49 protein-coding genes and 6 tRNA genes (2 of these 55 running past the window's edge) are annotated in these 57,671 nt (G+C 47.9%); 38 read left to right on the plus strand and 17 right to left on the minus strand.

Annotation, left to right across the window (positions count from 1 at the left end; genetic code table 11):
- The 4 genes in view from pelF to HNR50_RS11170 are tightly spaced (at most 17 nt apart) and all read left to right on the plus strand, a layout consistent with a single transcriptional unit that may run on beyond the window.
- On the plus strand, positions 1-1,369 hold the 3' portion of the coding sequence (gene pelF, locus HNR50_RS11155) for a GT4 family glycosyltransferase PelF (protein WP_184746847.1). It extends 26 nt beyond the left edge of the window; 1,369 of the gene's 1,395 nt are visible here — the last part of the coding sequence; its start codon lies off the left edge, out of view; its stop codon occupies positions 1,367-1,369.
- The gene (gene pelG, locus HNR50_RS11160) at positions 1,369-2,745 is read left to right on the plus strand and encodes an exopolysaccharide Pel transporter PelG (RefSeq protein ID WP_184746848.1); all 1,377 of its coding nucleotides are present in this window, start codon (positions 1,369-1,371) and stop codon (positions 2,743-2,745) included. The genes pelF and pelG overlap by 1 nt, the downstream gene beginning before the upstream one ends.
- Positions 2,746-2,762: 17 nt before the next feature.
- Positions 2,763-6,533, plus strand: a complete 3,771-nt coding sequence (locus tag HNR50_RS11165; RefSeq protein ID WP_184746849.1) for a tetratricopeptide repeat protein — start codon at positions 2,763-2,765, stop codon at positions 6,531-6,533.
- 14 nt (positions 6,534-6,547) lie between these two features.
- Positions 6,548-8,938, plus strand: coding sequence for a DUF2194 domain-containing protein (locus HNR50_RS11170; RefSeq protein WP_184746850.1), 2,391 nt, complete (start codon positions 6,548-6,550; stop codon positions 8,936-8,938).
- Here HNR50_RS11170 and HNR50_RS11175 read toward each other — a convergent pair.
- The 5 genes from HNR50_RS11175 to HNR50_RS11195 all read right to left on the minus strand — a co-directional run bounded on the left by HNR50_RS11175 (position 8,935) and on the right by HNR50_RS11195 (position 13,959).
- Positions 8,935-9,690, minus strand: a complete 756-nt coding sequence (locus HNR50_RS11175) for a substrate-binding periplasmic protein (RefSeq protein WP_184746851.1) — start codon at positions 9,688-9,690, stop codon at positions 8,935-8,937. The genes HNR50_RS11170 and HNR50_RS11175 overlap by 4 nt on opposite strands.
- Before the next feature lie 44 nt (positions 9,691-9,734).
- Positions 9,735-10,199, minus strand: a complete 465-nt coding sequence (locus HNR50_RS11180) for an aminoacyl-tRNA deacylase (RefSeq protein ID WP_184746852.1) — start codon at positions 10,197-10,199, stop codon at positions 9,735-9,737.
- Positions 10,200-10,297: 98 nt separating this feature from the next.
- Entirely contained in the window at positions 10,298-10,990 is a 693-nt protein-coding gene (locus HNR50_RS11185; RefSeq protein ID WP_184746853.1) for an ArsR/SmtB family transcription factor, read from the minus strand.
- Positions 10,991-11,043: 53 nt separating this feature from the next.
- Positions 11,044-13,107, minus strand: coding sequence for an adenylate/guanylate cyclase domain-containing protein (locus HNR50_RS11190; protein WP_184746854.1), 2,064 nt, complete (start codon positions 13,105-13,107; stop codon positions 11,044-11,046).
- Positions 13,108-13,116: 9 nt separating this feature from the next.
- Positions 13,117-13,959: an AraC family transcriptional regulator gene (locus HNR50_RS11195; RefSeq protein ID WP_184746855.1), complete on the minus strand. Its 843-nt coding sequence runs from the start codon at positions 13,957-13,959 to the stop codon at positions 13,117-13,119.
- An 85-nt stretch (positions 13,960-14,044) separates the two neighbouring features.
- Here HNR50_RS11195 and HNR50_RS11200 point away from each other — a divergent pair, with 85 nt between their 5' ends.
- Complete coding sequence (locus HNR50_RS11200) at positions 14,045-15,406, plus strand: GH1 family beta-glucosidase (protein WP_184746856.1); 1,362 nt, start codon at positions 14,045-14,047, stop codon at positions 15,404-15,406.
- 10 nt (positions 15,407-15,416) lie between these two features.
- On the opposite strand, the gene recG is transcribed toward HNR50_RS11200, so the two are convergent.
- Genes recG through HNR50_RS11240 form a run of 8 tightly spaced genes read right to left on the minus strand, consistent with a single transcriptional unit; the run spans position 15,417 to position 27,764 of the window.
- Complete coding sequence (gene recG, locus HNR50_RS11205) at positions 15,417-17,486, minus strand: ATP-dependent DNA helicase RecG (protein ID WP_184746857.1); 2,070 nt, start codon at positions 17,484-17,486, stop codon at positions 15,417-15,419.
- A 21-nt stretch (positions 17,487-17,507) separates the two neighbouring features.
- The gene (locus HNR50_RS11210; RefSeq protein WP_184746858.1) at positions 17,508-18,095 is read right to left on the minus strand and encodes a YggT family protein; all 588 of its coding nucleotides are present in this window, start codon (positions 18,093-18,095) and stop codon (positions 17,508-17,510) included.
- A gap of 17 nt (positions 18,096-18,112) precedes the next feature.
- Positions 18,113-21,541: a DNA polymerase III subunit alpha gene (gene dnaE, locus HNR50_RS11215; protein ID WP_184746859.1), complete on the minus strand. Its 3,429-nt coding sequence runs from the start codon at positions 21,539-21,541 to the stop codon at positions 18,113-18,115.
- Between the two features lie 40 nt (positions 21,542-21,581).
- Positions 21,582-22,484 (minus strand): FAD binding domain-containing protein, encoded by a 903-nt coding sequence (locus HNR50_RS11220; RefSeq protein ID WP_184746860.1) that lies wholly within the window; start codon positions 22,482-22,484, stop codon positions 21,582-21,584.
- Positions 22,477-22,956 carry a (2Fe-2S)-binding protein gene (locus HNR50_RS11225; protein WP_184746861.1) on the minus strand — a complete coding sequence of 160 codons (480 nt, stop codon included), beginning with the start codon at positions 22,954-22,956 and terminating at the stop codon, positions 22,477-22,479. The genes HNR50_RS11220 and HNR50_RS11225 overlap by 8 nt, the downstream gene beginning before the upstream one ends.
- A complete protein-coding gene (locus tag HNR50_RS11230; RefSeq protein ID WP_184746862.1) occupies positions 22,953-25,124 on the minus strand; it encodes a xanthine dehydrogenase family protein molybdopterin-binding subunit in 2,172 nt (723 codons plus the stop codon). The genes HNR50_RS11225 and HNR50_RS11230 overlap by 4 nt, the downstream gene beginning before the upstream one ends.
- A complete protein-coding gene (locus HNR50_RS11235; RefSeq protein WP_184746863.1) occupies positions 25,121-26,302 on the minus strand; it encodes a DegT/DnrJ/EryC1/StrS family aminotransferase in 1,182 nt (393 codons plus the stop codon). Before HNR50_RS11235 ends, HNR50_RS11230 begins: the two co-directional genes overlap by 4 nt.
- Positions 26,286-27,764 (minus strand): polysaccharide biosynthesis protein, encoded by a 1,479-nt coding sequence (locus HNR50_RS11240; protein WP_184746864.1) that lies wholly within the window; start codon positions 27,762-27,764, stop codon positions 26,286-26,288. Before HNR50_RS11240 ends, HNR50_RS11235 begins: the two co-directional genes overlap by 17 nt.
- Positions 27,765-27,917: 153 nt before the next feature.
- On the opposite strand from HNR50_RS11240, the gene HNR50_RS11245 reads away from it, so the two are divergent.
- From HNR50_RS11245 to HNR50_RS11280, 8 genes are all read left to right on the plus strand, one after another.
- Positions 27,918-28,337, plus strand: a complete 420-nt coding sequence (locus tag HNR50_RS11245) for a hypothetical protein (RefSeq protein WP_184746865.1) — start codon at positions 27,918-27,920, stop codon at positions 28,335-28,337.
- A gap of 46 nt (positions 28,338-28,383) precedes the next feature.
- Positions 28,384-30,219: an SPOR domain-containing protein gene (locus HNR50_RS11250; RefSeq protein ID WP_184746866.1), complete on the plus strand. Its 1,836-nt coding sequence runs from the start codon at positions 28,384-28,386 to the stop codon at positions 30,217-30,219.
- Positions 30,220-30,292: 73 nt separating this feature from the next.
- The gene (locus tag HNR50_RS11255) at positions 30,293-30,556 is read left to right on the plus strand and encodes a hypothetical protein (RefSeq protein WP_184746867.1); all 264 of its coding nucleotides are present in this window, start codon (positions 30,293-30,295) and stop codon (positions 30,554-30,556) included.
- A gap of 12 nt (positions 30,557-30,568) precedes the next feature.
- On the plus strand, positions 30,569-32,539 hold the full coding sequence (locus HNR50_RS11260) for a fructose-1,6-bisphosphatase (RefSeq protein ID WP_184746868.1): 1,971 nt from the start codon (positions 30,569-30,571) through the stop codon (positions 32,537-32,539).
- Positions 32,540-32,781: 242 nt separating this feature from the next.
- Positions 32,782-33,729 carry an adenylate/guanylate cyclase domain-containing protein gene (locus HNR50_RS11265; RefSeq protein ID WP_184746869.1) on the plus strand — a complete coding sequence of 316 codons (948 nt, stop codon included), beginning with the start codon at positions 32,782-32,784 and terminating at the stop codon, positions 33,727-33,729.
- Between the two features lie 194 nt (positions 33,730-33,923).
- The gene (locus tag HNR50_RS11270) at positions 33,924-34,292 is read left to right on the plus strand and encodes a DUF2089 domain-containing protein (RefSeq protein ID WP_221439858.1); all 369 of its coding nucleotides are present in this window, start codon (positions 33,924-33,926) and stop codon (positions 34,290-34,292) included.
- Positions 34,292-34,573, plus strand: a complete 282-nt coding sequence (locus tag HNR50_RS11275) for a hypothetical protein (RefSeq protein ID WP_184746870.1) — start codon at positions 34,292-34,294, stop codon at positions 34,571-34,573. The genes HNR50_RS11270 and HNR50_RS11275 overlap by 1 nt, the downstream gene beginning before the upstream one ends.
- 19 nt (positions 34,574-34,592) lie before the next feature.
- A complete protein-coding gene (locus HNR50_RS11280) occupies positions 34,593-35,021 on the plus strand; it encodes an SHOCT-like domain-containing protein (RefSeq protein ID WP_184746871.1) in 429 nt (142 codons plus the stop codon).
- A 151-nt stretch (positions 35,022-35,172) separates the two neighbouring features.
- On the opposite strand, the gene HNR50_RS11285 is transcribed toward HNR50_RS11280, so the two are convergent.
- Complete coding sequence (locus HNR50_RS11285) at positions 35,173-35,844, minus strand: CPBP family intramembrane glutamic endopeptidase (protein WP_184746872.1); 672 nt, start codon at positions 35,842-35,844, stop codon at positions 35,173-35,175.
- A gap of 89 nt (positions 35,845-35,933) precedes the next feature.
- Between HNR50_RS11285 and HNR50_RS11290 the strand changes: the two genes are divergently transcribed.
- From HNR50_RS11290 to HNR50_RS11325, 8 genes are all read left to right on the plus strand, one after another.
- Positions 35,934-37,049, plus strand: a complete 1,116-nt coding sequence (locus HNR50_RS11290; protein ID WP_184746873.1) for a flagellar brake protein — start codon at positions 35,934-35,936, stop codon at positions 37,047-37,049.
- Positions 37,050-37,116: 67 nt separating this feature from the next.
- The gene (locus HNR50_RS11295) at positions 37,117-37,974 is read left to right on the plus strand and encodes a hypothetical protein (RefSeq protein WP_184746874.1); all 858 of its coding nucleotides are present in this window, start codon (positions 37,117-37,119) and stop codon (positions 37,972-37,974) included.
- Positions 37,974-39,173, plus strand: a complete 1,200-nt coding sequence (locus HNR50_RS11300; protein ID WP_184746875.1) for a hypothetical protein — start codon at positions 37,974-37,976, stop codon at positions 39,171-39,173. Before HNR50_RS11295 ends, HNR50_RS11300 begins: the two co-directional genes overlap by 1 nt.
- Positions 39,174-39,284: 111 nt before the next feature.
- Positions 39,285-40,745 (plus strand): ComEC/Rec2 family competence protein, encoded by a 1,461-nt coding sequence (locus HNR50_RS11305; RefSeq protein WP_184746876.1) that lies wholly within the window; start codon positions 39,285-39,287, stop codon positions 40,743-40,745.
- Complete coding sequence (gene rsmA, locus HNR50_RS11310; protein WP_184746877.1) at positions 40,693-41,583, plus strand: 16S rRNA (adenine(1518)-N(6)/adenine(1519)-N(6))-dimethyltransferase RsmA; 891 nt, start codon at positions 40,693-40,695, stop codon at positions 41,581-41,583. The genes HNR50_RS11305 and rsmA overlap by 53 nt, the downstream gene beginning before the upstream one ends.
- Positions 41,583-42,215 (plus strand): methyltransferase domain-containing protein, encoded by a 633-nt coding sequence (locus HNR50_RS11315; RefSeq protein ID WP_184746878.1) that lies wholly within the window; start codon positions 41,583-41,585, stop codon positions 42,213-42,215. Before rsmA ends, HNR50_RS11315 begins: the two co-directional genes overlap by 1 nt.
- Positions 42,216-42,285: 70 nt before the next feature.
- Positions 42,286-43,224, plus strand: coding sequence for a nucleotidyl cyclase domain-containing protein (locus HNR50_RS11320; RefSeq protein ID WP_184746879.1), 939 nt, complete (start codon positions 42,286-42,288; stop codon positions 43,222-43,224).
- The gene (locus HNR50_RS11325) at positions 43,221-44,201 is read left to right on the plus strand and encodes a hypothetical protein (protein WP_184746880.1); all 981 of its coding nucleotides are present in this window, start codon (positions 43,221-43,223) and stop codon (positions 44,199-44,201) included. The genes HNR50_RS11320 and HNR50_RS11325 overlap by 4 nt, the downstream gene beginning before the upstream one ends.
- Before the next feature lie 68 nt (positions 44,202-44,269).
- On the opposite strand, the gene dapA is transcribed toward HNR50_RS11325, so the two are convergent.
- The 3 genes from dapA to pta are packed head-to-tail and all read right to left on the minus strand — an operon-like array spanning position 44,270 to position 46,956.
- Entirely contained in the window at positions 44,270-45,145 is an 876-nt protein-coding gene (dapA, locus tag HNR50_RS11330; protein WP_184746881.1) for a 4-hydroxy-tetrahydrodipicolinate synthase, read from the minus strand.
- Between the two features lie 9 nt (positions 45,146-45,154).
- A complete protein-coding gene (gene dapB, locus HNR50_RS11335; protein WP_184746882.1) occupies positions 45,155-45,907 on the minus strand; it encodes a 4-hydroxy-tetrahydrodipicolinate reductase in 753 nt (250 codons plus the stop codon).
- Positions 45,908-45,957: 50 nt separating this feature from the next.
- On the minus strand, positions 45,958-46,956 hold the full coding sequence (pta, locus tag HNR50_RS11340; protein ID WP_184746883.1) for a phosphate acetyltransferase: 999 nt from the start codon (positions 46,954-46,956) through the stop codon (positions 45,958-45,960).
- A 160-nt stretch (positions 46,957-47,116) separates the two neighbouring features.
- Between pta and HNR50_RS11345 the strand changes: the two genes are divergently transcribed.
- From HNR50_RS11345 to HNR50_RS11425, 17 genes are all read left to right on the plus strand, one after another.
- Positions 47,117-47,854 carry a prephenate dehydrogenase/arogenate dehydrogenase family protein gene (locus HNR50_RS11345; RefSeq protein WP_184746884.1) on the plus strand — a complete coding sequence of 246 codons (738 nt, stop codon included), beginning with the start codon at positions 47,117-47,119 and terminating at the stop codon, positions 47,852-47,854.
- A gap of 1 nt (position 47,855) precedes the next feature.
- Complete coding sequence (locus HNR50_RS11350) at positions 47,856-48,224, plus strand: bactofilin family protein (RefSeq protein WP_184746885.1); 369 nt, start codon at positions 47,856-47,858, stop codon at positions 48,222-48,224.
- Positions 48,221-48,850: a tetratricopeptide repeat protein gene (locus tag HNR50_RS11355; RefSeq protein WP_184746886.1), complete on the plus strand. Its 630-nt coding sequence runs from the start codon at positions 48,221-48,223 to the stop codon at positions 48,848-48,850. The genes HNR50_RS11350 and HNR50_RS11355 overlap by 4 nt, the downstream gene beginning before the upstream one ends.
- Positions 48,850-50,187, plus strand: coding sequence for a tRNA (N(6)-L-threonylcarbamoyladenosine(37)-C(2))-methylthiotransferase MtaB (mtaB, locus tag HNR50_RS11360; protein WP_184746887.1), 1,338 nt, complete (start codon positions 48,850-48,852; stop codon positions 50,185-50,187). Before HNR50_RS11355 ends, mtaB begins: the two co-directional genes overlap by 1 nt.
- Before the next feature lie 133 nt (positions 50,188-50,320).
- Positions 50,321-51,211 carry a hypothetical protein gene (locus HNR50_RS11365; protein ID WP_184746888.1) on the plus strand — a complete coding sequence of 297 codons (891 nt, stop codon included), beginning with the start codon at positions 50,321-50,323 and terminating at the stop codon, positions 51,209-51,211.
- An 11-nt stretch (positions 51,212-51,222) separates the two neighbouring features.
- Positions 51,223-52,461, plus strand: coding sequence for a hypothetical protein (locus HNR50_RS11370; RefSeq protein WP_184746889.1), 1,239 nt, complete (start codon positions 51,223-51,225; stop codon positions 52,459-52,461).
- Positions 52,462-52,517: 56 nt separating this feature from the next.
- A complete protein-coding gene (locus tag HNR50_RS11375; RefSeq protein WP_184746890.1) occupies positions 52,518-53,192 on the plus strand; it encodes a hypothetical protein in 675 nt (224 codons plus the stop codon).
- Positions 53,192-54,343 carry a hypothetical protein gene (locus HNR50_RS11380; protein WP_184746891.1) on the plus strand — a complete coding sequence of 384 codons (1,152 nt, stop codon included), beginning with the start codon at positions 53,192-53,194 and terminating at the stop codon, positions 54,341-54,343. The genes HNR50_RS11375 and HNR50_RS11380 overlap by 1 nt, the downstream gene beginning before the upstream one ends.
- A gap of 91 nt (positions 54,344-54,434) precedes the next feature.
- Positions 54,435-54,506: transfer RNA gene (locus HNR50_RS11385), tRNA-Glu, on the plus strand.
- 118 nt (positions 54,507-54,624) lie between these two features.
- Positions 54,625-54,697: transfer RNA gene (locus HNR50_RS11390), tRNA-Lys, on the plus strand.
- 6 nt (positions 54,698-54,703) lie between these two features.
- Positions 54,704-54,775 (plus strand) — tRNA-Glu (locus tag HNR50_RS11395).
- Positions 54,776-54,852: 77 nt separating this feature from the next.
- A tRNA-Lys gene (locus tag HNR50_RS11400) sits at positions 54,853-54,925 on the plus strand.
- A 6-nt stretch (positions 54,926-54,931) separates the two neighbouring features.
- A tRNA-Glu gene (locus tag HNR50_RS11405) sits at positions 54,932-55,003 on the plus strand.
- 160 nt (positions 55,004-55,163) lie between these two features.
- Positions 55,164-55,236 (plus strand) — tRNA-Lys (locus HNR50_RS11410).
- A gap of 182 nt (positions 55,237-55,418) precedes the next feature.
- Complete coding sequence (locus HNR50_RS11415) at positions 55,419-56,183, plus strand: hypothetical protein (protein ID WP_184746892.1); 765 nt, start codon at positions 55,419-55,421, stop codon at positions 56,181-56,183.
- Positions 56,184-56,259: 76 nt separating this feature from the next.
- The gene (locus HNR50_RS11420) at positions 56,260-57,327 is read left to right on the plus strand and encodes a uracil phosphoribosyltransferase (protein ID WP_246433979.1); all 1,068 of its coding nucleotides are present in this window, start codon (positions 56,260-56,262) and stop codon (positions 57,325-57,327) included.
- A 4-nt stretch (positions 57,328-57,331) separates the two neighbouring features.
- Positions 57,332-57,671, plus strand: the beginning of a protein-coding gene (locus tag HNR50_RS11425; RefSeq protein WP_184746893.1) for a tetratricopeptide repeat protein. Its footprint extends 539 nt past the window's final position; the window shows 340 of its 879 coding nt (coding positions 1-340); the start codon lies at positions 57,332-57,334; the stop codon falls past the right edge of the window.

A 57,671-nucleotide genomic window follows, 5' to 3' on the forward strand; every position in this document is an offset into this window, starting at 1 on the left:
CGTTCTGGAAGGTTCCTATCCCTATATTACGGGAGGTGTTTCCTCGTGGGTTCACGATCTTATAAAGGGAATGCCGGAAGTCGATTTCCTGCTCTTCAGCATCTCTCCCGAAGAGGAGCAGACTCTCAAGTACGAACTTCCCGCCAATGTAGTGGAACACAAGGATATTCTTCTTTCGGAAAAACGCAAGATCCGCGGAAAAATGAAAAACAGAAAAAAGACTCTGGGTCTGATCCGCGAAATGCACAAAAATATCCGGGGAGCCGGTAAAATCGAGCTCAATGAAATCATAGCCAATATGCCCGGGGATTATTATGCCTACCTGGACTCGGTGAACAGCCCGCAGGGGTGGGATATGATTGTCTCTTCCAACAGAAAAAACAATCCCATGTACTCCTTCTCCGATTATTTCTGGGCCTGGCGGTCTTCGCACAATATGATTTTCACAATTCTCGGCTCGTCCCCTCCTGAAGCCGATATCTACCACGCCGTTTCCACCGGTTACGCCGGACTCATTTCGATTGTGGCCAAGCTGCGATTCAATAAACCTTTTCTTCTGACCGAACACGGCCTGTACCACAAAGAGCGGGAAATGGAGTTAAGGAAGGCGACTTTTATCAGGGGATACCAGAGGGATATGTGGATAAAGATCTATAACGGACTCAGTCGCATGGCCTATCAACACTGCGACATTTCCACTTCGCTGTTCGAACACAACCGGCAGATATCGCTCCAGCTCGGAGCGGGTGAAGACAAGAGCCTGGTCATTCCCAACGGTATCGATATCGAGCGCTACGCTTCAGTCAAAAGGGAAAAGCGCGAGGGGTTCCATATCGGTCTGGTCGGCCGGGTTGTCCCTATCAAGGATATTAAAACATTCATCACCATGGCTAAAATCGTTCACAGCACCAATAAGGATGCGGTTTTTTACTGTATCGGCCCCACCGACGAAGACGAGGCCTATTACGAGGACTGCGTCAGACTTGTGGACAATTTCAATCTGAATGATGTGTTTCATTTTACGGGGCGTCAGAATGTTCTGGAGTATTACTCTTTCCTCGACGTCATGCTGCTGACAAGCGTCCGCGAAGCCCAGCCGCTCGTTATTCTCGAAGGCTGGGCGGCCGGGGTCCCCTGCGTGGCTACAAAGGTCGGCAATGTGCCGGAGATGCTCGATTACGACGAGAACTATCTGGCTTCATCCAAAGATGCGGAAAAGCTGGCTTATTGTGTCAATTATATAAGGAAAAACCCTGAAGACGTAGCGGAACGGATGGAAAGGAACAGAGAGAAGCTCTACTGTCTATACAATAAAAACGATCTGTACGACACTTACAGAAATCTGTACAAAAAACTGACGGGGGACTGATGGCGGGAATCGGATTTGAACTGCAGAAAGTTCTCAAAGGCGGCGGGCTGGCCAATGTCCTGAAAGTGACTCTGGCGGGGATCGTCATCGTAGCGGGGCCCTGGCTTATTTCCATTGTGGCAATCTTTTTTCTCAACCGGTTCGCTTCGTTCGCCCTGGCCGAGGGTAGCGATCTGTTTATGGCAGCCATCGTCTATACTTATGCCTTTTCCCTGTCTGTATTCGGCGGATTGCATTACATTTTCACCCGCTACATTTCCGATATGATTTTCATACGCCGAGAGCGGCGCGCCTCATCGACCCTTATGCTGGTCCTTGTTCTCTTTGCGCTTATGGCCGGGATTCTCTCTGCCGCGGCTGTACTGTTTATTCGCGCCGAGGGTGTCAGTTACCTGGGGCTCTACCGCTTCGCCGCAGTCTGTCTTTTCGTCACAGTCAATCTCATCTGGCTGGTCATGATATTCATCACCCTGCTGAAAAAGTATATGACTATCTTTCTCGTTTATCTCTCGGGGATGGCTTTCTCCTTCATAGCCGTGTATTTTCTGGGCGGACCTTTCGGAATCGGCGGGGCGCTGGCGGGGTTTACCGCCGGACAGATTCTCATTCTCCTTCTCCTTCTGGGGCTCATCGTCCGGTCCTATAAACCTGTCAAACCATTTCGGGAACTGAAACCTCTGCTCAGCTACTTTAGAAGATTCAGGTTTCTCTTTCTTTCCGGTGTGTTCTACTCCGCCGGCATCTGGGTCGATAAAATCACTCTCTGGTTTCTTCGGGGATCATCTGTGAGGGGCACATGGTTTTCCCTTTTCGAAACCTATGATATCGCTGTGTATTTCGCCAATCTGACCATCATACCCGGGCTTGTCTATTTTATGATTTTTTCAGAAACGAATTTCTACAGTTCACTGAGGAAGTTTCTCCTGTCGGTGGAAAAGGGAATCCTTACGAGAATTACCGAAGAAAAATACAAAGTCATCCGTGTTACGGAGAACAGCCTTTATGAGCAGAGCTTTTTCCAGGGAGTCATATCGTTCGGATTGATTATTCTGGCGCCTCATGTAAACCGGGTGTTTCTGGGCGGACTGACCGATACGGTTACGCTTCGACTGGTTCTGGGCGCGGCCTTTTTTCACATTTTTTACCTGACGACACTGACCTTTCTTTTTTATATTGAAATGTACAGGGAAGCTTTTTTTACATCGCTATTCTTCTTTGCTGTTAATTTTGCCATTACGGCGTCTGCTTCCGCCTTGAATCTTCCCTGGTACGGTATCGGATATCTTTCGGCGACCATTCTCTCCTCTCTTCCGGCTTTCTTTTTTCTCAAGAGGGGAGTGAGGAACCTCGAACGGAGAGTATACGGCAGTTTGTAGCCATTTTAGGAGTCTTTATGAATCTGAAGAAAATCCCTCTTTCCATTATATTTTTTGCCACTTTTTTCATACCGCTTTCCGCACAGGTTCAGGACGGGCAGTCCGTTCCCGAGCCGGAAAAGGAAGTAGCCATTGCAGAAGTCTCTGAAAAAATTCAACCCGTTCTGCCGGGCAGGGATACGAAACTCATATTCGTCGAAGGCGAGGATGCGGTTTCCACGAATTTTAACAGGGAGCCCATACTCAATTACAGCTGTTCCGGGTACCGGACTCTTCAGCTCAACCAGTCCATCGATCTTCATGGACAGGCTACCTATAATTCTGACTACGTTTTTTATGTGGAAGAGGACGGCGTGTATGAACTGTGGTACGGCGGAACTCCTCCGGGAAACCGCGATGAAACAATCACGTCCTACGCATCGCCTTTCCGCTTTGTCATCGACAGTCTCTACTCAGAGGATATATATCGAGAAGATGTCAACGTCGTAGAGGAATACGCCCCGTCCTATTACTGGAACTATGTGAGCGATGTCACACTGGCGGCGGGCGAACACAGAATCAAATTTGAAGTGCTTCTGAAACGGAGCCTGGATAACCGGTATTATTTTTATCTGGACAATTTTTTTCTCGTCAGAAAGATCAACGGCACGAGAGTCGCCGTCGACAATCCGCCGGAAATCTTTCCGGAAGATATGGACATCCGTTCCATAGACCTTCCCTTTAAATCCTTTGAGGATTACGAAGTCCTTATCCGCGACAATCCGGAAATCGTCGGCAACTATGTTGAACTGGCCAAAACCTATTCTCTGGCCGGTGATTACATCAATGCTCTGAAATATCTCCGCCGGGCGGCCTTGCTGTCCCCCGATGAACCGGAAATCATGCTCCAGATGGCGAAGAACCTCATTTGGAGAGGCGCTGTGGTAGAGGGATTGAGGATGTACAGCGACCTCCTCGCAATCGTTCCCGAAAGAGTCGACCTGTGGGCCGAAGCGGGGAAAATTGCCGCCTGGACCGGTTTGTACGATGATTCAATAGGTTTTTTTGAAAGCGGACTGGAAAACAGTCCCGACAATCTCAACCTGCTCGCCAATCTGGGTATAACCCATCTATGGCTGGGCGAACTGAATACAGCTGAGAAAATATTCAATCAGGTACAGAAGATTACCGGCGATGATCTGGATAAAAACAGAGCTCTGGCTGAAATATTCCGCGTCAACGGGTATGCCGACAAAGCCGTTCCCCTATACAGGAAGCTCATCAATCTTTACCCCGAAGAGCTGGAACTCTATTTCGATCTGGAGGAAACCTATAAGGAAAACGATCAGAGAGATAAAGTTCAGGAAGTGAGGGATCTGACGGAAAAAACATTCATTCCCAACCAGGATTACGTCAAAGTGACCGAAACCTTCTACGAATCACAAAGCATGAAGGAAAAAGTGATCAGCGATTATGAAGAGCAGCTGAAGGGCGATCCGGAAAACCTCAATCTCAGGCGGATGCTGGCTGAAATCTATTTCTGGAACGGCTACCGGAAGAAGGCGATAGATGAGTTCCGCAATATCCTGACCAGTTATACCTATGACAATGTGCTGGAAACGGAAAAGAAAATGACCTCTTTCCTGGAGATCCTCGACAGAAGCTATGCCCTGACTCACTTTCTCGAGACTGTTCCCGCCTCTGTCTCCGAAAGCCGGAAAAATATGACGGAACTGCTGAAGCAGTATGATAAAAACATTTCCGATCTCGAGGCTTTAAAGAAAAAAAATGACGCCGCCGAAGCGAAAGGGGAAACCGTCGACCGCAGCGGTGAAGAGTCCCTCGCGCAGCAGAGATTCGACCTTGAAGAAAAACTGGCAGTGCAGATTTATCTCGGGGAAAGCTTTACCGGCAAATTCAACAGTCTCATGGAGCTCTTCAATGAAGAAAACAGGACTCTGGAGGGATTGCTGGAAGATGAAAAAACATCGGCCGAAGCCTACGAACTGCTGATGGAGGGGATAGACTGGAAGTGGAACCGCGGAGACATGATTACGGAACTGAATGCCGTAAAGAAGGACGGTGTGGTTCTGGCGAATCTGACACTGGGGAAAATCCTCATGTTCGAAGGAAAGCCTGTAGAAGCTGAAGCCAATTTCAAACCCATAATGGAAGGCGAGAGTGTACTCGACGCGGCGCCTTTTGCCCTCTATGAAGCTCAGGTCTGGCTCGGTGATGAAGAGGAGCGGAAAAGCCTTTATGAGAGCTATCCCGGGAAAATAGAAGAGGGAAGTGAATACGCTTATTATCTGAACGATTACCTCGATGTCCTTTACCTGGAAGAGGAGGATGTATTCTCCTATCTGACCGGTGATCCCGCGGAGAGCATAGCCTCTCTGACTGCGGCATATGGCGAAATTACCTCGCAGGCCTCTGTTCTGAACAGAGATCTGAGAGAAAACATAGCTATAATACATAAAGTCCTGCAGGACAATATGAAAAGAGGGTTCTACAACCTGGCATCGCAAACCTATCTTTTACGCAATGAACTGGGAGACTTTTATTACAATGAGAAAATGTACAGCGAAGGAATTGCCCAGTACGAACAGGTCCTGGCTATTGATCCCTGGAATCTGAGTGCCAAATTCAAGCTGGCCCAGGTCTACCACTATAACGGGAACTGGTCGAAAGCCCTGAAGATTTACAGCGAGATTTACGACGATGATCCCCAGTTCAACAATGTGGCTTCCTTTTACAATGAACTGACAAGGGAATTCGCCGATTCATACCACTTCTCTGCATCATCATTTTCCGACCCGACGAGAATAAAATCGGACCTGCATGCCGACTACAATATCAACTTTACGCCCTTGTTCGGGACGACTCTGGCCTACGATGTCAATCTGGACAGGATCTACCGGACTTACAGCGCCGAAGGAACAGAACCCGATGATCCGAAATCGTCAACTCTTCTGTTCAATAAAGTGTCTCTCAGCTTTCCCGTTAAACTGGGACCGGTAAAGATCACTCCTGTCGGCGGATTGTATCTGAAAACAGATTTATTCGGAGATGAAGACCTGAGCGCCGCCGATCCGGGCTTCGGGCTTTTCGAATACATCGATCCTTACTTCTACGGTGGAGCCGATGCGGCTGTGAATCTCGATTTTCTCAGTTTTTCAGGCGGATACCGGTTCGACTGGCTGACAGAAAGCTTTCATCCTTCAGCTGATATCTTCTTCCATCAGGTCAAAGGAAATCTGGGAATAAACTTTGTTAAAACAAAGATTCCCTTTATCGAAGACCTGACTCTGAATTTCGGAGGGGAGGGAAAATTCCTCAGCGATGACAATATCCTATGGAACGCTTTTGCTTCGGCAACCGAAAAGATCCAGCTTGTCCGTGAACCGGCGATGTATCTCAACGCAGGGCTTGATTTCAGCCTGGAGAGCGGAAAGTTCAATGAGTATTCAGATAACTCGACTCTGCCATACTGGGCGCCTGATATGTCACTCATGACCGGGCTTAATCTGGAATATGAGGCGAAATTCCCATTATCGGAAAACAGATCACTGGAAGAAAAAGTGCGCCTTAACGTCGATTATACATCTTCGGGAACGGGAGCGGAGCAAATCCGGGGGATGGCCTTTGAAGTCGGCAACAGACTTTCCTATAATAAAAGTGACTTCACGGCCTTTTTTAATGTGACCGGAACTTTTTCGGTTCAGTTTGAACCGGCGGATATCACTTACTGGTCGCTAATTTTCGAATTGGGAGTCAGCGCGCTGCTGCCTGAACTCCTGATGCCCTGATGAGGTATGTATTTATGAAAAAAACTGTTTTATATCTGTTAATTCTTTTTATAGGTCTGACGGCTCTTTACAGTCAGGACGCGGTTTATCAGAAATCGGTTCTGGCACTTTACAAGTCATCGGAAAACCAGACGGAGAAGGAGAACGAAATCTTCTTTTACATGTCCCGTGCTCTTGAGGAGATGGGTTTGAAGGTCGTTTACTGGGATATCGACCGGGGTATTCCCGGAGAAAGCGTCACCCGTTTTCACCGCGCGATTATCTCCTGGTTCCGGGGGCCGGCCATGCGGGATCCCGAAGCGTATCTGGATTTTCTGGAGCGAATGATAGCTCAGGGGAAGAAAGTGCTGGCTGTTGATAACATGGGCGCCTATCAGGACCGGGATACGGGTGATTACGTCCGCCCTCTGCGGCTCAACACCACTCTCACCAAACTGGGAATCATGTATCTGGGCGACTGGACTCAGGACGGTTCTCTCCTCGAACTCGATCATGTCAACAGTTCCATGGTGGAAAAAGACGGGAAACAGGATGCCTCCCAGTCAGCTTTTTTCTATCATTTTCTCCCGACGGATCATGAGCTGAAAACCTGGCTTTCCATCAAGCGGAAGGACAGGGAATACGATTCAAGCCCCGTCATCGTGACAAACAAGAACGGCGGTTTCGCTCTTTCCCGCTACATATATCGTGTGGAAAACGGCACTGTCAAACTGCTTCTCGATGTCCCCCGTTTTCTGAAAGAAGCCCTATTCCCCGAGGCGGAAGAGCAGAAAATCGCCATACTGGTCAATCCTGGCCGTTCCGGGTCCGATAAAATTCTCGAATACACGGAAAGCGCCTTCAGCAGATCAAAAATCAATTATCAGATAATCCCCTCCAACAATTTCCGGGGGATGGTTCCTCACGATTTCCGCCCCTTTACATCGGTCGTTCTGATTCTCGACAGCGACAGCGGTATCGATCCAGCTGTTCTGGAAACATATCTTGAGGAAGGCGGTCGGATCATTTCCCTGAAAACCGGACGTTTTAATAATCTTGCGCCCTATCTGGGCATGAAGGAATTCAGAACCCGGACAAGGGATAATACAGGTTTTAAAATCAGCGCCGGACTCCTTTCGGGAGAGAGCACGGAACTCAATCTCAGGGAATACAAGTGGACGCCCGGCGTGGCAGTTCCCGTCGATAATGCGGAGATTCTGGGGACAAGCTATAACGGCCGGGAACCGTTGGTCTGGAAAACGAAAATAGGGAAAGGCGAAGTCCTGACCTGGAACTGGGACCTCTTTGCCATCGGCAATCTTATGGGATTCATCGTCGACTCGGTTCTCTATATGCAGCCTGTCGGGCTGGCAGCCACTCCGGCTCTGAGCATTATGTACATCGACGACTGGCCTCTGCCCATGTACAATATTGTTCGCGAACCTATGGCCCCCCTGACCGATACGGAATTTTATACGACAGTCTGGTGGCCGGATATCCAGAAAATCCTGGCAGGCTGGGAACAGCCTTTTTCCAGCTTTATCATTTTTAACTATAACGTAAACCGCGAACCGCCCTACCAGACCGGAGAGTTTTTTGTGGCCGAGGACAACGCTCCTCTGAAAATGGCCAGAGAGCACCTGGAAAAGGGGATAGAACTTGGCTTTCACGGCTATAATCATTTATCTCTCACTCCGCGGTCATCGGAACTCAATGCTTTTGTCTGGAGCGGTGAGGAAAATATGAGAACCTCACTGGAAATGGCCCGGGAGGAGTGGATCCGGCTGTTCGGAAACCACAACCTTCCCAGATCCTATGTAGCTCCCCATAACGTCATTTCTCCCGAAGGAATCAAAGTCCTCCATGAAGTCTTTCCCTCTATAAAAGCTGTCTGTACGCTCCACACATCTTCGGAAACACCGGAAGAAGCCTACGAATACGGACCCAATCCCGATTTCCCCGATGTCTATATGCTGCCCCGTCTGACTTCAGGCTTCAATCTGACCGAAGAGATTAAAATGGGCATCCTGTCGGGAGTGAGCGGCCCCGGTCTGTTCATCCACTTCATCCATGCCGATGATGTCTACGACCCTTACAGGAGTCTGGGTAATGACTGGAACGGCCTGAAGGAGGAGTTTGACAAACTTATGACCTTTGTCCGGTCCAATCATCCCTATCTGCGTCCTATGAATGTATACGACGGGTTCAGGGCCATGCAGCATTTCGATTCCCAGGCCGTGGACTTCAGGATAGATGGCGACACGGTCAAGGTCAGCACGAACAGTTCCGGACTCATTTTCAGAGTGAGACATGAGGGAAAGAGTGTCGGTTCCGTCAGAGGCGGAACTGTTCTGTACAGTTATAAAAACATTGATGAAACTGTCATCCGGACAGACGGAACGGAGGTTGAGATCAGATTGCGTTAGAGATACTTATTCAGAATACGGTCAATTGTTCCGGTGTTGATGAGTTCTATCAGAACCTTCTCAATCTTCTCTTTTATATCCTGAGAAACCGAAGGATTAAGGGCGATATAATGTTCGTACTCCTCGTAAGCGGTTCCGGATATTGTCAGTCTGTCGGACAACCCCCGGGATTTGATAAGATAACCCAGGCCCAGGGAATGGTAAAATAAAAGATCGGCTCTGCCGTAATCGAGGAGAGTCACTGCCTGATCGAGAGAATTGGCATAAATAAGATTCTCAGTCAGATTGCTCATCTGCTCCGCAGTCTTTGACCCCCTCAATACAGCGATATTCAAATTTGTCAGACTATCGGCATTTCTGTATATAAAGCCGGAACCGGCCGGTATGGCGAAAGTCGATCTCACTTTGTAAAGAGGTGTTTCAATGTAGTCGAATTCATCTTCTCTATCATCAGTCTTTGCCAGACCGATGAAAATCTGAATCCGGCCCTCTTTGAGATTTTCCTGAATCCTTTTAAAGGGGACAAAGGGTGATTCGGGATTGACAGGTTCGATACTCAGTTCGGACGTTCCCGATAGACCGGCATTAATGGCATGAATAATATCGACACATATTCCGATCGTGTTACCTTTGTCCCGGAAATATTTCGGCGAAGCCTCCTGATATTCCGTATAAAGGGTTTCAGTCGAGAGAGATAGAACTGGAAAAAGAAATGTAAAAAGTAGAATTGGACTTAAGGAAAACTTATACATTTTTCTGATCTCTATCCTATCGCTGTTAAAGCAGTCTTATTAACTCAAGCTGCCGCAAAATGGGTAATATCCGGTTTAACCAGTCTCATATAATCATGGAGATTCAGCTTGATGAGCTGATGGAAATTTCCCGCATTAAAGGCTATTTCCTCATCGTATGTCAGAGTTTTATCCAGATAGGTCTTCAGTCCGTAAATATTTCCGAACGGCGGCATGGCTCCGACCATACAACCCTGGAATACCGGGGCGAAATCCCCTTCGGCGGCCAGTTCAATATTCTCTTTCCCCGTATAGTCTTTGAGCATCTGAAAATTGACTTTATACTTGGCCGGCAGGACGATCATTGCCAACTCGCCGTCTATCTTGACAATAACTGTTTTGGCCAGTTCCTGACCTTTTATATGAGCGCTCGCCGCGATTTCGCTTGTCGTATAGGCCGATGAATGATTGATAATAACGTATTTGATCCCTTTTCCGTCGAGAAAGTCTATCAGTTTTTCCGCCGCCATAGCAGCCTCCATCCTCTGGTGTTTTGAGGAGTGCGAAGCAATGAACTTATGGTGCCTGATCAGAAGACCCCTGTAGTCTTATTATAAGCTGAAATAGATTATTTTTCCTCAAATCCCGTTTCAACCGGCAATCCGGCCAGCTTCCAGTTTAAAATCCCGATATCCAGCCTTTTGGCTTTCCTCCCTTTTTTTAAGAGGAAATTGACAGCCTTGTCGGCGAGTATGCAGTAATTGTCCCGGCAGTATGTTATCACCTCTTTATCTTCGGGAATTTCATTATACCGGTCTTCCAGCTGATCAAGAGGGATGGAAAGAGCTTTGGGCAGATGAAGCGTTCTGTACTCCGTTTCGGGACGGACATCAATAATGACAGCCGAATCGTCGGATATGATCTGTCTCAGTTCGTCCATATCGACAATGTTCATACGGGAAGGTTTGTCGGAGATGAGATTCAGCGCTGCATGGAGCTCCGATGAATGCTTTTCTGCGAAACGGCGGAATTCCATGAAAAACAAACAGGTTTCTTCATCGGAGAGACTGTAAAAAATGTATTTCCCCTCACGTCTGATTTTTACCAGATTGACCGATTTCAGCATTTGGAGGTGCCGTGAGACGTTGGCGACATTTAATCCCGTGCTGTCGACAAGAGCTTCGACGGAGTGCTCACCCTGACAGAGAATATTGAGCAGAATAAGTCTATGGGGAGATGAAAGCGCCTTGCCGATGCGGCTGAACTGTTCGTAGACAAAGATTTTGAAATCCTCATCGGGTTTACTGGGAAAAATGGACATTAGTTACCTCGAAACTGAAAGTCAGTATTTCACAGATTCCGGTGGAAATCAACCTAACCGTTTCCACCGGCTTCCCGGCAGTGACTTAAAAAGAAAGCGGCGGCTCTGTCATCGGGGTCGGAAAGGGTCACCTGTTCGAGTATGACCGCTGCTTTTCCGTATTCTCTCTCTTTGATCAGATCCACGGCTTTTTCAAAATTCGAAAGGTTCTCAACTTTACGGATGTCCGGGCCATTGTTCTCATCGTCGAGAATCTCGACGATTTCAAGAGGCGCAGCCTTTCCCTTGACTGCGGAGGCTCCCAGAGACCGGCTGAGAATGCCGCTTTTATCTTCCATCTTATCGAATAAATCTTTGCTGATAATGATGCGGGCGCCATAGGTTTTCGTCAGCTCTTCCAGCCGCGAAGCGATATTCACCGTATCGGCGATAACAGTCGTTTCCATACGGTTTGTCTCTCCGATGGTACCCAGCATGAGCTGCCCGGTGTGAATCCCGACGCCTAGTGAAATCGGTTGATATCCCGCTCTGTTCCTGGCCGCGTTATATCGTATAACAGCTCTTTGAAGCTCAATGGCCGCCCGTACGGCCTGATCGGGCGGGAAGGGAAACAACGCCATGATTGCATCGCCGATGAATTTGTCTACAAAACCGCCCTGCTGTCGGATAACCGGAACCACCTGGGATAGAAAGGAGTTGAGAAATCTGAAATTCTCTTCGGGAGTCATCACTTCGGAGAGGCTGGTAAATGAGCGGATATCGGCAAAGAGAATCGTCATGTCTTCCAGAACCTGATCTCCCAGGTTCACATCGAGTATGCTTTTCTTTTTCAGATAATTGAGAAACTGGAAGGGGACGAAACGGGAAAGCGACTCATTGAGTTCTTTCAGCTGATGGGTAAGGGAGGTCACTTCATTAAAGGAGCTGGCATAGCGTCTTGTCAGCATCTGGGATTGAATGATAATGAATAGGATAAACCCCAGAGGAGCCATATAACTCGTATTGATTATCTGTCTGGAAAAGAGAATGTCGTTGATTGATGTCAATGCCAGAATGATAAAAGCCATGATGATGGGGAAGCTGTGGTCTCTTTTTTTGGCCAGGGCCCTGAACAGTATGGATAGAGTGTAGCCCATGGCAATGAGAAGCATCAATTCGGCCAGCAGAATGGCATTGTTGCTGATCCTTACGGGGAAAAGAATAAAAAAAGCCCCCATGGCAATATAAATCCCGTAAAAGACTCTGTTGATTTTCTTTGAGGCCTCATCGGGGAAAAGAACCGAGATGAAGGCCATGAAAAGAGGGGCTACGGCAAAAAAAGGACTGTATTCCATGCGCCGGGCCAGACCCCAGGGGAAGAGGGGAAACAGCTGGTTGATCAACTGCTCGCCCGTGCTGACTGTACGGAAAAACAAAATGAGACAGGACAGCCCGAAGAGCAATTCAGCCGTAGCTTTATTTCTGTAGATGAAAACACCCAGATGAAAGAGACTGATCGTCAGAAGAACGGAGGAAATAAATAATTCAAGCAGGAGTTTATTCCGTTTTGCCCCGGACACTTTCTGCTCGGTCCCCAGTTTGACGCTCCGCCAGATTCCGCTGTTCCGGTGGTCGAAATTGCTGATCTGGCAGACAATTTCCGCACTTCCTCCCGAACTCTGGAAGGACACCAGTCCCGGTCTGAAACGGGGAACCGAAGACCCTCTGTCCTCTCCGGTCATGCCATTGTCATAGACCTCTTTTCCGTTGAGAAAAAAACGGAAAGAAGTCAGCATTTCGGGTATGTCGATTGAATATGTCTGATTGTCTTCCAGACCGGAAATGACGAGACGGAGAGTCGCGTAGCCGTGAGAAGGGTATGAGTTGACACTGTTCCAGTTTCCCGGGATTGAAATATATTCCGGACGGGGAGTTGTTCCCGATTGGAAATCGGAGGGCCCGAGGAATTCATTCCAGTAGAATTCCCATTCTCCATCGAGATTTAAACTCCATTGCCCTGTTCCGCTAAAATCTTTTACATCAATCTTTCCTTCCGATGCCGGCGATTGCGCCGGAATAAAAACCGGCAGAATGAAGAAACAAAGGATACGGACATTATTGGCCAGGGTTTTTCTCATAATCAAACTTTAAATCAGATTATCCTGTTTGTACAGTTTTCTGAACTCTGCGGGCGTCAGCCTTTCCTGTTTTTTGAAAAGCTGGCAGAAATAACTGTGATTGGCATAACCGGATCGCCCGGAGACCTCTTTGAGAGGGAGATCGGGTTCATCGATCAGCAGATTTTTGGAATGATTGAGCCGCAGGGAATTGAGATATTCAAAAGGCCTCTGGTTCAATGCCGATTTAAAGAGAAGGCAGAAATGCTGTGGAGAAATCCCCATGGAATCCGCCATATCCTCAATTCCGATCGGTTCTGAGAGATGGCGATTCATAAACTCAAGCGCCGGTTTAATCTTTTTCAGATTTTCTCCGGTTTTCATGGCATCGTGCTCGGGATCATAGCCTTTAACAAGCGTAAGGAGAAAGCTGTAGACTTTCTCGGAGCCCAGTATCCCCTGTTCCGTCATTTCGCAATTCTGCAGAGTGAGGGTTTTTCCTATGGCTTCATGTATCTCTTTATTGTTCCCCAATCTGTAAAGGCCGGAAGTTTCAATACCGATGGATTTGAGCAGGCTGGCTACCTGAAATCCGTCAAAAGCAATCCAGGAGACTATCATGGGGCCGCCGACAGCATAGTAGTGATGGGATATATCGGGGAAAATTATCATGCTGTCGCCTTCATTTATCTCCTGTTCCCGGCCGCCCATTTTCAAGATTCCCTTTCCGCTCATACATATATTGAGCTGAAACCAGTGGCAGCCATCGGGACGCTGTACTTCCTCCTGGTCGTATTGCCGGGCAGAGCAATGGAGAAAGTAGGGAAGCTTCCTATCTGATGGAGAGACGTTGGGGAAAAAACAATTCTTCATATATTGATATTATGATTAATATGTTTCTCTTGTACATATATTTGAAGGAATATAATATATTCATATAATATAAATGAGGTAAATTATGAGTTTCAAAAAAGATTTTATCTGGGGTGCGGCCGCAGCATCCTATCAGATTGAAGGGGCCTGGAATGAAGACGGCAAAGGAATGTCGATCTGGGATCATTTCACTGAAAAAAATGGAGCCGTATACCAGGGACACACAGGAAAAATAGCCTGCGACCACTACCATCGTTACAAAGAAGATGTTGCTATAATGAAAGAGCTGGGGCTTCAATCCTACCGCTTTTCCATTTCCTGGCCGCGGATTCTGCCTTCCGGTACGGGAAAAATCAGTGAAAAAGGGCTCGATTTCTACAGCCGTCTCGTCGATGAGCTTCTGGCTGCCGATATCATCCCTTTTCCCACACTGTTCCACTGGGATTACCCCTATGAACTGTATTGCCGGGGGGGATGGCTGAATCCCGCAGCTTCGGACTGGTTCGCTGAATATACCTCAGCTGTCGTCGATAAAATCGGTGACCGCGTCGACCGGTGGTTCACTCTGAACGAGCCTCAGGTCTTTATCGAAATGGGGCATATGACAGGAGAGCATGCGCCGGGAGTGAAATTGCAGCTCCGCGACAGAGTGCGGATGATCCACAATGTGCTGCTCAGCCACGGAAAAGCCGTTCAGGTCCTCCGGGAGAAAGGGAAGGAGAACACAAAAATAGGGATGGCGCCGGTTTGCGGTGTTGTCATTCCCGCCGATGATAGTGAAAAATCTATCAAGGCGGCACGGGAGCATATGTTTTCCTCTTATACCGAAGAGAGTTTTAACGCCTGGTCCAACAGCTGGTGGCTGGATCCTGTGTTCTTCGGAAAATACCCTGAAGAAAGCCTGAAGCACCTCGGGAAATATCTTCCCGAAGGATGGGTGGACGACATGGCAACCATCGCCAGGCCTCTGGATTTTCTGGGGAACAATCATTACCACGGCTCCTATGTTACTGCCAATGAAGAAGGTAAGGCGGTTCACAAGAGCCCTGTAACGGGTGAACCGGTTACAGGATTCAACTGGAGAATTACTCCCGAAGGGATCTACTGGGGATCAAAATTCCTTTTTGAGCGATATAAAAAACCTATAATCATTACGGAAAACGGATTGTCCAATAAAGATTGGGTTTCCCTGGACGGCAAAGTCCATGATCCCCAGAGAATCGATTTCACACACCGCTACCTGAAAGAGTATAAAAAGGCTGCAGAAGAGGGAGTCGAGCTGCTGGGATATTTTCACTGGTCCATTATGGACAACTTTGAATGGGCTGCCGGATACCGGGAGCGCTTCGGAATGGTCCATGTTGATTACGCCACACAGAAAAGAACCATAAAGGATTCGGGGTACTGGTATCGGGATGTTATAAAATCTCATGGAGAAAATCTCTGACGGTAGAACTCTAGCCTGAAGCCAGCAGGTCATCTGAATAGGGAGGTGCCTTGGCAAACATCTCCCTCAGGTTCCGGTTTTCCGGTTTCAGAAATCCGGGATCGTTTTTCAGAAGCTCTTTCACATCATCACGGGCCCGGACCAGCACGTCGGCGTCCCGGCTGAAATCGGCAATGCGGAGTTTGAGATACCCCGACTGACGCACCCCCGTCAGCTCTCCCGGACCTCTGAGCTTAAGATCCTCTTCGGATATGACGAATCCGTCGCTGTTCTCCTTCATCACCATAATCCGTTTTTTCCCCTCTTCGGTGAGTTCTGGACTGTAGAGGAGGAAGTTATACGATTGATGTTCCCCCCGTCCAACCCGCCCGCGAAGCTGGTGAAGAGCGGACAGACCGAAGCGTTCGGCATGTTCGATTACCATAATCGTGGCGTTGGGGACGTCTACTCCCACTTCGACAACCGATGTGGCGACCAGAATATCAAGATCGCGGGCCACAAAGGCTTTCATTGTATGCTCTTTCGTATCCTCATCAATTTTAGAGTGAATCATACCCACTTTGAAATCGGGAAAGACATCATTTTCCAGATGGTGATACATGGATTCGGCATCTTTCAAGTCCATTTTTTCCGACTGCTGAATCAAAGGGTAGACGAAATAGGCCTGCCGGCCCGATCGGAGCTCGTTCCTGACAAAATCATACACTTTCTGTTCGTTGCCGATCCGCGCCAGATGGGTTTCAATGACCTTCCTTCCGGCGGGCATGGTTTTGATTGTCGAGACATCGAGGTCGCCGAAAGCCGTTAAGGCGAGAGTTCGGGGAATCGGAGTCGCTGTCATCAACAGCAGATCGGGATGGGAACCTTTGGACAGAAGGGCCAGGCGCTGTTTGACTCCAAAACGGTGCTGTTCGTCCACTATGGCCAGCGCCAGATCTTTAAAAACTACATCCTCTGTAAACAGGGCGTGGGTTCCCACGATCAGGTCGATCTGGCCGTCTTTCAATTCCTCAAGAAGATGTTTGCGGTTTTCCGCGTTTATATTTCCCGTGAGAAAAGCAATCCGGACGCCGAGACCGGAGAGAAGCCGGGCTCCATTCTCTGCATGCTGCCGTGCCAGCAGCTCGGTGGGGGCCATAAAAGCTGCCTGCCGCCCCTGTTCGATAACCGGCAGGGCCGCCATAAAGGCCACAAGTGTTTTTCCCGATCCCACGTCTCCCTGGACGAGGCGGCACATGGCCCGGGAGGATTCCATATCTTCGCGTATCTCCTCCAGGACTTTTTCCTGATCGCCAGTAAGTTTGAAAGGAAGTTTTTCTCTCAGACTTTCCTGGAGCATGGCGGGAATGGTCCGGCTTTCGCGCTCTAAGCTGTGCTGTTTCAGGGCCCTTCGTCCTATGACGAGCTGGAGATGAAACAATTCTTCATAGATAAGAGTTGCCCTGGCCTGACGGAGAGTTTCCTCCGAAGCGGGGAAGTGAATTCCTTTAAGGGCTTCCTCTTTGGAGAGGAAATGGTACTTCTGGTATAGCGGAATATTCATCTCGTCGTTGACTGCTATCGCATATTCCCGCAGGGCCTGTGCTATAGCTTTGCGAAGATTTTTCTGTGTTAATGATCCGGATAGATGATAGACCGGCAGTATCTTGTCAAAAAGATCTGATTCTCCCTCTCCGACCGGCTCGAAATCGAAGGTTCCGCTTTGCAGTTCATTGAATTTGAACTGGAACTGGCCATAGATTCGTATCTCCTGTCCCACGGGAAGTTTGTCTTTGAGAAAATTCCGTCCGAAACAAAGAAGAACCGCCGAATCGGTGTCGTCCTGTATATGGACTTTCAGGGCTTTTTTATGTCCCCATCCGAAAAACTCGTGTCCCGTGACCAGGGCTGTCGTGTTGACAGTTTTGTCGCTCCGTCCGTAGACTAGAGGAACCGGATTGAGTCTGTCCTCATAGCGGAAAGGGTAGTGGAGCAGCAGGTCGGAAACCGAAAAGATTTCCATAGATGAAAGAGATTTTACTGCGGCGTCGCCGATCCCTTTCAGCCTCGAAACAGGCTGCTTCAATTCCCTGATAAACATAGCTGCCGACGGTAGAGAATCCTAAAGGGAGTTGAGGAACATCATAAGATAGGCTACGGCGAACTGAAGTCCGATGCGAAGGACCAGAAGAATCAGGCCGCAAACGATCAGGGCATTCCGGAAAACCATAGGTTTTGATGTGAATATCCCCAGGATTTTAGCCATGACTTTATTGAGTATGCTGTCCATGGTAAACCAGAAGGGATGGCTCGTTCTTGTAAAGAACAGAGAGACAAGCCGAACCACCATCATAAGGATCAGTATGTTCAGAATGAAGGACACAAATGACCAGACAGCATAAACCAGATAGGTTATCAGCATGGCAAGGGTAAACCGGCCCGTTTGCGCTATCGTACTCGTCATCTGTACCAGAAGTCCGAGAACCATCATCGCCACGATGGGTGAAAAATCCATCCGCCCGGTCTGAAGCCAGCTTATCCGGCGGAATATATTCAGATAGGGATCAACAATCTGCTTCAGAATTTCAACGGCTTTCGATGATTGCAGATTGGAATGAAACCAGGTAAGAAATATCCTGATAATTATGAGAATCATGTAAACCGACAGTATGGCCGAAATGACATTCATTAAAGTCGTAAAAACATTCATATAGCTATTTCCTTTTTCTATTCGACCCAGGCGTCTTCAATGCCCGGGTAGTCTTTCATTTTTTCAAGCGCGTCGTCGGTAGATTCAACAGTCAGCTGGCTTGAAACTTTGATTATAGCATGACCGTTCGGTCTGTCCATATGGATGAAGAGAGGGCTCTGTCCGCCTGTATCCTGGATAAAGGCGCGCATATCGATCAGCTCCTCCTCATCAAACTCCCTTTCGGCAAATTTCACATGCACTTCGCTCACTTTTATCTCCTTCAATTCGTCGGGGCTGGATATTTCCTCAACCTTAAGTTTGGGATCGCCCCTGTTAAGCTCCACAGTTCCGGTAATGCCCAGAACAGCATCTTCCTGAAGAAGGTAACCGTATTCTTCGTAAACTTTGCTGAACAGCGTCAGCTCTATGGAACCGTTAAAGTCCTCCAGCAGGGCGAATGCCATGCGGGACCCTTTTTTCGTCATAATGGATTTCACATTGCGGATCATGCCCACAATGGTGTATTTCTTTTCGGGCGAACACTTGGACGCCTGGCTGAGATTCAGATTGGTGCTGTTTTCCCATGCCTTGCGGTAGGCGTCCATGGGGTGTCCGGAGAAGTAGAACCCGATGTTCTCTTTCTCCATCTGGAGCAGTTCTTTCTGGGGATATTCGTCAAGAGGCTCCAGAACGATATCGGGAAAGACTTCCTCTTCGCAGTCGCCGAAAAGAGAAGCCTGACCATACTTGGAGCTCTCTTTTTTCTTGCTGACAATCTCGACCATGTATTCGAGATTCTCCAGCAGGGTGCGGCGGTTTTGCTCCTCGCAGTTCGAGAAGAGGCCGGACTGGATCATGACTTCCAGCACTTTCTTGTTGATGCTCCGCAATTCGACTCGTTCGAGGAAGTCGACGAAGGACTGATAGGGGCCGCCTTCTTCCCGTGCGCGGATGATTTCATCGACTGCTGCGGCGCCCATTCCCTTGATTCCGATAAGACCGTAGAAGATCTTCCCGTCCTCGACATTGAAGTTCTTGTCCGATTTGTTGATGTCCGGCGGCATCATTTCTATGCCCATGTTCTCCGTCTCCGCCAGATAATCGGCGAAAGCGGTGGGGTTGTTTATTTCGTTTGTCAGGTTGGCCGCCATAAACTCGGCGGGGAAGTTGGCTTTGCAGTAAGCCGTCTTGTACGCGACGACCGAATAGGCGGCGGCATGGGATTTGTTGAATCCGTAACCCGCGAAAGGCTCGAGCATATCGAAGATTTCAGAAGCGTGCTTTTCATCATGTCCGAGCTCTCTGGCTCCGGCGATGAACTCCACCTTCATCTTCTCCATGTCCTTGACTTTCTTTTTACCCATGGCGCGGCGGAGAATATCCGCTTTTCCGAGAGAGAAGCCGCCGATGATCTGGGCGACCTTCATAACCTGCTCCTGATAGACGATAACCCCGTAGGTCGGCGTCAGAAGCTCTTTCAGAGTCGGATCGGGGAACTTGATCGATGCGGGATTCTTTTTGCCTTCGATGTACTGGGGGATAAACTGCATCGGTCCCGGACGGTATAAGGCGTTCAGGGCTATCAGGTCTTCGATATTGCCCGGCTGGGCTCTTTTGAGAATATCCTGCATGCCCGAACTTTCGAACTGGAAAACAGCCGTACTCTTCCCGTCGCTGAGCATGCGGTATGTTTTTTTATCGTCTACGGGGACTTCATCGACCTTGAAACCGGGAGTGTGCTTCTGAACCAGTTTTTCCGTGTTTGCCAGAAGAGTCAGGGTCTTCAGCCCCAGAAAGTCCATTTTAACAAGTCCGCAGTCCTCGATAATGTCCATGGTGTATTCCGAGGAAATGGCGCCTGTTTTCTGGTCCTTGTAGAGAGGGACAAAGTCGGTAAGCTTCGATTTGCCGATAACCATGCCGCAGGCGTGGGTGGAGACATGGCGGTTCATGCCCTCGAGAATAGCCGCCGTATCGAAAAGCTCTTTGTAGGCGCCTCCCCGGTCGTAGAACTTCTGCAGCTCCGGTTCTACCTCCAGGGCAACCATGGTGTTAATCTTTCTCCCGTCGGGAGTCTTCCCCTCGGGAACCAGCTTGGAGATGGCGTTGGATTCTCCGAAGGGTATATCCAGGACTCTGGCTACATCTTTTAAGACCGCTTTGGTTTTCAGCGTTCCGAATGTGCAGATACCGGCTACCTGGTCATGGCCGTATTTTCTGGTTACATAGTCGATAACTTCCTGTCGGTGTTCGAAGCAGAAGTCGATATCGAAGTCGGGCATGGAGACCCTTTCGGGGTTCAGGAAACGCTCGAACAGCAGATCGTACTTGAGCGGGTCGATATCGGTAATCTCCATGGCGTAGGCTATAATCGATCCCGCACCGGATCCCCGTCCCGGGCCGACCGGTATATCGTGGCGCTTGGCCCAGTCTATAAAGTCCCAGACAATGAGGAAATAGCCCGTGAAGCCCATTCCCAGAAGGATGTCCAGTTCGTATTCGACCCGCTTTTTTATTTCATCGGTCACCACGGGATACCGCTTTTCTATCCCTTTCCAGGTAATGTGTTTCAGATATTCGTCAGGGTTTTCAAATTCTTCCGGTATCACGTAGTCCGGAAGGATTCCTCCCGGCTGGGGAATGGTCAGATCGCATTTTTCCGCCAGCTTTACCGTATTCTCAAGGGCTTCGGGCATATCGGCGAAAATTTCCGCCATTTCATCCTGGCTCTTGAAGTAGAGCTCGGGATTATCCATTTTGAAGCGCTTTTCGTCGTCTTTCTTTTTTCCCGTGCCGATACAGACCAGAATGTCCTGAGCGTTGTGGTGGCTCTTTTCCAGGTAGTGTATATCGTTGGTGGCGATAACCGGTATGCCCGTTTCGGCGGAGAGCTTTTTAATCTGCTCTTTGACGATCCGCTCTTCGGGGATGCCGTGGTCCATCACTTCCAGGTAGTAGTTCCCCTTGCCGAAGAGATTTTCGAACCAGAGGGCTTTTTCCTTCGCCTCTTCGTATTTATCGGCGAGCAGCAGACGGGGAATCACACCGGCCAGACAGGCCGAGGAGGCGATCAATCCCTCCGTATGGTCCTTCAGCAGTTCCTCGTCAATTCGGGGCCGGTAGTAGAAGCCTTCCGTATAGGCTTTGGAGACGATGTACATGAGGTTTTTATAGCCGGTCTCGTTTTTACAGTAGAGGACGAGGTGATTATTCTTTCCCGCAGAGGTGCTTTTATTGAACCGCGAGGTTTCCGCCACATAAACTTCACATCCCACGACGGGATTGATATCCGCATCATGACAGGCTTTTTCGAATCTCAAGGCGCCGAAAAGGTTTCCGTGGTCGGTCAGTCCCAGATGTTTCATTCCCAGTTCTTTGGCCTTCTTCACATACCAGGAAATCGGTACGGCTCCATCGAGGAGCGAATAATCGGAATGATTGTGAAGATGGACGAAGTCGGGCAAAAAAACCTCCAGAATTTATCGGGGAAATCGAGTTTTAATCTTACTGAAAATAAGAGCCCTCATCAACAGGTTCGGAAATCTTTTCGAGGAATTGGATGGTCAGAGCCGAGGCTCTGGCCGTGGTGAAGGAACTCTCTCCCGTTCCTTTGAAATAGTTCTCAAGTTTTCCTTTGAGCAAGGCCAGATCCCGTTTGGAAAAAGGAACTCTGTGGCCGATCATTTCCGCTTCTATATCTCTGTTTCTGATCAGCTTTTCCCTGACGGTGCTGAAACTCAATCTGATGTCGGTCACAATGTGCTTGTCCATATTGGCCAGGGCTGTAAATATCAAAGGCGCCCCGGGACCGTCAATTTTGCGGTAGCTTTGGAAGGACCAGTTCTCGCTCGGAATTCTGATCCTGGTCAGAATCTCACCTTTGTCCATAGTTATTTTTCCCTCGTTGTCGAGCAGTCTTGATACCGGGATCCATCTGGACCCCACTCCTTTCAGAAAGCGTCGGGGAGAGCGGTTCTCCCTGAATTTCCGCAATTCCACCTGACTGTCATGGAGGTGGAGAACAGGAAAAATATCCATAGTATTAGCCTGACGGCAGATATTGCCTCCCATTGTCGCCATATTCCGTATCTGCGGGGGACCCATCTGTTTCAGCGCTGCATACAGGGCTTCGGGAACGATGGATTTTCCAAGATCGATTACACGGCTTACGGGAACGGAGGCTCCCAGTTCGAGGTAGCGGTCCGTACGGTTGATTTTTTTCAGTTCCTCGACTCCGGCGATATTGATGACCGATCCCCTGATCTGAAAATTATCTCCCGTCGAACCGAACTGAAGTCCCGTCCCTCCGGCGTAAATCAGGGAATCGGGATTGAGGCTGTAAATTTTAAGAAGGTCCTGCAGAGTCGTGGGACTGTATATGACAGGAGGACGATTGAGCTTAGCCATTGTCTTTTCTCCTGCTGAAGTGAATCGACGCCTGTACTATTCCTTTTTTAAGATGGGAAAAACTGCTGCACCGGCATTGAACCGATGAAATGATATCGTTGATCTGTTCCTCCGTGGGCATAATGTGTTTTCTCAGCATATAAGCTGTTGATAAAACTCTGGCAGGGGCGCAGTAGGAACAGAGATGGACGCCCGCTTCTTTGAAAGCCGTTACGATATCGGTGAACTCTTTTGTCTGGGAAAACCCTTCAATTGTGACAATGTTTTTATGTCTGGCGGCAAAAGCCGGAATAAGACAGGACGCCACGAGCTGGTCGTCGAGCAGAATGAGACAGCTCCCGCATCGGCCTGACCCGCACCCCTTGCGAAGCCCTTTCAGATTCAGATCATCTCTCAAAAGGGCGGAAAGCTTTTTATCCGGTCTGGTTTCAACGGCAATTTCCCGGCCATTCACGTTACAGATAATATTCATCTGCCCTCCAGTGCCGTATAGATGTCTTCGGGACGGATCGGTATCGAAGCGAATTGCGACCGGGCGGCTGCGGATACGGCGTTCCGGTAAGCAGCCGGGAAAGTATTGAACACCATTCCGCCCAGGGCGTTGGCGGTCCGGCTTGACGATTCTATGAAATCCACATGAATTTCCGGCAGATTCTCTATTCCCGGCAGTTTCCAGTATCTCTTTTTCTCCGGATCTTCGGTAAAGCACCAGCCCAGAGCCTGCATGGTCTCGCTTTCCACTTCCGCCAGCGCCGAATTCCTATTGAGCACGGTTCCGCAGTCAATGGCATACCAGACTCTCTTCACGACAGGTGAAAATGTCATTTCATCGATTTCAGCTTCCACGACACAGCCGCCCCAGGACAATTCCTGGAAGGGATGGCCCGAAAAAGTCTCTGTGTCCCATTTTCTGGTGGAGCTGTTCTGATAGGTTTTTTTGACAACAAGAGGAAGAGGGTCGCGGAAGCGTCTTTTCTTTATCTGTTCACAGGCCTGATTGACCAGCCTTGTGGTAACGGTGATGTTTCTGGATAAAGTCGCCGGACCGGCCAGGGCGATCTGACCTTCCTCGTCGCTGCTTATGTCAACCATATTCTCTTCTATCCCCAGTATCTCTGCGGCGCTCTGTCTCCACATTTTCAACAGGGCATAATTGTCGGGAACCGATGTGGTAATCAGGCTGAGTTTTCCTTTCTTGTCGAGTCTGCCGATCACTGTCGCGGAAAACAGGCCCCGCTCTCTCCGGAGAAAGTTACTGCCCATATAGGATGTCGCCAGACCTATGCCCTTCCGGGCAAAGGGACTGCCGCCGTTTTTCTCCCTTTTGCTCAGAGCATTGGTAAAAGCGGCATACTTCCTGGTGAAATCCGATGAATCTATGAGTTTTTCCAGAACGGAGTCGAGAGGAGGGCTCTTCATCAGCTTTCCTCCGCTCAGGTATGTATTTCCTTTGATCAGAAAATTTCTCGATCGCCACTGCGCGGGATCGGTAGTCGTTCTGGTTCTGGCCGATTTCAACCTGTTATCATCTCCGGCAGAAACGGCTTCCTCGACCAGTCTTTCTATTTCCTTTTTCTGAAATTCTATAAAGCGGTTTATCAGAATATCCGTAAGGGACTCAACTGCAAAAAAAGCCTGAGCCAGCCCCATCCCCGAAAAAGCTCCCAGAGGCGGCTTATGGCTTCTGTATGCTATTCCTGTGACTTTGATATGGCGGCATTGATACACTCCGGCGGCCCCTATGCAGATGCGGTCGAGAATTTCCGGTGTCAGCATGACATGGCTGCCCGTATCAATTTTAAAATCCACAATCAGGGATTGAAGTTTCCCGCTTTCATCCAATCCGGCTTCGCAGTGAAAACGGGCCGGGATTCTCATGGGGGAGCAGAGAATCGTCTCTTCTGCCGAATAGGACAAACTGACCGGTTTTTTGCTTTTCTGGGCCAGAAGCGCCGCCTGGGCGGCCACAAGAGAGGGCATCCATATTTTGCTGTCCAGAGGTTTTCCCAGAGGATTGAGTTTTATGGAAAAATTCTTCCGCGCCACACCGGTTACGGCAGCGCAGTTCTGTATGACATTAGTCGGCCACTGTGTGGAACTGCTTATGGTAAATTTCTGTCCTTCCGTTTTTACGTAAACACTGAGAAGAGGCGTCGCCAGATGTCTTTGAAGCGGCGTTGTAAAAGAGGACTCCACTTTGATGGAGGCCTGCTCAAGAGCTTCCACAGGGTCGCCTTTGACGATCATCCTCGCCGGCCCGCTCATCTCTTCATCTTCATCGCTGTATTTCCATTCCGGCAGCGGATTAAGATCGATCTCAACACTCTCCAGAAAGCGGTCCAGGGATTCCCGGTCAGGACCGGCGGCCAGAAGCACAGCTTCTCCCCTGTACGTGACTTCCTTTCTGGCCAGAAGAGGCATGGCACCGCCGGGAACGGAAATCCTGTTGGATCCCGGAATGTCGGAAGCGGTAATAACCGTAATATCCTCCGGAACTTCGGGTATTTTTATCTCCCGGATTTCCCCGTGATCAACGGGAGACCGCAGAACGGCTCCAATCAGCGTTCTTTTGGTGCTGATATCCTCGGGGAACCGGATTTTTCCGGCGAGCTTTTCCTTCAGCCGTTTGGTTTCGATCATAGGGTTTTCCTGCGGTGCCGCTCTCCTATCCTTTTCACGGCATCGGACACTCTCGCGGTCTGGTCCGCAGTCATTCCGGGAAACACAGGCAGACTGATGCTCATGCCGTACTTTTTCAGGGCTTCCGGATAATCCTGTGGTTTCAGCTTATAGCGTTCGCTGTAATAGGGCATAATATGAAGCGGGATGTAGTGAACCGATGTTCCTATGCCTTCTTCTCCCAGGCATTCGATAAAACGGTCCCTGTCGATATCGAGCTTGGCCGGATCAATCCTGAGAATATAAAGGTGCCATGAGTGGTATTCCGCATGGGGAGGCAGAGTGACAAAGTCCAGGCCTTCCAGCTCCCTGTTGTACTTTTCGGCGATTTCTTTTCGGCTTTTATAGAATGATTCGGCCTTTTTCAGCTGCTCTCGTCCGATAGCGGCGGCTATGTCAGTCATATTGTATTTAAAACCCGCTTCCACGACGGCGTACCGCCACGAGCCGCCTTTGGCTGTGTACCGGTTCCACACATCTCTGTCGATACCGTGGAGCCTCATAACCGATATCCTTTTGGCTAATTCATCGCTGTCCGTTACAACCATGCCGCCTTCTCCGGTGGTTATGGTCTTATTGGCGTAGAAAGAGTAAACTCCCGCATCTCCGATCGTTCCCGAATATCCTTTGTCCGTTTTTACCGGAAAACTGTGAGCGGCGTCTTCGAGAATCCTGATTCCGTATTTCCCTGCAATTCGACAGATCTCATCCATGCGGCAGTGATGGCCGCCCATATGAACGGGTATGACCGCTTTAATCTTTCCCCTGTGCTCTTCCACGGCTTTTTCGAATTGGAGCGGGTCGATATTCCAGCTTTCCTCTTCGATATCGATAAACAGCGGATCCGCTCCGAGGTAACGTATCACTTCGGCTGTAGCTGTAAAAGTGTAGGGCGTCGTCGCTACCAGATCGCCGGGACCTATGCCCAGAGCTTCAAGGGCCAGGTGCAGTCCGGCGGTCGCGGAATTGACCGCCAGTGCATGTCTGGCACCTACGTAGGAGGCGAATTCCTTTTCGAAGGCTTTGACCTCGATTCCGCTGGTCAGCCAACCGCTGCGGATAACCCGGACAGCCGCTTCCTCTTCTTCCGGTCCGGTGCTGGGTTTCGCAAAGGGGATAAAATCAGTACTGCGGTTCATTGGCCGGCACCTCCACGGACGGTAAATAGCGGTTTATTGTACGCCTCAGCTCCACTCTGTTCCTGTACAGTTCTCCATTTTCCGCTCCGGGGAAACAGATCCAGGATAACTCGGAGAGCAAATCGTTCAATTTGCCGGGACTGAACTCCTTCCGGTTGGGAAGCTTCATGATCTTGGAAAATTCAGTCTGTATCGGCGAATCATCGTCATTCCACAGGGTTTCATAAATTTTCTCACCGGGCCTCATCCCTATATAATCAATCTCGATATCCTCTTCCCGGAAACCGTAGAAGCGAATCATCTGCCTGGCCATATCGATTATTTTCAGCGGCTCTCCCATATCGAGAATATAGAGATTGCCTCCGGTTCCCACTCCGCCTGTCCGCAGAACCAGGGTCGCCGCTTCGGGTATGGTCATAAAGAACCGGCTCGTTTCCGGATGGGTTATGGTCACCGGACCTCCCGAAAGAATCTGTTCCTTGAACAGGGGAACGATAGAGCCCCTCGAACCGAGAACATTTCCAAAACGGACAACCATAAACTGGCTTTTCTCCGATTCCGTATTGAGGACGATATTTTCTGCCATGTTTTTGGAAGCCCCGTAGACGCATGAAGGGGCGACGGCTTTATCGGTGGAGATCAGCACAAAGCGTTCGACTCCCGCTTCTTTAGCCGCGTCAACAACATTTTTCGTACCGAAGACATTGTTTTTCACCGCTTCGATGGGGTTGTATTCCATCATGGGAACGTGCTTGTAGGCCGCGCAGTGGAAAATGACATCGGCTTTCAGTCTTTTGAGGATAAAAAACATATAATCCCGGTCCTGAAGCTCTCCGATAACGGGGACTATGGTCGCTTTGTCTCCTACACCGCCGGCCTGAAGTTTTCTCAACTCCTTGTCTATGCGGTAAATGCTGTTTTCGCCATGTCCGAAAAGATAGAGTCTTTCCGCGCCGCCGGAAAGCAGCTGCCGGCTCAGTTCGCTGCCGATACTGCCGCCTGCGCCGGTAATCAGAACCCGCTTCCCTCTGAGATAAGAGAGGCTTTCCTTCAGATCAATGCTGACCGGTGTCCGGCCGAGAAGGTCCTGGGGATCGATCTCCCTGGTCTGTATAAAATGGGCATCACCGCTGACTATCTGAGATATGCCCGGGAGGATGCGGATCCTTTTGAATTCCGCTTTTCTCAGGATGTCATAAATTTCCTTGAGCTTCTCTGTTGAAGCCCGGGGGATGGCGATGAGGGCTTCAGCGTTCTGGGGATTGCTCAGCAGCCCGGCGCAGGATTTTATCGGTCCCAGAATGGGGATATCATCGACTGATGTCCCGATTTTATCGATATCGTCATCTATAAAAGCGGCTACCACTCCTGCAACGCGGTTGCTCATTATTTCCCGGGCTATGGCTTTGCCGGCGAACCCGGCGCCGATTATGAAAATCCTGGTGTCTCTGCTTCCACTCATATATACAGTCATACTCCCATAGGCATTCGCCCGGTAACAGGCTCTCCCTATAGGTAGATGGTAACACTAAATGTTTCATTAGTTAATAGAGAGTCTAAAAAATGAATTTCATATGTCGATAAGGGAAGTGGAGCCTTAAAAAAGGGGAAGTTAATGAAAAAAGTATCTATTCTGATTCTGCTGCTGGCAGCGGCCCAGCTGTACGCATCAACCATAATCGTCAATTCCGTTTTTAACGGAGACACAGATCCCGGAGCCTCTACAGCCGCCGGTTTTGTGGAAGACGGATTAATGGATGTTCTTTTTGACCGGGGCGTGATTCTTTTCTCCACCTTCAATGCCGCGGGATACAAAGTGGAAGGGGCCAAAGATGCGCGGTTTATGATTACAATCGAACCCCTTGGCGATCAGGAACTGGTTAAATGGAAATTTCAGGCAACGGTTAACGGCATGATTCTCGAAGAGGGAGCCGTCAGTTTTTCGGAAATTCAGAACAGCGGCGGACTCGATAACAGGCAATTATATTATCTTATAGGTGAAGAGGTTGCCGAAAAAATCAGTCTTTATCTGTAATCCATTTTTTTATTCTGCCGAAAATAAGCAGAGAGGTTTTTTATAAATGAAACGGATATTATTGACTTCACTGATGATTTGCACCGCTCTTTTTCTTTACGGACAGTCTGTTCATTTCGGAACGACGGCCGTATCGGGAGAGGATGAGTTCAAATCCTATTACAGCGAAGAGCGCACTACCGGATCATATCTGGGAGCATCCAATTCCTTTCCCGTTAACACTGTTGTTGCGGTGACCAATCCCGGAAACGGGAAAACCGTTTCTGTAACCATTGTTAAAAGGTTGCGGCAGCCCGGACTTTTTCTCGTGCTTTCCCCCGAAGCGGGCGAAGCTCTCTCGTTCCCCGATAATGATGTTCTCGATCTTCAGGTTGTTGAAAAAAGACAGAATGAAGACCTTATGACCAGTTATGCCGAAGACCGCGCTTTCAGCAGCGATCCCGACCTCAACCCGTCGGCAGAACTTACCGAAGCCCCTGCGGCGGCAGGAGAGGCGGCGGAAAGTGAAACCGCAGCTGCCGGGACCATTGAAGAGCCAACCCTTTCCGATGCTTCGGAAGTTTTAGTGAATCCTCCTGCTGATATTACCGAAAGTCCGGAAGCACCGGAAGTTGCTGTTTCAGCTGAATCGGCACCGCCGGAAGCTGACATCGATGAATATATACCGCCGGTTCTTATGAACAGCGAAGGAACAGCTTTTGAAGAGGGATATGATCCTCTCGTTCTATTGGATTCCGGCGGCGAAACTCCGGCGCTGACCGATGATAAGGCCGGTGAATACAATCAGGACGAGTTACCGCTCCCTGAAGAATTTTCCGAGAACGATCTTCCCGAGACATTCGAGCCCTATGACCTGCCCGGCGCAGAAGGTGAAAAATCAGAATCTGCGGAACCCGCGGAGCCTATTGCCGATGAACCTGTTTTAGCTCTGAAATCGGATGATATCGATTCGGAAATACTGGATACTACTGTCGATGATCTTCTCATATTCGAGCCTGTAAAACCCGAAGAGGGAGAAGCCGGTTCGGATCTGGCTGATGCCCTTGTATCCGAGCCCGCGGTGGGGGAAATGCCTGAAGATCTGAGAGAGACAATCGTCATGGTGCCTGATCTGGAACTGGAACCGGAAACTCTCGATGAAACTGTCCTCAACGAACCTTACGTTTCCGTACCGGAGCTTGAAGAGGAAGACCCTCCCGAAGTCATAAGCTATCTCGCTGATGATGACAGTATATCGGTGACCACTCTCGATGACAGCGCTGTCGCTCTTGTCGAGCCGGAAGAGGAAATCGAAACTGTTTCCGAACCTCCTGTTATTATCGAAATGGAGGAAGACTTTGTCGAAACCCCTGAGAAGAAACCGGAAAAAAAACCCGAGAAGGAAAAAGCTCCCGAAGTTGTCGAAGAGGTCATTGTCTCCGCCCCGGAAGAAACTGCAGAGCCTGAAGTCTTAACGGATGAGCTTACCATGACTTCTCCGGCTGAGGAACCGGAAGGGAATGTCATATATTTCCTTACTCCCGGAGATTTCAGACCGCCTCCCAAAAGCGAGGAAAAACCTGAGACCGATAAAGTGCCTGAGGAGAAAACCGTTGAGCCTAAACTGGTCGAGCGGACAGAACTGGAGCACCTGATTGTCCGGGAACTGCATAATGGCGGATCCTATCTCCAGCTCGGAACCTACAGCAATATCGATGTTCTGTACAGCACAATCAAGAGCATAAACGATTCCTATCCCACCATTGTCCTGACTGTGGGCAGCGGCGAGAATCAGCTTTACAAATTGCTTATAGGGCCGATTACCAGAGATGAAAAGGGTATTGTCATCACAAGGTTCAGAAGCCTGGGGTACGGGGACGCCTTTCTTTACAGTCCTCACTGAGCCGTGTAAAATGGAGCTGCCCCCCGGGGCAGTTTTTTTTATCTCAGATATTTGTTGTTTTCACGGGGATTTCATGTTATTAAAAAAATGGTTTAACAAAAGACAGATAGAAAGAAGGCAGTACCTTCTCGAGGCGATTGACAATCAGCTTTCGGACAATGATCCCGATGGGATCGCTGCGGTTTTTGAAGAAATGAAAGACCGCGGATACAGTTCTCTGGAAGTGAAAGAGATGTTCGCGGCCGTTTTCGAAGGGGAGCTCCACAGGCTCAACAACGCAAAAGTAAAGGAATTTGACAGGGATCGCTATCTGCAGGCCCTCAAAGCCCTCAAATAGTCAGGACGATAAATGAAAAGTTACGATATCGAAGCACTCAGACTGCTGGCCAGGCAGTATAACACAGTTCGGAAAGCCAGCACGGAAGTCATCAACCTCAGCGCCATACTCAATCTGCCCAAGGGAACGGAGCATTTTCTCTCCGATGTACACGGCGAATCGGAAGCTTTTCTCCATGTTTTGAAAAACGGCTCCGGTTCGGTCCGCCGGAAAATAGAAGAAGTCTTTTCCGGTACGCTCATGGAAGAGGATAAGCGCCATCTGGCGTCGCTGATTTTTTATCCCGAACAGCGGCTTCCCCTTATGCTGGAAAAAGTCGAAAACCGCGATGAGTTTTTTAAAATCATTCTGTTCCGCCTTATAAAAATCAGCCGTGTCGTCACATCCAAATACACCCGGTCCAAAGTGCGGAAAGCTCTGCCCGAAGCCTATGCTTATATCATAGAGGAGCTTCTTCACGAGCAGGAAAGCGTTCTGAATAAGCACGAATACTACACCAGCATTATCGAATCCATCGTCTCGACGGAAAGAGCCCACTCCTTCATAGTCGCAATCTGCCGTTTTATCCAGAAAATGACTGTAGATCACCTGCATATAATCGGAGACATATACGACAGGGGCCCGGGAGCCCATATTATTATGGATTCTCTGATCGCCTATCATACAGTTGATATACAGTGGGGGAACCACGATATCCTGTGGATGGGAGCCGCCTCCGGTTCCGGAGCCTGCATTGCCAATGTTCTGAGAATTTCCCTCCGCTACGGCAATCTGGCGACACTGGAAGATGCCTACGGCATAAGTCTCCTGCCTCTGGTCAGGTTTGCTATGGAGACATACGGTGATGACCCCTGTACCCGTTTCTTTCCGAAAAACACCGGCGATATCGATATGGATTACAACGAAGAGCAGATGATCGCCAGGATGCATAAAGCCATTACGATCATCCAGTTGAAGCTGGAAGGCCAGATAATCTCGCGGAGAAAACACTTCCGGATGGATAACAGGGATATTCTGAGCACATTGGATCCGGAAAAGGGTTCTGTTGTTATTGACGGAGCGGAGTATCCGGTTAACGATTCCAATTTTCCCACATTCGATAAAGATCATCCTCTCGAACTCTCGGAAAAAGAGAAAGAGATCATGACCAAGCTGACCAACTCTTTCAAGAGCAGCACCAATCTTCGCAAACATGTCCGCTTCCTCTATGAAAAGGGGAGCATGTACCTGATTCATAACAACAATCTTCTTTATCATGGATGCATTTCCATGAAAGATGACGGATCCTTTGACGGATTTGAAGTTGATGGAGAGTCTTATTCAGGCCGTGCATTTATGGACCGGGTGGAACGGCTTGCCAGGCAGGCTTATTTCGCGTCGGAAGATGATGAATCGAAATCTTATGGACAGGACGCGGTCTGGTATCTCTGGAGCGGGCGTCAGTCTCCTTTATACGGCAAAGATAAAATGGCCACTTTCGAGCGGTATTTTGTCGATGCCCCCGAAACTCATGTGGAGAATAAAAATCCCTATTACAAGTTCCGGGACAGCGATGATACGGCAAGGAAGATACTGGAGGAATTCGGTCTGGATCCCGATAAATCCCATATTATAAACGGGCATGTTCCCGTCGCCGTAAAAAAAGGTGAAAGCCCTGTCAAAGGCGAGGGAAAACTGATCGTCATAGACGGCGGCTTTTCCAAAGCCTATCAGCCTCATACGGGGATCGCCGGCTACACTCTCGTGTATAATTCCCACGGAATGTATCTCGTTTCGCATAAAGGGTTCAGCTCCACCAGGCTGGCAGTGGAAGAGGAACAGGATATACTGACGGAAGATATTCTGCTCGAGAGCGTGCAGGAAAGGCTGCGGGTTAAGGATACGGATAAGGGCAAAAAAATACAGAACCAGATCAATCTCCTCAATGCCCTTCTGGATGCTTACAGAACCGGCCGGATTAAAGAGGGCGAGGAATCATACTGATCGGGATATTCTTCTTTTGAAGGAAATTCCGGCAATCAATAATAATGCTCAGGCTGAGAAAATAAATAAAAAAAACTCTTCTCAGCCTGTTGAAATTTGCACAAATTAAGGATTTTCTCATACTTTCTTCGTATTTTTTACCTTACTAATATTGAAAAATCCCCTTCTATCTCATAAGTTGATGCACGACTAAATCAATCTGTGATAAAATAGCTCAAGTTCATAGGAGAACATTCAAGGTGTTGGATATTTCATTAAAGCAGGAAGTCATCGAAATGCTGGCTCTTACTTTCAAGGCAGATGAAATTAATGAAATCGGAGTCATCCTTTTCAGGAAATTCGACCTTCATCAGGTTTCGGGGACCCGGTCAACCGAGACCGTTTCCTCCCGCCGCGCCGCAACCATTCTCGTTGAATACTGCATGGACAGAAAAGGGGAGATCAGCCTTCTCGAATTTCTTATTCAGATTGATGATTCAGTATTTCTCGGCCGGTCCGTTTCCGTGGAAGGACTGGAAACTTTTCTGCTGAAGTTGTCGCAATACGGCTTCTTTTATAATCCCGATAAAAGGCGGATCGTCAGCGGGAAAGATGACCCTCTGGATATGAAGAACTGGGGAGCTCTCAAAGAAGGTAAAACTTACGGCATGAGTGTGTTGAGCCTGGACATCGTTGAGAATTCCCGTCTGGTTAAACGGTACGGCTCGGGGAAAATGAAAAAGCTTTACGCATCTCTCTGGGCCTTTTTAAGAGAGCGTCTGGATGCCTACAACGGAAGAATCTGGTCCTGGGCAGGAGACGGCGGTTTAATTGCCTTCGCCATGAAAAAACACCTGGTCCATTCAGTCAAATTCGCCATGGAAATTCAAACCCTTCTTATCCTTTTCAATCACGATCCTTCCTATCCGCTGAAAGAACCTATTCAATTGAGGATCGGTATCGATACGGGAAAAGTGCCTTTTTCCTTCAATACCGGCGAAATCATATCGGAAGTCATTAACTGCGCCGCCCATCTCGAGAAGGGAGTCTGTCTGCCCGGGCATATTGCCGTATCCTTTCGTGTCTATGAATCCATGGGTAAAGGTTATGCCGATTTCTTTTCCTCTGCTGGTCAGTTTGAAGGGGAGGAGACCTATCTGTCCATTCCTCTGACGCACAGTATCAAAGAAGCTGAACCGGTTTTCAGCTGATAGAGATTACTCTAAGGAATATCATCCCCTGTCCCCGTCTGCGGAACAGGGGATTTTTTTTGTGGTAACTATGAAATATTAACTGAATATTAATAAAATCAATATAAAACATTGAGTATATTAATAAAATCAATAAAAAATTTGAAATAAATTGACATTATTGATATATGTTGTATATTTGTATTAAGGAGTGAATGATGGTTAAAGATTGGCAGCAGCTGATGGCGATCAGCGGGGACAGAAAAGTGGTTATTGAAAAAGTCTATGTTCCCGATCTGGACGTTCATATAGAAGGGCAGTTCAATATGCCTGAAATTATGACACTCAGTCAGGAGGATCAGATCTTTGCAGCCCGCTTCATTAAATCGGGTGGGTCGATAAAAGAGATGGAAAAGCAGTTCGGTATCAGTTATCCCACAGTGAAGAACCGACTGAAGAATATTGCATCGGCACTCGGGGGAGTGGATATTGAAATGGATTACCGGAAGCCGGCCATGTCGGTACTTGATCTTCTGGAAAAAGGGGAGATCTCAGTGGAAGACGCCATGAAGGAGTTATCGTGATGCTGCCGATGATTATGAGACTGAAAGTGAGCCGGGAAGAAGGCCGCGGAGTCAACCTCTATATTCCGCTCATTATAGTATACCTTCTTCTTTTGCCTTTTATCCTTATCGCCTTGCCTTTCGGATGGTTGTGGTATAACAGGGCGGTAGAGAAGGAAGGGGCTTCGGGGAAGGCTTCCATAAGGATGATTCCCGCGGTATTGAGTCTTCTGGGCTCTTTGAGCGGCACGGAAGTGGAGTTCAGTGACAGCAAATCAGAAATTATTCTGAAATTAATATAGATAGTTTAAGGAGAAAAATATGAACGAAGAGAGAATGAAAATTTTAAACATGCTCAGCGAAGGCAAAATCACAACGGAAGAAGCGGACAGACTGCTCGATGCCGTAGGAGCGGCGCCTTCCATGGCTGCAGCTAATCCTGTCGGAGCCGACGGTCTTCCGAAATACCTCTATGTGAATGTAAACAGCTTTAAGGAGAACGGAGAGGAGAAGAAAGAGAATGTGAACATAAAGGTTCCCATGGCCCTGATAAAAGCCGGTGTGAATATCGCCTCGCTTATGCCGGAAGACGTTCAGGGGGAAATCAATAAAGCCATGGACGAAAAAGGGGTGAAATTTAATCTTTCCGATATTAAAAAGGAGAATCTCGATGAATTCCTGGTTGCACTCAGAGAACTGGAAGTTAATGTGGATGGAGAAAATGAACGAGTTAGGATTTACTGCCAGTGATGAACATCTCCGCATTCACTATGAAGAAGGCAAGTCCCGCCGTAAGTCAACTGTGGGAATAAAGTACCGATCCCCGCTGGTCATCCGGCGGAACTTTTAACGATCCGAAGCTTCGCGGTAGCCGCCGCGGAGCTTCTTCTTTTATAAAATATCACAGAAAGAGCGTCAGCAGCAATGCCGAAAAATTATAGAGACCGTGGAGAATGGCCGGGATATGGATATTTTTCTTCCTTGTAAATAAAAAAGAGAAATAACAGCCCAGGATAAAAGCATTGAATCCTCCCGGAACCCCTTCATAGAGATGGCCGGCGGCGAACAGAATATTCACAAAAATAAGGCGGGACCATTTTTCAGTATCCAGAACTTCCAATCTGGTGTAGAGGTAGGAGCGGAAGAACAGTTCTTCGCTATACCCCGTCAGCAGGGAGGATATGAAAACCGGTGCTATCATGGAGTACTTTGTAAGCTTCCAAAGAGGTTCTTCCGGCAGGACTTCCCCGGCGACAAGCATAATGGTGACTTGAACCGCCATAACCACCGCCGCGGTTCCGGCCGCCGCCAGCAGAATAAAAGGGATATCTTTTGCGCCCGGCCGCACCAGCCCGAAGGATTGAAAGTCAAGCAGATCGTCGCGGTGCATCAGGTAAATGACCATAAATATCTGGGGGACCAGAAGAATCCAGATCTGCAGATTGTAGAGAAGAGAATTAAAGCTCCGGGGATCGGGAATGCCTGCCAGAAAGAGATATCCAGGCAAATAGAACAGGGAAAATAGCAATCCCGCCTCAATTAATGTATCTCTTCTGTATTTCTTTGTTCCCATATCTAAGGCTTATATAGTAATATTTATCTATTATCAATAAAAATCTTCCCGTATTCTTCTGATATAACCGGGTACTCACAGGTGAAAATATGTGGATTGCTATACTGCTGCTGGTGGTCATTGGAGCCGTAACCGTGCTTCTCGTGACCGGAACCGGAAAACAATGGAGAGAATTCTATGTCCGCGGAGCCGATGCGGGATTCAGCATCGGAGAAATGAAAATGCTCAGGAGTGCGGCTGAGCAGGCGGGACTGGAAAACCCCGTATCAATTTTTTTCTCTATTGATCAGCTCGATCACAGCATTTCCGTTTTAAGCAATTATGTGGAGGATAACGGAATTGAATATACTCCCGAGGAGAGCGCCCTTCTCAGGAAGCTCTATGATTACAGGAAAACCATAGAATTCAATAAACCGAGATATAAATCCGGTTTGAAGCATACCATCGAATTGAAAGAGGGGCAGCCGCTGAAAATCGCTTTGGGCAAATCGGGCCTGTTCAATTCGGAGATTCTGGAAATCGATGAGAATTATCTCGTAATCAGTTATCCTTCGGGAAACACTCTTCCCCAGGGCGTTACCTGGAGGGGGCAGAATCTTCGGGTCTATTTTCAGAAAAAGAACGATGCGAGTTATTATTTCGAATCCAGGGTCAAGGACGACTATTTCGACCGGTCCTTCAAGCTGCTCCACATAGCCCATTCCGGTAATATACTGAGAAGCCAGAGGCGCAATTCCATAAGGACGAAAGCGGAATTTCCCGTTACTATTTTTCCTCTCCAGGATTTGAGCCAGGTGGACAATGTTATTATGTCCGAAGGTGGTTTCAGAGGGGAGATGCAGGATATCTCTGAAGATGGCGCATCTCTGATAATCGGGGGGAAGGGAAAGGAGGGGTTGCTTCTCAAGCTTCAGTTTCAGCTTTCCGATTCCATTCTGGTCGTCTGCGGGGTCATACGGTATTTCGAGTACAATCCCGATCAGGAAAGATCCATTCTCCATCTTCAGTTCACGCGCCCCGATGATGAGACGCGGAATAAAATACTCTCCTTTGTATACGATGTCCATCGTCGCAGGGAAAGAGAGGAGGGTGGCGATGATCTTGAACCGGTCATTGACGATGATGATGAAGGTCCTTATCCTGATGAGCCCCTTGATGAAGAAGCCGAATTGCTAGAGATGATTGAAGAGTCTGATGAAGATTAGTTCTCTTGATTTTTTTTATCAGTGAACTTACAAATTATTATAGAGAGATTAAGAAAAGGATAATTATATGAGAAAAATATTTTGGATTGCAGCCCTGACAATTCTGGTCTTTACAGGATGCGCTACAACAGAACCTCAGATGGTCGATGAGCCTGTTGAAGAGGTGAAAGCTGCACCGGTGGAAGAGCCGGTACAGGAAACCATGATGATCGATGTCTATCTTCCTGTTAAGGAGACTCTCAAGTCTTCTGACGGAATTGTGGACGGATATGTAGAGTCTGATTACGATGACTCCGGAAATCTGCTGGAGGAACGTGAGTACAATTCCGAAGGAATCCTCCTGACGAGAATGCAAAACTCAGTGGAAGGCGGGAAGATCGTCCGAACTGAATATTTCCGCGGCGAAGATAATGAGCCGGGAATCTATATGGTTCGCAAGTATGAAAATGGTTATGTCGTGGAGGAAATCTCCTATGACCAGAAAGATGTCCCTCAGACGATTTCCCGTTATGAGCGGGATTCTATGGGGAATATTCTTCAATGGACTGTAGCCAGTGGAGATAATGTGCCCATGATGGTGACCCGCTATGATTACAATGGGGACAGAAGGCTCAAGGCCGAGTTTCTGACTCCTCTCGGCGAAAGCGAAGGTTACATCGATTATGAATGGGACGGCAATCTTCTAATGAGTGAGAAAACCTATGATGCTGACGGCAAACTCGATAAAGCCGTCGAATATGCCTATGAAGGTGAATACCTTATCGGGGAAACTCATTACAGGAAAACCGTGGTAAACTATACGATTGAATATGTTCTTGATGAAGCCGGGAACGCCCTCGTAAAAAAACATTTTTACAGAAGCGGCAACCTCAAGGCTGAATGGGAGTACGAATACACATCGATTAAGAAAGAGGTGCTTAAATAATGAACAGGATTAATAAATCAGTACTTTCCCGGAAAGTTGTTTTAACTTTTGTTCTGCTTGTTGTCTCCCTCTCTTTTCTCTCGGCCGGTGACCGGTCGGAAGTCTGGAAAAGAATGTACAGCCGTGCCATGACTATCGATCAGCAGTACGCTATTATGCAGAATATCGTTGCGATGGATGATCCATCGCTCATAGAAGTTCTCGATGAAGCTCTCGCCGAACAGATATCCTCTCTGGAGGATCAGATGAACCGGACCGAAAGGGCCAAAAAAGATGAGCTGATGAGGATGATCGTGAACGAACTCTCTGCCCTTAAGGCGGAAGAATCTGCCGGAACCATCTTTACGCTTTACAATAATGTTGACAATCCCATTCTTCAGGCTGATTGTCTAGTGGCGCTCGGTCAGATTCGGGCCGTCGATCTGGTTCCGCAGATCAGCATCATTCTGAGAAATCTCAATTTCAATACCAATTCCGACCAGCAGGTTGCCGAGATCCTGGCCTATGCCGCCGTTGTCTCTCTTGAAAGAATGCGCGACGTCAGAGGGTTTGAGCAGGTCTTCTACGCTTCTCTGGGCTGGTATTCCCGCCGTGTCCGCGACAGGGCTGAAGAAGCGCTGAAAGTCATCTCCGATGACCCGACAGAACCGATATTGACGATTCTCTCCGGGCCTGACAGCAGCTATAAGACAAAACTGACTGCTCTCGAAGTGGAAAATGCTTCAAATGCCCCGGCGGAAAATAAAAGCCGCACTGCCGTTTTGGCACTGCAGGAAGGTCTCAGATATTCTCCGAACGATAAGACGGAAGCGGATCAGTTGGCCAGGCTGAGACAGACTGCGATGGTGGTTCTTATAAGCAATGAATATAAGAATCCCGATATCGCGGAGGATCTGGCGAAAGCCTTCGACCGGGCAGAGGACATCAATGAAAAACTGATTGCCATTCAGGCAATGGGTGTGAACGGAACAGATGAAACCGTCAGCTGGCTGAGTAACAAGCTTTCAGACTTTAACAGCCGCCAGCTCAGCGGTATCGCCGCCAATCAGACTGAGCTGATTTATATCAGGCAGATGATCAGCTCTCTGGGATTGAGCGGGAACATAAATGCAAAACCGGTTCTGCTGGAAGTCCAGTTTTCCGATTACACGCCGGCTGTTGTAAGGCTTGCGAAAGAAGCGATCGCGAATTTTGAATAATCTGATGTAAAGGATTTTTCCTTATGTCCCAAAGCCCGGTCCGGTGAAAACTTTCCCTGACCGGGCTTTTTTTAAAGCGCGGGAATAGTTTTTTCTGTCATTTGAATTGTGATGTCTCTTGAAATCAGAATCAGACCGGAAACAGATCTTCCTATCTTTTCTCTCGCTCTCACGTTTTCCTTTTATATCCCACTCTATTCTCCCTTCCTTTTTCTGTTTTCACCTCTTCTATTCTCCATGAAGAGATCCAGCCTTCCCCTTATCGCAGGGATTTTCAGCGGATTGCTTCTCTGCGGAATCGTAGAAATGAATCAGATGAAATCAACGACGGGACTCGAGATCAATCAGGTGGACTATATAACTGTCGAGGTGAAAGAAGACTCTTTTCTTTCATCAAAAGGACGTATGATCGTAAAAGGCAACCTCATAAAGGCTGAAGGAATGCTTCGGACGGAGTGTTCCGCTTCGGGATCTGTTCTCATTCTCGGCAGTGATGAATGGAAGCCATTATATCAGGGAGAAATTGTTCGTTTCAGATGCGCGGTCGATTATCTGGATGACGCCCGCGATCTCGCTTATATTGCCTTTGCTGAAGGAGATCCTGAAATCGGAGGCTGGTCTTCACCCCTTTGGGAAAGTCGGTACAGATTGATTTCTCTTTTTGACCGCGGGACGGTTTCCATGTCAGGACCGGTCAGAGCTCTCTTTCTTGCACTTTACCGGGGAAACAGCGATTATCTATCGGGGGAGCTTAAAGACAATTTCAGAAGGAGCGGCGTCCCGCATCTTCTTGCTTTATCGGGATTTCACGTGGCTATTGTCGTGCTTGTTCTTACCGGACTGGTCAAACCATTGATCGGTGCGAAAAACGCATCGGCCCTTGCTCTCCCGCCCCTGTTTCTCTATCTCCTTTTTGCAGGAGGGAGTCCTTCTCTCATCCGTGCCTTTTTAATGTTTACCCTGGCTGTCATTTTCAAGTTTGGAGGGAAGAGGACCGGGGTATTTGAACTTCTGCTTCTCACAGCCTGTCTGCAGCTTTTTCTCCACCCTGTGGAAGGTTGGAGCCTTTCTTTCCAGCTCTCCTATCTGGCTCTTGCCGGTCTCATCCTTTTCGGGAAACGAATTCAGCAGAACCTGGAGACTCGATTGCCCTCATTTCTGTCCATGCCGCTCAGCGCATCACTGGGAGCCCATCTTTCCACAGCACTGCTTCTGGTCTTTCAGTTCGGGGAAATCTATCCCGTCGGTCTAGTCGCATCTCTGATTGTGACGCCGCTGGTTCTATTGTTTATGTGGGTTTCTCTGGTTTTCTACGGAATGGGGGCCGCAGGATTTCCAGCGGTTCTGTTATCCTTGTCCGATCGTCTTTCTCTCATCCTTTACAGGGGCATTGAAAGTGGAGTATCTTTCTTTGCCGGCTTTCCTCCGATAGATTTTTCCCGCGGACTGAACGGCGCTGTCTATTTATCAATATATGCCATTGTTGTAATATGGCTTTACAGATCAATATGGAGACCCTATGGAAGAAGAGAGAAATCTCAATTTAAACTACGATTCCCCGACAGAAATTAAAGCTCTTCTGGAGTTGATGGGGCTGGGACCCCGGAAAAAATGGAGTCAGAACTTTCTGATAAACAGAAATGCGAGGCAGAGGCTGGTGGATACTCTGGAGATTCATGAAGGGGACAGAATCTGGGAAATCGGTCCGGGGCTTGGCGCCATAACGAAACACATTCTCGAAAAAAAAGCTGATCTTACCGTTTTTGAAATCGATCCGGGCTACATAGAGTATCTATCCATGGCTTTCGCCGATGAAAAAGTTAAGGTCGTAAAAGGCGATGTTATTAAAACCTGGAAGGACGAATATGAGATTTCCGGAAGCCCCGAGGGAGTCATCGGCAACTTCCCCTATAATGCCGCATCGGCCATCATCGCTTCCTTTATCGAAAACAGGACATTCCCCCGCCAGCTGGCAGCCATTGTTCAGAGCGAAATGGCTGACAGGGTTACGGCCAGACCGGGTACAAAGAATTATTCCTCTTTTTCCATTATCTGCCAGTACGCCTGCGATGTAAAAGATGCCGGCGCCATAGGTTCCGGGTCTTTTTATCCCAAGCCGAATGTTTCATCGAAGATTATCAAGATGACTCCCCGCAAAGATGCAGTGGAGCTGCTTGATCCTGAACTGTTTTTCATCCTCGTGAGAGACTGCTTTTCTTCCAGACGGAAAACCCTTCAGAACAACTTGAAAAATGCTGCGGCGAGGCGACTTCAGAAATACGGAACGGAATTGCTTTTCCATGGATTCGAATCTCAGGGTATCGCACTTTCCGCCAGAGCGGAAACCGTAACGGTTGATCAATACGCAGCTATTGCCAATGAAATAAGCCGTCAATTCAAGGCGCAATAGTGACGGAGTGTCTCCTTTGCCGCGGAGAATGCCGCAGCCTCACCGACAGGAGAGGGCTGAAATATCACATATGCGGAAATTGCGGTTTTACCTTTCTCGATAAAGCCGACCGCCTTACCGATGAAGAAGAAAAAGCGCGCTACGATCATCACAATAATGATCCCGGTAATGCCGGTTATATCAAATGGCTGACAAATTTCATGGAAGAGGCCGTTTTGCCTTTTGCTGATGAAAAAGCGCGGATTCTGGATTTCGGTTCAGGTCCGGTTCCCGTCCTGGCCGGCCTTATGGAGCGGAGGGGTTTCGCAGTCATCATTTATGATAAATACTATGCTCCTGTAGTCCCCGAAGGGTCTTTTGACTTTATTACATCAACCGAAGTCTTTGAACATCTAGCCGAACCTATGCAAACCCTGCTTCTGCTGAAAAAAAGGTTATCTCCAGGTGCTGCAATTTCTGTAAAAACTCTATTCCGACCTGAATCGGATGAAGATTTTATGAACTGGTGGTACAGGGAAGACCGGACGCATATCAGCTTCTTTACATCCCGCTCCTTCCTGATAATGGCTGAAACGGCCGGATTATCCATTGAGTTCTGTGATCACCGTTCAATTGTAATTTTAAGAAATTAACTTTTTTAGTTTTAATTGTTAGTTTTTTCTTTTCCTGTATACTTATAACAGAGAGAACAGGAAACATCTTATGGTTATGAAACGTCATGTGAGAACATTGGCCATTAACAGTCTTACAGAAGCTCTTGACATAAAAACCATGCTTAATGTGGCTAATCTTCTCATGACCGGATACGATTCCGACTATATTTACAACAGAACAGGTTTTCCCCGGAATATGCCCATGCCGCCCCGTGAAGTCGCCAGGCAGATCGTGGATGATGTGAACACGCTGGGTCTCTATCTCGAGTTCGTCACCATTCTCATCCGCATTCAGGAAGAGGGACTTAAAACGCGTCAGTACAGAATCCCTTATCTCCGGGAGCTTCTGAATGATATTCTGGAGCAGGGGTATATCTATGAACCGAACCGGAAAATGTTCATCGAAGACCCCGAGGTCAGGCGCACGGCGAACTGGGGCGTGCTTCGATCCGATGAAGACACCTTTTCTTTTCTGCGTGTGGATATCGTCGGCAATTCGGACCTCGTCAGAAAGTATCCTTCGGATGTGATCAGAACGACTTACGCCGATTTTAAAAGCATCGTCACCAGAACTGTAGAAAAAAGAAACGCCAGAATCTGGAACTGGGAAGGTGACGGCGGTCTCGCGGCGTTTTATTTCGGACGGAATATCCATCAGTCTGCTGTGCTCTCGGGAATGGAAATTCTCCACCAGCTGTTTATTTATAACAGATTGAACAGCCGTCTCGATGATATTCTCAATATCAGGATCGCCGTTCACAGCGGCCCCTGTCACTATTGCGGCAATCCTTCCGATCTGGATAGAAGCGAAACCATCATCACTATCAAGGAATTAGAAAAGAATAATACGGAAACAGATTCGCTTTCCATCAGCCGGACGGTTTACGTTATGCTCGATCCCCTTATTGCCCGTCAGTTCGACACTATGAAACGGAATCTGAAAACCGATTGCTACAACTACAGAATCCGCTGGGAGTGTGACCATTGATTGTTGCTGTTCTTTCCGCCTTTGAAGATGTTCATCGTTTTTTCGCAGAAATCGAATCTTCAATGGAGCACTCGATTTACTACCTCCCCTGGAAAAATTACCAGGAAGAGATACACAAAATGCCTGCCGATACGCTCTTCTACATAGATATCAGGAATTTCCGGCAGGATAAAATCTCTGAAATGATTGATTGCTTTTCTCTGTTGGAAGAGAAAAATTTCGGAGTGATTGACCCCGATGGGCTTATAAACGATGTGGGGCGTCTTTTTCACAATGGTGCATCGGACTATGTGGGGGGTAAAGTCTTCTCCGGCACATTTTCTCCGATCAGACTGAAAATCGTATCCCGCTTTATTCTGGCCAGGGAATTCGAACCTGAACCGGTTATGGAGATCTTCGATGAAAAAGCGGAGCTCAGCGGTGACAACTGGACATCGATTGTTACGGGCCGGAATTACACATTCGGTATGCTGTTCGCTGAAGTCGATGATTACAGCGAATGGAAGGTGAAACTGGGAAGCGATAAATACGAGCATTTTATGAGGAGTTTTTACAACATACTCAATAATGTTGTCGAGCCGCTGATGGGCCGGTTCTGGATGTGGTCCGATACGGGGGGAATCGTTTTATTTCCCTTTGACGGGAAGAAACTGGATGTAATCAGAGAAGCTTTCCGGCTTTTTATGAACCGGCAGATCATTTCAACGGAAAATCCCGATTTCGACATCGGCATGACATATCATCTGGTAATCCATATCGGGGAAACCATATATGAGGACCGGGGCTTTACGAGTGAGCTCATCTCCGACTCGGTAAATTCCATATTTCACATCGGAAACAATTTCTCTCAGAGGGATAGTCTTTATATAACTGAAGAGGCTGAGAAATTCATTCCGCTCCGGCTGAGAGAATTTTTTGTCGATCAGGGAATGTTCGAAGGTCGTCATATCAAAAGAATGAAAAAGGTTCACCGATAAGGTATGCCGGATTAAAGGCGATTCTATTCCGGGACGTGAAAAAAAACCGGCTCGGAAGCCGGTTTGAGTCAAATAAGATTCTGTCCTTTCAGAACCTCTTTCAGTTTTTCCTTTGTTTCCCCGGAAGAGGGGCATAGAGGCAGACGGAAGATTTCCTCCACTTTTCCCATTATAGCCATTGCCGTTTTCACCGGCAGGGGATTGGTCTCCAGGAACATGGCCTTGAAAAGCGGAAGGAGTTTGTAGTGCATATCCCTGGCTGTCTCCACATCTCCCTTGAGAGCTGCGCCGATCATGGCTTCCATCTGGGCGGGAATCAGGTTACTGGCAACCGAGATAACGCCGTTCCCTCCCATCAATGTCACGGGCATGGCAATATTGTCGTCTCCTGAGAGAAGGGCGAAATCCTCTGGTTTCCGGCTGATGACATCCATCATCTGTCCCAGATTCCCGCTGGCTTCTTTTACGGCCACTATGTTGGGGTGTTTCGCCAGGCGCATCAGCGTGTCTGTCTCAATGTTCACCCCGGACCGCCCCTGGATATTGTAGACGACAAGAGGCAGGTCGACCTCGTCGGCAATAGTCATGAAATGGCGGTAAAGTCCTTCCTGTGTAGGTTTGTTGTAATATGGGGCAACCTGAAGACTTGCATCTGCACCAATATCTTTGGCCGCTTTCGTCATTTCAAGCGCTTCGGAAGTACAGTTGGAACCCGTCCCGGCAATAACTTTCTTCCGGCCGGCAGAACCCTTTACCACCAGGTCTATGACTTCAATATTTTCTTTTATGGACAGAGTGGGGCTTTCTCCTGTCGTGCCGACGGGAACAAGCCCCGAAATTCCTTCGCCGATCTGGAAATCAACCAATTCTTTCAGTTTTTCCCGATCCAGTTCTCCCTTACGGTCAAATGGGGTGACCAGAGCCGTATAAACGCCTGAAAACATACTTTACTCCTATTGACCCAGAAGGTCTTTGATATAATCCTCTATTGTGAAGAAACCCTTTTTGCCCATAAGCCACTGTGCCGCCAGAACAGATCCCATGGCAAAACCTTTCCGGCTTCTCGCTCTGTGGGTAATCTCGATCGTATCGGCCAGACTGTCCATGTAGACAGAATGGGTTCCCGGTACGCTTCCCCCTCTGACGGAAGCGACATGCAATTCGTTCTCTTCTATTTTCCTTTGCAGAGGGTCTATGACAATTTCAGTCTTCCTGTTGTTATTCTCTATGATTTTGTGTGCCGTTGTCAAAGCTGTTCCCGAAGGAGAATCCACCTTTTTATTATGGTGAAACTCCGTCATGAATATATCGTACTCCGGAAGGGGATTTATCATAGCCGCCGCTTTTTCAACAAGAGCGAAAAACATATGAGCGCCTACGGAGAAGTTGGAACCGTAAAGATATGCGGAGTTGTTGGATTCAATGATTTCCTTGACTTTCCCGACCCTGTCACTCCAGCCCGTGGTTCCGACGACCAGAGGTACGCCGGCTTTAGAGCAGATTTCCGCGTGTTTGACCACGCAATCCTCCGTGGCAAACTCGATAACCGCATCGGGCTTCAGTTCATTCAGGATTGCTCCGGTCAGATCCGGGTAATCGCTCCTGCCGCTGATGTCGATTCGGGCTGAAACAGTATCGCCTCTTTCCAGAAGAATCTCTTCAATCTGATGACCCATCCTGCCGTATCCGTTTATCACAATATTCATAACTTAAAACCTCTGCATATGAAAAAGGCCGTTGTGCAACGGCCTTGTTATCAGTTTTCAACCTGTGTCATCGTCACCGCACAGGTATTGACGATATCTTCGACCGAACAGCCTCTGGAAAGGTCGGAAATCGGTTTGGCAAATCCCTGGAGGAAGGGGCCGTAGGCTCCGGCGTTTCCGAATCTCTGAGCCAGTTTGTATCCGATATTTCCCGACTGAAGATCGGGGAATATCAGCGTATTGGCTTTTCCCGCCACTTTGGATCCGGGAGCTTTCTTTTCACCCACAGAAGGGATGATGGCTGCATCAAGCTGCATTTCTCCGTCTATGTTCAGTTCGGGAGCTTTCTCTTTTACCATAGCCAGGGCGTCGAGGACCTTATCCACATTGGGATGCTTGGCCGAACCTTTTGTCGAAAAGGATAACATGGCGGTTACCGGTTCTGTCTGCAGGAAGGTTTTGCAGGATGTCGATGCCTGGATAGCAATCTCGGCGAGCTGTTCCGTCGTCGGTTCGGGGATCGTCGCGCAGTCGGAGAAAATCATAAGGCCGTCCTTGCCCCATTTTTTATCGGGAAAATCCATGACAAAGCATGATGAGGCAGAGCTGACGCCGGGTGCTGTTTTGATAATGGTGAAACCGGCGACTAGAACTTTTCCCGTTGCATTGTCGGCTCCTGCCACCATGGCATCCGCGTCGCCTAGACGAACCATCATGGCACCCCATTTCAGAGGATCTTTGATCCCTTCAACAGCATCGGACTCGCTTACGCCTTTGTGTTTTCGCAGCTCAAAGTACTCTTTTCCGTAAGCGGAGAGTCTGTCTGAATCGGCAGGATCGGATATGGTAATTCCCGACAGATCGACACCCAGACTTTCCGCGGCTTTTTCAATTGAGGATTTATTTCCCACAAGGGTTACTTCCGAAGCGATTTTTTCATCGCAGATAATTCTTGCCGCCTGAATGGTTCTCGGTTCTGTTCCTTCGGGTAGAACGAGTTTTTTACCCATGCTGACTGCTTTGGCTTTCATCTCTTCAACGAATGACATTGGATTCTCCTATATATTTAACTGTGTTTGACAACTTAATTATTATTAAAATATAGACAATTCCATAAGGGGAATACAACCGCCCGCAGGTGAAAATAATTATTTATATAATTTCAAAGAACTGTTCAGAACGTTTTTTTTATTGTAACATTGCCCCATTATGAAAATTGGAATTTACGGTCTCGGTCGATTCGGTTCCTTCTGGGCTTCAACCTTGAGCCGGGTAGCTGATGTTCAGGCCTATTCGCGCAGCAGTTCCGCACCGGAAGGTGTCCTCTTCGTTTCGGAAGAAAACGTCTGTAAGAGCGATCTTCTTTTCCTCTGCAACTCGATTTCCTCCGTAGGAGAAGTCTGCGATAGAATCGCTCCCTTTCTGAAAGAGGGCATGATTGTCGCCGATACCTGTTCGGTAAAAGTTCATCCCCTCGAGACCATGAAAAAGCGTCTTCCCGCTTCCGTTCAGATTCTGGGAACACATCCCATGTTCGGTCCCGATTCCGGAAGGAACGGAGTCGCGGGTCTGCCGGTTGCCCTGTGCCCTGAAAGAATTGATGACGGATCTCTGAAGACTGTTCTGGATCTGTTTACTTCTCTCGGTCTGCGCATTGAGACCCTGACGGCAAAGGATCATGACCGGGAAGCCGCTTATTCCCAGGGTATTACTCACTTCATTGGAAGAACACTGGATCTGCTGAACCTCGAACCGAGCCGCATTTCAACAACCGGTTATGAGGATCTGCTCGATATTGTACAGCAGACCTGCAACGATAAATGGCAGCTTTTTGTCGATCTGCAGAAATTCAATCCCTATACGGAAGAAATGAGAAAAAAACTCCATTCATCAATCGAGGAAATGCTGGTAAAATTAGATTCCATTGAGAGCATAGGAGAAAAATGAAATGGCTGAAATCCATTCAAAACGCATAGACGAAAAAAAACTCGATACGGTCCTGGCCGAAGATATCAGTTTTGAGGGGGATGTCTCATTCTCCAAACCTCTTATGATAAAAGGAGCCTTCAGCGGAAGCATTAATGCAACCGGCGATCTTTATATCGACAGCAACGCCGTGGTGAATGCGGAAATCGCAGCTCATTCTGTAGTTGTCCGCGGTAAAGTCCGCGGGAACATTACAGCTCATTCCAAAGTCGAGCTCCAGGGATCTGCCGAGGTGATCGGAGATATCACAGCGCCGAGAATCGTTATGGAACCGGGATGCCTTTTTGACGGAATAAGCCGGATGAGACCGGCTGGAGGAGAAACATCATGAACAAAAGACTGCTGATCGCCACATTAATTATTACAGCCTCCATGCTTCTCTCCGCCCAGGAGAAAAGAGATGCGCTGAAAAATTTCCGTGAAGGAAAATACAAAGTGGCTATAGACATCACTCTCGAAGAGATAGAAACTCTCCCTGATAGCAGCCTTCGTGCCAAAATGGACGCCTACACAGTTCTCTTATGGTCGCTTATCGTGGAAAAAAGATATGATGAAGCCATCACTTACGGGAACCGCGCGAAAGATCTATCTCCCTATGACAGCAGAATTACCGAAGCGCTCGGGGAAGCCTACTATTTCAAAGGGAGCGCTTCCAATGCCCTGAAGTTTTTCGAACTCTATACGGTTCAGGCTCCTCTGGGGGACAGAATCGCCCGGGTCTACAACTTCATGGGAGAAATCTACATTACACAGGCGAAATACAATCACGCCGATATCGCCTTTTCCACAGCTCTTTATCACGCCCCTTCCGTCACAAGATGGTGGTACCGCCTGGGGTATTCCCGCGAACTGGCAGAGGATTTCAAAGGTGCGGAAACGGCCTATAACAAAGCCCTGGATCTTGATCCCTCATTTGCTGAAGCGACAAGAGCGCTGAACAGGATCAGGACCAGATAGTGAAAGCCGCTTTCTATACATTGGGGTGTAAACTGAATCAGGTTGAGACGGAAGCCCTGGTTTCCGCTTTCCGTGAACAGGGCGTCTCGATTGTGTCCTCTGATAATCAGGCGGACATATACGTTGTCAATACCTGTACCGTTACATCCAAAAGCGAACAGAAAGCCCGGAGAATGATCAGAAAATTCTCCCGCGACAACAATTCCTCTCTCGTCATAGCTACAGGTTGCTATGTGCAGATGGAGGAGGAGGAAGTGCTCTCTCTGGGAGATAATGTTGTAACCGTATCTCTCGACGATAAAGATACGATTCTGGATCTGGCGGCCTTTATAGGATCTTACCGGTTTGATCTCAGGGAATTGAAAAGCCGCACCGCTTTATGGCTGCAGGAACATCTCGCTACATCGAAACCCGACGGAGGCGAACGGTTCCGCTACTCTCCGGCCGATTTCAATTTTCATTCCCGGGCTTTCCTGAAAATACAGGACGGGTGCGATAATAGTTGCGCCTACTGCCGTGTCACCATTGCAAGGGGTGCTTCGGTCAGTCTCGATTCCGATGAAATAATAAACCGCCTCAACCAGCTTGCTGGAAAAGGTTACCGGGAAGTGGTTCTGACAGGAATCAATATCGACTCCTATCAATCGGGAGATCTTGATCTCGCCGGATTGCTGAAAAAGATACTGGAAGAAACCAGAGGATTCCGAATAAGGCTCTCATCTCTGGAACCGGATACTCTGACGGAGCAGATGTGCGGTGTACTGGCCGACGAGAGGATCTGTCCTCATTTTCATCTCTCGGTTCAATCCGGCTCAGATGTTATACTCAAAGCCATGCGCCGTAACTACACATCGGAAACCATACGGGAAGCCGTCAGACAACTCCGGGTCGTTAAGGATGATCCTTTTATCGCGGCAGATATTATCGCCGGATTTCCCGGTGAGACGGAAAGCGATCTGGAAGAGTCTATGAAAATTATCACGGAACTCAATTTTGCCAGAGCCCATGTCTTCCCCTTTTCCCCCAGACCGGGAACGGAAGCCTATGATATAACTCCCAAGGTACCGGAAAGGGAAACGGTTCTTCGGGCGGCCCGTTTGAGGAAAGCTTCAGAAGAATCCTATAAATCCTACATATCCAGATCAATCGGAAAAGAAGCCGTTATTCTCCTGGAGCACTGTGATGATAACGGTCTGTGGTACGGTTTTTCAGAGACATATATTCGCTTTGCTGTTGAGAATGTTGATAAAGGTGCCCAAGCGGGTCAGATGGCTGTTTGTAAGATAAAGGATCTTTCGGCGGGGACGGGGTCTGCAGTTTTTCACAAATTTCAGTAAAGATGAGTATGTGACTGTTGTATTTAGTGATTTATCCGGATTTTTCGGTTTAAAAACAAGAGTCTACGGTATATAGTATTAAGTACCTAATTAATAAATGTCACTCCCTTTTCATACATAACGGAGGAAAGTTATGAAGAAAATCATGCAAAGCTTAATCTCTTTGCTTATTATTGCTGTCATCGCGTCTTGCAGCGGCAATCCTTTTATGACGAATATTTTCGGGGGGATAGATAATTACTCTCTTCCCGACTCTTTCGACAACGTTGATGATATTCTTGATGAAGCCGGAGATGACGGATTTCTTGATGCCCTGGCAGACAATCCCGAACTGGCCGATGATGTCATTGATATTCTGGAAGCATCTCTTCCTGAAGATGCTGCCGACGCCGATTCGGATGACCAGGAAGCGGCGCTGCTTCTTGCCGATGTTCATCTGGCAACGACCGAAGCTGATGAAACTATAAACAATGTAAACGATCTGCTTACAGGATTTATAGCCGGTGATGAAGGGGAAGATTCTCCCGACATGGATGATCCCGCATCAATTATTCCCGATCTGTTCGTCCTGGATGAAACTTTGACGCCGGCGGAACAGCAGACAGCGGTTGAAGAACAGCTAGCCGCATTTCTGGCGGCAGCCGATGCTTTGGAGTTTTACGGGGATACAATTGTAGCCGGTCAGGATCCCAGTTCTGAAGTTAATCCCGGGGAAACGGCCGCTACGGCAATGATTTCCGGTATGACTGCTTTTATCATCCAGAATATGGACACTTCTTCAATTGATCCGGACATCGTTGCAGCTAATCCTGGAGCTACTGATGACGAGCTTGCAATTGCAGCATTGGCCGATGTCATAGTCAATGGCAGTGATATGCCTGATATAGGAGATCCAACATATGAAAATGGCGATCCGTTACCGGACGACGCTACAACGGAAGAGTATATCAACGTCATTCTCGGCGACGGGCTCGCTGAAGTCGTAGGACAGGGATTCGATCTCAGTTCGTTCGAAAATATGTAGGAGGCTGACAGATGAGAAAAATAATCACAATAGCATTAATTGCAGCAATAACAACGGTTTCTCTTTCAGCTGAAGCCATTTTCGAATACGATATCCCCTTCGGTTGGCAGAGCCCGGAAATCATGGCTCAGGGCGGTTCCTTCACAGCCATAGCCAGCGGATTCAATGCCCTTATGACGAATCCCGCCGGGTTTGCCATGAGCAAAACATACAAATATGTTGAAAGCGAAAATGAAGACGGTGAAAGAGTGGTTGAGAAGAAGGAACGGGGAGAAGTCACGGTATTAGGTGTTTTGCCCTATGCTATGATTAACCCTTTCACTCTGAAGGAAGATCTCGCTCAGGCTGATGATGCCTCTCAGGATGCCATTATCGATGCCATTCTCAATCAGAGTTCCACAAACGGCATCGGCGCCGGAGTTCAGGCCGGTATCGGATATGTCGGTTACGGTTTCGGTTTCGGATTTATCAATACAGTTGATATGATGTTTCCCCAGACGGATAATATTCTCGGGATCAGTGGAGATATAACAGCCACTACCGCTTTAGTCGGTGGATACGCGCATAAATTTGACTTCGGCTTTATGAAGCTCGCTGTCGGTGCGGACATCCGTCCCATGTGGAGAGTTAAAGTCAAGGATATCAATATTAACACTGTTCTCGGATTTATGGGTGGCGGAGACGGATCTGATGAGATCGATCTTTCCACAATCGATGCTCTCACTGGTTTTGCCATCGGTTTTGATGTGGGAGCCATTGCTGAAATCAGTATGTTTTCCTTCGGAGCCTCTCTCCGCGATATCGGACATACCCGTTATCTTTATCAGTCAACGAATCTCGACAGTCTGATGGGCGATCCTCTTCACGGAGAGGAATATACCGGTCTCGATTACGTAACACCTATGACACTGCGTCTCGGGGCTGCCATCCATCCCGATCTGGGAAGGCTCAGCCGGTTTGTCGATCCAAAAGCACATATCGAATACGTCATTCCCATGATCATTGACGATAAAGTCGCTGATTACGATGCCCAGTCTTTCTGGGTGAATCTCCATGCCGGAGCCGAGGTTCGGTTACTGAGTTTTCTCTCTCTACGGGCAGGATATGCTTCAGGCTATCTCTCAGCCGGTTTGGGGATCGACTTCGTAATCGGAGAACTTAACGCGGCTCTCTATTCCATTGAAACTGGTTCTCACTCCGGAAGCAATCAGCAGATGGGTGCCGCAGTGGAATTTGCTTTCCGATTCTAGTCCCTACTATACTTATATAGAGGCGGTTTGATCCGTCTCTATATGAGGAAGGGATTATGAAAATTAAATATTTATTTACATTTCTATGTTTCCTGCCTTTATTTATAACAATCTCATCATGTGAAGCTTTTTTCACGACAAGCTGGTTTCAGGGCGTTGCCGATTACAGTGATATCTCTGTAGATGAAGCTATCTCTTCCGGAGATCCGGAGATTATGGCTGAGCTTTTTGATCGGATCATAGAAGAGGCGGCCGATGCCACCGGTGAAGAAGCCGCAGAACTCTATATTGAGGCTGCTGAGTTGGCTCTCGGTATATCAGGTCTGAATGATGCTTCATCTCTGCTGGAGGCAACGGAAGTGCTGTCGGAAGGCAGCGGTAATCCGGAGGATCTCTTTTCAATTTTCACCAATTCCGATTTCGATCTTGATGCTCTCGAAGACGTTGCTGTTATGATTGCCAATGCCGAAGCCTCTGATCCCGGATCAGTTCCTCCTGATATGTGGCTTTTTGCCGCTGCGGGGAGCGCAGCAGCCGTTACCAATGAAGCTAATGATGCGGGATTGACTGTTGATGAGTTTCTCAGTGACGATCCGGTTGCTGATAATCCGGATGTGAAACAGGCCGTTCAGTCTCTTGTTTACGCGATGGAGATTCTTCCGGAGGACCTTCAAACGCAATTACTGGACAATCAGGCCGATCTGATATCGAAAGGAGTTGTATTTCCCTGATGGCAGGAAGATCCTTATTGCGCATAGTAATTTCAGGTTTAATTTTTTTTCTTATCTATACAAATCTTATAGGTGAGAGCACTTCGTTTACATCTCTTTCTCCCCGAAGCGAAGCTCTGGGCGGTCCTCATGCTGCGCTGACTGATGATTTTTCTACTTTATTCAATAATCCAGCCGGTTTTCGGGAAGTAAAGGGAGATTTGACGGTTGCTAATCTCAACATCCTTTTAAGGGGCCCTTTGTCTAGTATTCTCCTGGGGATCGAGAGTGGTCAGTATCAGGATATGCTGGCAGAACTTGGGAATTCCAGAATCGCATTGGCTTTAACCGGGCCTATAGCTGTCGGAAGTATACGGAATAACTTTGCCTGGGGTGTCTTTAACAACATCTCTACAGATCTCTATGTACCGAGTCTGACTCAGAATGCCACCATTACAGCTACAGCAGATCTGGGAGGAGTCTTCGGTTATTCCTGGGGTGTTGAGTTTCCGAATACAGGTAACAAATTTAATTATGGTTTTCTGACCAAGTTGTTCTTCCGTTCGGAAGTCAGCGCAGCAAAATCTTTTACCGACATCATGGGAGCTTTTGATGACCTGTCCTCATTGATTTCATTAGATTCCCTTCCTCTTGATATGGGCTTTGGTGTCGGCATAGATGTCGGAATGAAATACATCTGGCGCGATACTCTCCATTTCGCTTTGGCATTCCGGGATATTTATACCCCTCTTTTTATGTTTCGATATGGTTCCATAACATCGTTAACTGAAGGAGAATCTCCGGAGTTTGTTTATTCAGCAGTTAATGCGGATTATTCGTTCGGGTTTATGTATACGCCCCATGTTTCATTATTCAGGGGATTGATCGGGAACATGAAACTCCTGTTCGATTATAATGATATCTTTGATTTTCTTGTTGATGGAGATCAGGCAAGGCATATACTTTTGCATTTCGGTTTGGGTTTTGAATTTACTATTTTTGATATCCTATCCTTGAGATTGGGGGTCTATGAAGGTCTGCCTTCAGTCGGTGCGGGATTGGATTTGCACATTTTTAAAATTAACCTTGCAGTTTACGGCAGGGAGATGGGAACGCAGCCGGGTATTATGCCCGTATACAATATGATGTTGGGAATTGATTTTTCCTATTAATTTCCAATTACTAATTGACACTTTTTTCAGGAATTGATACATTCCTCAAGGTCGGTTGGACACATCATATTGTTGCTCAATCAGAACTTATGTCTCCTTCGTCTAGGGGTTAGGACACCGGGTTTTCATCCCGGCAACAGGGGTTCGATTCCCCTAGGAGATGAACAGATTTTGCGGCATCTTTAAAACCGCAGACCGGGCTGGTCGCAAGCAAGCTTGCTGCTCGCTCATGCATCCTGGGGCTGGTCGCAAGATTACTTGCAGCTTGCTCATGCGACCTCGGGCCGCTAGCTCAGCTGGCAGAGCAACGCCCTTTTAAGGCGTGGGTCGCTGGTTCGAACCCAGCGCGGCTCATTTCAAGTCTCCTTCGTCTAGGGGTTAGGACACCGGGTTTTCATCCCGGCAACAGGGGTTCGATTCCCCTAGGAGATGAACAGATTTTGCGGAATCTTTAAAACCGCATCCTCGGGCTGGTCGCAAGCACACTTGCTGCTCGCCCATGCGACCTCGGGCCGCTAGCTCAGCTGGCAGAGCAACGCCCTTTTAAGGCGTGGGTCGCTGGTTCGAACCCAGCGCGGCTCATTTTAAGTCTCCTTCGTCTAGGGGTTAGGACACCGGGTTTTCATCCCGGCAACAGGGGTTCGATTCCCCTAGGAGATGAACAGATTTTGCGGCATCTTTAAAACCGCAGACCGGGCTGGTCGCAAGATTACTTGCTGCTCGCCCATGCATCCTGGGGCTGGCCGCAAGCATGCTTGCTGCTCGCCCATGCATCCTGGGGCTGGTCGCAAGATTACTTGCTGCTCGCCCATGCGAACTCGGGCCGCTAGCTCAGCTGGCAGAGCAACGCCCTTTTAAGGCGTGGGTCGCTGGTTCGAACCCAGCGCGGCTCATTTTTAAAGCAGCTTTTCAGCTGCTTTTTTTTTATTTCAAAATTTTAACACATACTCGTTTTTTCGGGGATTCTCAGGACCGGATGCCCTGAATTTTACCCTTTTCTAAATATCTTTTTTATGTTTGTATTATTTTTATTTTGATATATTCTATTAATAAATAATTCTATTAAGGGTGTGAAATGAAGAGGAAAATCTTATCAATTGTATTTGTACTTATTTTTGTAGTACCTTTTGCTGTCAGTTCTCAGTCTTCTGTAAAAGGTAATAGCGTCAACGGAGCTACCGGAATTGTCACGACACCGACAGCGCGAATCGGTTGGGAGTATTCCGATCTGGGGCTCGATTTCGGTTATTCTTTTCTCTATGGGAATGGAACAGCTCATGTTCCGAGGGTAACTTTTAGTTTTCTCAAAAAAGCGGAAATCGGAGTCGCCTTTAATATTAGAGGTGGAGATGATTGGGATTTTCTCTATCATGGGAAATTTCAGTTTTATATGAACGGTGGTTCTGCCGTGGCTATGGGCGTTATGGGGGATCTTTCAAACGTCGGAGGCTCATCCGATGTCTATCTGACACCTTATCTAGTCGCATCATATAGCGGGAATTTTTTCAAATGGCCTGCGGTAACAACCATGATGTTCGGTTGGCGGATGCTGGAAGCCGGTAGCATTTCTTCCAACTTTGCTTTCTCTATGGGGTTTGAACTGGCTTTGGCTCCTCAGGTCTTTAAGAATTATGTATTCTGGATTTCCGATTTCAGTAATTATTCCTTTGCAGAAAGAGCATCTATAAATGCCCGTGATAGAGGGGCATTTAATACAGGTATAAGGATTGATCCAGTCAAAAAAGGAAAATTTAAACTTGTATTCGATCTTATCGGAACGGATCTACTTGAATCCAGTCGGGGCTTATCGGCTTCAGCGACATTCGGAATTGGATTCTGATTTTAAACCGCTCTGTAGAAGGAGCGGTTTTTTTATGTTATAATATTTGAAAATTGTTGTTTATCGGAGTTTTGCCTTGAGTAATAATATTGTATTGAAAGCTGCGGACCTTGATGGTTATTTAACAGATGGTGATAAAGAAAATATAAAAAAGATGAATACATTGTATTCTTCAGCAATTGAATCATATAAGCAGCTTTCAGCAGGAAAAACAAACCCTTCGCTTGTTAAAAGAGAAACTGACAAAATAATAGATCTCTATGATAAGATGGGGACGCTGATGAGGGAAGTTACAGCTTCGGAAAAGGATATCAAGGTTTATTCTTTTGAGATGCCTCAACCTTCACACGGAGAGGTTTCCAGGCTTATCGCCAAGCTGCGCGATAAACGAACGGCACACGATGAGTTTGTCTATTATGTTCAAAGAGCTTTTGAACTTCTTTTTAATCTGGCCTATGGGAGCGGGGCTGCAGTCAGTAAGAATCATCTCATTGTGAAGACTCCCGTTGCCCAGCCGGTTCAGAATTTTGCTGTCCACAAAATCCCGGACATAGATGATACTATAAAGGATTCGGTGATGTGCGTCATGCTCAGAGGTGCTCTTCTACCTTCAATGATTATGTCCAAGGAAGTCCAGGAGTATTCATCTACCGGTTATGTGACGCCTTTTGCTCTGTTTAAGATAAAAAGAGATGATTCGAAGATGAAAGAGAATATGGAGTATGTACTCGATCTCGATAAGTCTTTTTTTGATCTTGAAAGTCTTCATGGAAAAGATCTTATTTTTGCAGATCCGATGAATGCAACCGGAGGGAGTCTGGTTACTATCGTAAAATATCTGTTGGATCAGGGAGTCAAACCCAAATCAATCAAGGTTTTTAATGTCATATCAGCGTTAAAAGGGACACTTCAGATTGTTCGTTCTATAGAAAATATTACGTGCTACACGTTGTGGATGGATCCTGTGTTGAATGATGCCGCTTACATTCTCCCCGGTCTCGGTGATGCGGGAGATAGGCTGAACGGAGTGGACCTTGACGAGAATCCCAGAAATATCATTCAGCTTATTGCTGATTACGGATCAAATCTAGCATCTCTTTATCGTTCCCAGGTGAGAGAAATTGAACGTACGGTCCTGGGTTAACTCTTTGAAGAAAATACTGCTTCCTTTCCTCGCTTTTCTTGTTTTCGGGTGCAGCTCGGTACCTGAAGAAATAGCATCTGAGTATTATAATATCGGCAATGCGTATTTTGATGTCGGGGATTACGATAAAGCAATAGAATATTACACCAAAGCTCAATCTGAAGGGCATCCCTATATAAACAAAATAAGGTTCAACCTGGCAGTGGCCTATACTGAATCGGGTAGGGTTTCACAGGGATTAAAATTGTTTGAATCGCTGCTTGAACAGGATCCGGAGAATCTCATACTGCTTCAATCTAAAGCCTATTCTTTGTATCTCATGGGTGATGATGATGGCGCCGTTG

It is taken from the genome of Spirochaeta isovalerica (assembly GCF_014207565.1).
GTDB lineage: Bacteria > Spirochaetota > Spirochaetia > DSM-2461 > DSM-2461 > Spirochaeta_F > Spirochaeta_F isovalerica.

What these genes read in the sequence shown, in the direction of transcription:
- pelG (WP_184746848.1), top strand. Translation starts at nt 1,369, where the DNA reads ATGGCGGGAATCGGATTTGAACTGCAGAAAGTTCTCAAAGGCGGCGGG.
- HNR50_RS11165 (WP_184746849.1), top strand. Translation starts at nt 2,763, where the DNA reads ATGAATCTGAAGAAAATCCCTCTTTCCATTATATTTTTTGCCACTTTT.
- HNR50_RS11170 (WP_184746850.1), top strand. Translation starts at nt 6,548, where the DNA reads ATGAAAAAAACTGTTTTATATCTGTTAATTCTTTTTATAGGTCTGACG.
- HNR50_RS11175 (WP_184746851.1), bottom strand. Translation starts at nt 9,690, where the DNA reads ATGTATAAGTTTTCCTTAAGTCCAATTCTACTTTTTACATTTCTTTTT.
- HNR50_RS11180 (WP_184746852.1), bottom strand. Translation starts at nt 10,199, where the DNA reads ATGGCGGCGGAAAAACTGATAGACTTTCTCGACGGAAAAGGGATCAAA.
- HNR50_RS11185 (WP_184746853.1), bottom strand. Translation starts at nt 10,990, where the DNA reads ATGTCCATTTTTCCCAGTAAACCCGATGAGGATTTCAAAATCTTTGTC.
- HNR50_RS11190 (WP_184746854.1), bottom strand. Translation starts at nt 13,107, where the DNA reads ATGAGAAAAACCCTGGCCAATAATGTCCGTATCCTTTGTTTCTTCATT.
- HNR50_RS11195 (WP_184746855.1), bottom strand. Translation starts at nt 13,959, where the DNA reads ATGAAGAATTGTTTTTTCCCCAACGTCTCTCCATCAGATAGGAAGCTT.
- HNR50_RS11200 (WP_184746856.1), top strand. Translation starts at nt 14,045, where the DNA reads ATGAGTTTCAAAAAAGATTTTATCTGGGGTGCGGCCGCAGCATCCTAT.
- recG (WP_184746857.1), bottom strand. Translation starts at nt 17,486, where the DNA reads ATGTTTATCAGGGAATTGAAGCAGCCTGTTTCGAGGCTGAAAGGGATC.
- HNR50_RS11210 (WP_184746858.1), bottom strand. Translation starts at nt 18,095, where the DNA reads ATGAATGTTTTTACGACTTTAATGAATGTCATTTCGGCCATACTGTCG.
- HNR50_RS11220 (WP_184746860.1), bottom strand. Translation starts at nt 22,484, where the DNA reads ATGGCTAAGCTCAATCGTCCTCCTGTCATATACAGTCCCACGACTCTG.
- HNR50_RS11225 (WP_184746861.1), bottom strand. Translation starts at nt 22,956, where the DNA reads ATGAATATTATCTGTAACGTGAATGGCCGGGAAATTGCCGTTGAAACC.
- HNR50_RS11230 (WP_184746862.1), bottom strand. Translation starts at nt 25,124, where the DNA reads ATGATCGAAACCAAACGGCTGAAGGAAAAGCTCGCCGGAAAAATCCGG.
- HNR50_RS11235 (WP_184746863.1), bottom strand. Translation starts at nt 26,302, where the DNA reads ATGAACCGCAGTACTGATTTTATCCCCTTTGCGAAACCCAGCACCGGA.
- HNR50_RS11240 (WP_184746864.1), bottom strand. Translation starts at nt 27,764, where the DNA reads ATGAGTGGAAGCAGAGACACCAGGATTTTCATAATCGGCGCCGGGTTC.
- HNR50_RS11245 (WP_184746865.1), top strand. Translation starts at nt 27,918, where the DNA reads ATGAAAAAAGTATCTATTCTGATTCTGCTGCTGGCAGCGGCCCAGCTG.
- HNR50_RS11250 (WP_184746866.1), top strand. Translation starts at nt 28,384, where the DNA reads ATGAAACGGATATTATTGACTTCACTGATGATTTGCACCGCTCTTTTT.
- HNR50_RS11255 (WP_184746867.1), top strand. Translation starts at nt 30,293, where the DNA reads ATGTTATTAAAAAAATGGTTTAACAAAAGACAGATAGAAAGAAGGCAG.
- HNR50_RS11260 (WP_184746868.1), top strand. Translation starts at nt 30,569, where the DNA reads ATGAAAAGTTACGATATCGAAGCACTCAGACTGCTGGCCAGGCAGTAT.
- HNR50_RS11270 (WP_221439858.1), top strand. Translation starts at nt 33,924, where the DNA reads ATGATGGTTAAAGATTGGCAGCAGCTGATGGCGATCAGCGGGGACAGA.
- HNR50_RS11275 (WP_184746870.1), top strand. Translation starts at nt 34,292, where the DNA reads ATGCTGCCGATGATTATGAGACTGAAAGTGAGCCGGGAAGAAGGCCGC.
- HNR50_RS11280 (WP_184746871.1), top strand. Translation starts at nt 34,593, where the DNA reads ATGAACGAAGAGAGAATGAAAATTTTAAACATGCTCAGCGAAGGCAAA.
- HNR50_RS11285 (WP_184746872.1), bottom strand. Translation starts at nt 35,844, where the DNA reads ATGGGAACAAAGAAATACAGAAGAGATACATTAATTGAGGCGGGATTG.
- HNR50_RS11290 (WP_184746873.1), top strand. Translation starts at nt 35,934, where the DNA reads ATGTGGATTGCTATACTGCTGCTGGTGGTCATTGGAGCCGTAACCGTG.
- HNR50_RS11295 (WP_184746874.1), top strand. Translation starts at nt 37,117, where the DNA reads ATGAGAAAAATATTTTGGATTGCAGCCCTGACAATTCTGGTCTTTACA.
- HNR50_RS11300 (WP_184746875.1), top strand. Translation starts at nt 37,974, where the DNA reads ATGAACAGGATTAATAAATCAGTACTTTCCCGGAAAGTTGTTTTAACT.
- HNR50_RS11305 (WP_184746876.1), top strand. Translation starts at nt 39,285, where the DNA reads ATGTCTCTTGAAATCAGAATCAGACCGGAAACAGATCTTCCTATCTTT.
- rsmA (WP_184746877.1), top strand. Translation starts at nt 40,693, where the DNA reads ATGGAAGAAGAGAGAAATCTCAATTTAAACTACGATTCCCCGACAGAA.
- HNR50_RS11320 (WP_184746879.1), top strand. Translation starts at nt 42,286, where the DNA reads ATGGTTATGAAACGTCATGTGAGAACATTGGCCATTAACAGTCTTACA.
- dapA (WP_184746881.1), bottom strand. Translation starts at nt 45,145, where the DNA reads ATGTTTTCAGGCGTTTATACGGCTCTGGTCACCCCATTTGACCGTAAG.
- dapB (WP_184746882.1), bottom strand. Translation starts at nt 45,907, where the DNA reads ATGAATATTGTGATAAACGGATACGGCAGGATGGGTCATCAGATTGAA.
- pta (WP_184746883.1), bottom strand. Translation starts at nt 46,956, where the DNA reads ATGTCATTCGTTGAAGAGATGAAAGCCAAAGCAGTCAGCATGGGTAAA.
- HNR50_RS11345 (WP_184746884.1), top strand. Translation starts at nt 47,117, where the DNA reads ATGAAAATTGGAATTTACGGTCTCGGTCGATTCGGTTCCTTCTGGGCT.
- HNR50_RS11350 (WP_184746885.1), top strand. Translation starts at nt 47,856, where the DNA reads ATGGCTGAAATCCATTCAAAACGCATAGACGAAAAAAAACTCGATACG.
- HNR50_RS11355 (WP_184746886.1), top strand. Translation starts at nt 48,221, where the DNA reads ATGAACAAAAGACTGCTGATCGCCACATTAATTATTACAGCCTCCATG.
- HNR50_RS11365 (WP_184746888.1), top strand. Translation starts at nt 50,321, where the DNA reads ATGAAGAAAATCATGCAAAGCTTAATCTCTTTGCTTATTATTGCTGTC.
- HNR50_RS11370 (WP_184746889.1), top strand. Translation starts at nt 51,223, where the DNA reads ATGAGAAAAATAATCACAATAGCATTAATTGCAGCAATAACAACGGTT.
- HNR50_RS11375 (WP_184746890.1), top strand. Translation starts at nt 52,518, where the DNA reads ATGAAAATTAAATATTTATTTACATTTCTATGTTTCCTGCCTTTATTT.
- HNR50_RS11380 (WP_184746891.1), top strand. Translation starts at nt 53,192, where the DNA reads ATGGCAGGAAGATCCTTATTGCGCATAGTAATTTCAGGTTTAATTTTT.
- HNR50_RS11415 (WP_184746892.1), top strand. Translation starts at nt 55,419, where the DNA reads ATGAAGAGGAAAATCTTATCAATTGTATTTGTACTTATTTTTGTAGTA.